This window comes from Nitrosospira multiformis, assembly GCF_003050865.1.
GTDB lineage: Bacteria > Pseudomonadota > Gammaproteobacteria > Burkholderiales > Nitrosomonadaceae > Nitrosospira > Nitrosospira multiformis_E.
The window spans coordinates 57672-114830 of record NZ_QAOK01000008.1 but is presented as its reverse complement, the minus strand read 5'-3'; the positions used below and the strand labels follow the sequence as shown (position 1 = coordinate 114830).

The 57159-nt window shown below is 55.2% G+C and carries 53 protein-coding genes and 1 tRNA gene (2 of these 54 running past the window's edge); 23 read left to right on the top strand and 31 right to left on the bottom strand.

Translation table 11 applies throughout. The features are described 5' to 3' along the window. Window positions 1-490: the 5' portion of a hypothetical protein gene (locus tag C8R21_RS06310; RefSeq protein WP_107761941.1), read on the bottom strand. It extends 50 nt beyond the left edge of the window; only the first 490 of its 540 coding nucleotides appear in the window; it begins with the start codon at window positions 488-490; the stop codon falls past the left edge of the window. Between the two features lie 240 nt (window positions 491-730). Between C8R21_RS06310 and C8R21_RS06300 the strand changes: the two genes are divergently transcribed. After that, window positions 731-2182 carry a bifunctional 2-methylcitrate dehydratase/aconitate hydratase gene (locus tag C8R21_RS06300; protein ID WP_107761939.1) on the top strand — a complete coding sequence of 484 codons (1452 nt, stop codon included), beginning with the start codon at window positions 731-733 and terminating at the stop codon, window positions 2180-2182. Here C8R21_RS06300 and C8R21_RS06295 read toward each other — a convergent pair. Together C8R21_RS06295 and C8R21_RS06290 are read right to left on the bottom strand one after the other, a co-directional pair. Continuing rightward, complete coding sequence (locus C8R21_RS06295) at window positions 2160-3668, bottom strand: hypothetical protein (RefSeq protein WP_107761938.1); 1509 nt, start codon at window positions 3666-3668, stop codon at window positions 2160-2162. The genes C8R21_RS06300 and C8R21_RS06295 overlap by 23 nt on opposite strands. Before the next feature lie 10 nt (window positions 3669-3678). After that, window positions 3679-4407 carry an esterase/lipase family protein gene (locus C8R21_RS06290; RefSeq protein ID WP_107761951.1) on the bottom strand — a complete coding sequence of 243 codons (729 nt, stop codon included), beginning with the start codon at window positions 4405-4407 and terminating at the stop codon, window positions 3679-3681. 446 nt (window positions 4408-4853) lie between these two features. Between C8R21_RS06290 and C8R21_RS06285 the strand changes: the two genes are divergently transcribed. Both C8R21_RS06285 and C8R21_RS06280 read left to right on the top strand, forming a co-directional pair. Beyond that, the gene (locus C8R21_RS06285; protein WP_107761937.1) at window positions 4854-5618 is read left to right on the top strand and encodes an SDR family oxidoreductase; all 765 of its coding nucleotides are present in this window, start codon (window positions 4854-4856) and stop codon (window positions 5616-5618) included. Window positions 5619-5714: 96 nt separating this feature from the next. Then, entirely contained in the window at window positions 5715-8555 is a 2841-nt protein-coding gene (locus C8R21_RS06280) for an aconitate hydratase (RefSeq protein ID WP_107761936.1), read from the top strand. A 91-nt stretch (window positions 8556-8646) separates the two neighbouring features. Here the strand turns inward: C8R21_RS06280 and C8R21_RS06275 are convergent, their stop codons facing one another. Further along, window positions 8647-9423: a Crp/Fnr family transcriptional regulator gene (locus C8R21_RS06275; protein ID WP_107761935.1), complete on the bottom strand. Its 777-nt coding sequence runs from the start codon at window positions 9421-9423 to the stop codon at window positions 8647-8649. Window positions 9424-9911: 488 nt separating this feature from the next. Between C8R21_RS06275 and C8R21_RS06270 the strand changes: the two genes are divergently transcribed. Then, window positions 9912-10535, top strand: coding sequence for a hypothetical protein (locus C8R21_RS06270; protein WP_112893092.1), 624 nt, complete (start codon window positions 9912-9914; stop codon window positions 10533-10535). A gap of 114 nt (window positions 10536-10649) precedes the next feature. Here C8R21_RS06270 and panC read toward each other — a convergent pair whose 3' ends face one another. The 8 genes from panC to C8R21_RS06230 form a co-directional block, all read right to left on the bottom strand. Next, window positions 10650-11489, bottom strand: a complete 840-nt coding sequence (gene panC, locus C8R21_RS06265) for a pantoate--beta-alanine ligase (RefSeq protein WP_107761933.1) — start codon at window positions 11487-11489, stop codon at window positions 10650-10652. 15 nt (window positions 11490-11504) lie between these two features. Then, window positions 11505-12296 (bottom strand): 3-methyl-2-oxobutanoate hydroxymethyltransferase, encoded by a 792-nt coding sequence (gene panB / locus C8R21_RS06260; protein ID WP_074973586.1) that lies wholly within the window; start codon window positions 12294-12296, stop codon window positions 11505-11507. Between the two features lie 71 nt (window positions 12297-12367). Then, window positions 12368-13009, bottom strand: coding sequence for a deoxynucleoside kinase (locus C8R21_RS06255; protein ID WP_107761932.1), 642 nt, complete (start codon window positions 13007-13009; stop codon window positions 12368-12370). After that, window positions 13006-13518, bottom strand: coding sequence for a 2-amino-4-hydroxy-6-hydroxymethyldihydropteridine diphosphokinase (gene folK / locus C8R21_RS06250; RefSeq protein ID WP_107761931.1), 513 nt, complete (start codon window positions 13516-13518; stop codon window positions 13006-13008). Before folK ends, C8R21_RS06255 begins: the two co-directional genes overlap by 4 nt. Then, window positions 13515-14930 carry a polynucleotide adenylyltransferase PcnB gene (pcnB, locus tag C8R21_RS06245; protein ID WP_107761930.1) on the bottom strand — a complete coding sequence of 472 codons (1416 nt, stop codon included), beginning with the start codon at window positions 14928-14930 and terminating at the stop codon, window positions 13515-13517. The genes folK and pcnB overlap by 4 nt, the downstream gene beginning before the upstream one ends. A gap of 164 nt (window positions 14931-15094) precedes the next feature. Continuing rightward, a complete protein-coding gene (locus tag C8R21_RS06240) occupies window positions 15095-15880 on the bottom strand; it encodes an ABC transporter ATP-binding protein (RefSeq protein ID WP_107761929.1) in 786 nt (261 codons plus the stop codon). Between the two features lie 49 nt (window positions 15881-15929). Further along, a complete protein-coding gene (gene recG, locus C8R21_RS06235; RefSeq protein ID WP_107761928.1) occupies window positions 15930-18008 on the bottom strand; it encodes an ATP-dependent DNA helicase RecG in 2079 nt (692 codons plus the stop codon). Between the two features lie 60 nt (window positions 18009-18068). Further along, a complete protein-coding gene (locus tag C8R21_RS06230) occupies window positions 18069-18458 on the bottom strand; it encodes a RidA family protein (protein ID WP_107761927.1) in 390 nt (129 codons plus the stop codon). 104 nt (window positions 18459-18562) lie between these two features. Here C8R21_RS06230 and murA point away from each other — a divergent pair, with 104 nt between their 5' ends. Then, complete coding sequence (gene murA / locus C8R21_RS06225; RefSeq protein WP_107761926.1) at window positions 18563-19813, top strand: UDP-N-acetylglucosamine 1-carboxyvinyltransferase; 1251 nt, start codon at window positions 18563-18565, stop codon at window positions 19811-19813. A 146-nt stretch (window positions 19814-19959) separates the two neighbouring features. Here murA and C8R21_RS06220 read toward each other — a convergent pair whose 3' ends face one another. After that, complete coding sequence (locus tag C8R21_RS06220; RefSeq protein ID WP_181258867.1) at window positions 19960-20673, bottom strand: formylglycine-generating enzyme family protein; 714 nt, start codon at window positions 20671-20673, stop codon at window positions 19960-19962. A gap of 200 nt (window positions 20674-20873) precedes the next feature. Between C8R21_RS06220 and C8R21_RS06215 the strand changes: the two genes are divergently transcribed. Beyond that, window positions 20874-21224 (top strand): hypothetical protein, encoded by a 351-nt coding sequence (locus tag C8R21_RS06215; RefSeq protein ID WP_107761924.1) that lies wholly within the window; start codon window positions 20874-20876, stop codon window positions 21222-21224. A 214-nt stretch (window positions 21225-21438) separates the two neighbouring features. Here C8R21_RS06215 and ettA read toward each other — a convergent pair whose 3' ends face one another. Continuing rightward, on the bottom strand, window positions 21439-23103 hold the full coding sequence (gene ettA / locus C8R21_RS06210; RefSeq protein ID WP_107761923.1) for an energy-dependent translational throttle protein EttA: 1665 nt from the start codon (window positions 23101-23103) through the stop codon (window positions 21439-21441). 854 nt (window positions 23104-23957) lie between these two features. Here ettA and C8R21_RS06205 point away from each other — a divergent pair. From C8R21_RS06205 to C8R21_RS06195, 3 genes are read left to right on the top strand one after another with little or no spacing between them, the layout of a single operon-like run. Beyond that, the gene (locus C8R21_RS06205) at window positions 23958-24368 is read left to right on the top strand and encodes a hypothetical protein (RefSeq protein WP_219906618.1); all 411 of its coding nucleotides are present in this window, start codon (window positions 23958-23960) and stop codon (window positions 24366-24368) included. Then, the gene (locus C8R21_RS06200; protein ID WP_107761922.1) at window positions 24369-24902 is read left to right on the top strand and encodes a hypothetical protein; all 534 of its coding nucleotides are present in this window, start codon (window positions 24369-24371) and stop codon (window positions 24900-24902) included. Further along, window positions 24899-25318: a hypothetical protein gene (locus tag C8R21_RS06195; protein WP_107761921.1), complete on the top strand. Its 420-nt coding sequence runs from the start codon at window positions 24899-24901 to the stop codon at window positions 25316-25318. Before C8R21_RS06200 ends, C8R21_RS06195 begins: the two co-directional genes overlap by 4 nt. Window positions 25319-25650: 332 nt before the next feature. Here the strand turns inward: C8R21_RS06195 and C8R21_RS06185 are convergent, their stop codons facing one another. Continuing rightward, window positions 25651-26376 (bottom strand): glutathione binding-like protein, encoded by a 726-nt coding sequence (locus C8R21_RS06185; RefSeq protein ID WP_107761920.1) that lies wholly within the window; start codon window positions 26374-26376, stop codon window positions 25651-25653. Between the two features lie 280 nt (window positions 26377-26656). Here C8R21_RS06185 and djlA point away from each other — a divergent pair, with 280 nt between their 5' ends. Then, the gene (gene djlA / locus C8R21_RS06180) at window positions 26657-27430 is read left to right on the top strand and encodes a co-chaperone DjlA (protein ID WP_107761919.1); all 774 of its coding nucleotides are present in this window, start codon (window positions 26657-26659) and stop codon (window positions 27428-27430) included. A 21-nt stretch (window positions 27431-27451) separates the two neighbouring features. Here djlA and C8R21_RS06175 read toward each other — a convergent pair whose 3' ends face one another. The 6 genes from C8R21_RS06175 to polX all read right to left on the bottom strand — a co-directional run bounded on the left by C8R21_RS06175 (window position 27452) and on the right by polX (window position 35089). After that, complete coding sequence (locus tag C8R21_RS06175) at window positions 27452-28612, bottom strand: lipocalin-like domain-containing protein (protein WP_181258866.1); 1161 nt, start codon at window positions 28610-28612, stop codon at window positions 27452-27454. Next, window positions 28612-31179, bottom strand: a complete 2568-nt coding sequence (locus C8R21_RS06170; RefSeq protein ID WP_107761918.1) for an FtsX-like permease family protein — start codon at window positions 31177-31179, stop codon at window positions 28612-28614. Before C8R21_RS06170 ends, C8R21_RS06175 begins: the two co-directional genes overlap by 1 nt. After that, window positions 31176-31922 carry an ABC transporter ATP-binding protein gene (locus C8R21_RS06165; RefSeq protein ID WP_375135996.1) on the bottom strand — a complete coding sequence of 249 codons (747 nt, stop codon included), beginning with the start codon at window positions 31920-31922 and terminating at the stop codon, window positions 31176-31178. The genes C8R21_RS06170 and C8R21_RS06165 overlap by 4 nt, the downstream gene beginning before the upstream one ends. Window positions 31923-32095: 173 nt before the next feature. Beyond that, entirely contained in the window at window positions 32096-32596 is a 501-nt protein-coding gene (locus C8R21_RS06160) for a hypothetical protein (RefSeq protein WP_107761917.1), read from the bottom strand. Between the two features lie 28 nt (window positions 32597-32624). Continuing rightward, window positions 32625-33251, bottom strand: a complete 627-nt coding sequence (locus C8R21_RS06155; protein WP_107761916.1) for a phosphoribosyltransferase — start codon at window positions 33249-33251, stop codon at window positions 32625-32627. A gap of 89 nt (window positions 33252-33340) precedes the next feature. Then, window positions 33341-35089, bottom strand: coding sequence for a DNA polymerase/3'-5' exonuclease PolX (gene polX / locus C8R21_RS06150; RefSeq protein WP_107761915.1), 1749 nt, complete (start codon window positions 35087-35089; stop codon window positions 33341-33343). A gap of 253 nt (window positions 35090-35342) precedes the next feature. On the opposite strand from polX, the gene C8R21_RS06145 reads away from it, so the two are divergent. The 6 genes from C8R21_RS06145 to C8R21_RS06120 all read left to right on the top strand — a co-directional run bounded on the left by C8R21_RS06145 (window position 35343) and on the right by C8R21_RS06120 (window position 40531). Then, window positions 35343-35834 (top strand): archease, encoded by a 492-nt coding sequence (locus C8R21_RS06145; protein WP_219906617.1) that lies wholly within the window; start codon window positions 35343-35345, stop codon window positions 35832-35834. A 54-nt stretch (window positions 35835-35888) separates the two neighbouring features. Then, complete coding sequence (locus C8R21_RS06140; protein WP_107761913.1) at window positions 35889-37316, top strand: RtcB family protein; 1428 nt, start codon at window positions 35889-35891, stop codon at window positions 37314-37316. 46 nt (window positions 37317-37362) lie between these two features. Further along, a complete protein-coding gene (locus C8R21_RS06135; RefSeq protein WP_107761912.1) occupies window positions 37363-37836 on the top strand; it encodes a universal stress protein in 474 nt (157 codons plus the stop codon). Between the two features lie 82 nt (window positions 37837-37918). Beyond that, a complete protein-coding gene (locus tag C8R21_RS06130; RefSeq protein ID WP_107761911.1) occupies window positions 37919-38506 on the top strand; it encodes an HPF/RaiA family ribosome-associated protein in 588 nt (195 codons plus the stop codon). A gap of 73 nt (window positions 38507-38579) precedes the next feature. After that, window positions 38580-39161, top strand: coding sequence for a nicotinamidase (locus tag C8R21_RS06125; RefSeq protein WP_107761910.1), 582 nt, complete (start codon window positions 38580-38582; stop codon window positions 39159-39161). Beyond that, window positions 39158-40531 carry a nicotinate phosphoribosyltransferase gene (locus C8R21_RS06120; protein ID WP_107761909.1) on the top strand — a complete coding sequence of 458 codons (1374 nt, stop codon included), beginning with the start codon at window positions 39158-39160 and terminating at the stop codon, window positions 40529-40531. Before C8R21_RS06125 ends, C8R21_RS06120 begins: the two co-directional genes overlap by 4 nt. A gap of 67 nt (window positions 40532-40598) precedes the next feature. Here C8R21_RS06120 and C8R21_RS06115 read toward each other — a convergent pair whose 3' ends face one another. From C8R21_RS06115 to C8R21_RS06095, 5 genes are all read right to left on the bottom strand, one after another. Beyond that, window positions 40599-41306 carry an N-formylglutamate amidohydrolase gene (locus C8R21_RS06115; RefSeq protein WP_107761908.1) on the bottom strand — a complete coding sequence of 236 codons (708 nt, stop codon included), beginning with the start codon at window positions 41304-41306 and terminating at the stop codon, window positions 40599-40601. A gap of 33 nt (window positions 41307-41339) precedes the next feature. Continuing rightward, the gene (locus C8R21_RS06110) at window positions 41340-42578 is read right to left on the bottom strand and encodes a carboxylate-amine ligase (protein ID WP_107761907.1); all 1239 of its coding nucleotides are present in this window, start codon (window positions 42576-42578) and stop codon (window positions 41340-41342) included. Next, on the bottom strand, window positions 42575-43291 hold the full coding sequence (locus C8R21_RS06105; protein ID WP_107761906.1) for a C39 family peptidase: 717 nt from the start codon (window positions 43289-43291) through the stop codon (window positions 42575-42577). Before C8R21_RS06105 ends, C8R21_RS06110 begins: the two co-directional genes overlap by 4 nt. A 352-nt stretch (window positions 43292-43643) precedes the next feature. Further along, complete coding sequence (locus C8R21_RS06100) at window positions 43644-45272, bottom strand: bifunctional aminoglycoside phosphotransferase/ATP-binding protein (protein ID WP_258192284.1); 1629 nt, start codon at window positions 45270-45272, stop codon at window positions 43644-43646. Between the two features lie 68 nt (window positions 45273-45340). Continuing rightward, the gene (locus C8R21_RS06095; RefSeq protein WP_107761904.1) at window positions 45341-46294 is read right to left on the bottom strand and encodes an acetyltransferase; all 954 of its coding nucleotides are present in this window, start codon (window positions 46292-46294) and stop codon (window positions 45341-45343) included. A gap of 152 nt (window positions 46295-46446) precedes the next feature. Between C8R21_RS06095 and C8R21_RS06090 the strand changes: the two genes are divergently transcribed. Continuing rightward, window positions 46447-47238, top strand: coding sequence for a dienelactone hydrolase family protein (locus C8R21_RS06090; RefSeq protein ID WP_107761903.1), 792 nt, complete (start codon window positions 46447-46449; stop codon window positions 47236-47238). 287 nt (window positions 47239-47525) lie between these two features. On the opposite strand, the gene C8R21_RS06085 is transcribed toward C8R21_RS06090, so the two are convergent. Next, window positions 47526-47828, bottom strand: a complete 303-nt coding sequence (locus C8R21_RS06085; protein ID WP_074973698.1) for a putative quinol monooxygenase — start codon at window positions 47826-47828, stop codon at window positions 47526-47528. A gap of 101 nt (window positions 47829-47929) precedes the next feature. On the opposite strand from C8R21_RS06085, the gene C8R21_RS06080 reads away from it, so the two are divergent. From C8R21_RS06080 to C8R21_RS06070, 3 genes are all read left to right on the top strand, one after another. Next, complete coding sequence (locus tag C8R21_RS06080) at window positions 47930-48937, top strand: GlxA family transcriptional regulator (protein ID WP_107761902.1); 1008 nt, start codon at window positions 47930-47932, stop codon at window positions 48935-48937. Window positions 48938-49133: 196 nt separating this feature from the next. Then, a complete protein-coding gene (gene parS / locus C8R21_RS06075; protein WP_107761947.1) occupies window positions 49134-49592 on the top strand; it encodes a type II RES/Xre toxin-antitoxin system antitoxin in 459 nt (152 codons plus the stop codon). Continuing rightward, window positions 49589-50068 carry an RES family NAD+ phosphorylase gene (locus C8R21_RS06070; RefSeq protein WP_258192283.1) on the top strand — a complete coding sequence of 160 codons (480 nt, stop codon included), beginning with the start codon at window positions 49589-49591 and terminating at the stop codon, window positions 50066-50068. Before parS ends, C8R21_RS06070 begins: the two co-directional genes overlap by 4 nt. A 45-nt stretch (window positions 50069-50113) precedes the next feature. On the opposite strand, the gene C8R21_RS06065 is transcribed toward C8R21_RS06070, so the two are convergent. Both C8R21_RS06065 and C8R21_RS06060 read right to left on the bottom strand, forming a co-directional pair. Continuing rightward, window positions 50114-50557: a hypothetical protein gene (locus C8R21_RS06065; protein ID WP_107761900.1), complete on the bottom strand. Its 444-nt coding sequence runs from the start codon at window positions 50555-50557 to the stop codon at window positions 50114-50116. After that, window positions 50554-52254 carry a tyrosinase family protein gene (locus C8R21_RS06060; RefSeq protein ID WP_107761899.1) on the bottom strand — a complete coding sequence of 567 codons (1701 nt, stop codon included), beginning with the start codon at window positions 52252-52254 and terminating at the stop codon, window positions 50554-50556. Before C8R21_RS06060 ends, C8R21_RS06065 begins: the two co-directional genes overlap by 4 nt. A gap of 537 nt (window positions 52255-52791) precedes the next feature. Between C8R21_RS06060 and C8R21_RS15855 the strand changes: the two genes are divergently transcribed. Then, window positions 52792-54150 (top strand): hypothetical protein, encoded by a 1359-nt coding sequence (locus tag C8R21_RS15855; protein WP_181258868.1) that lies wholly within the window; start codon window positions 52792-52794, stop codon window positions 54148-54150. Window positions 54151-54396: 246 nt separating this feature from the next. Here the strand turns inward: C8R21_RS15855 and C8R21_RS06050 are convergent. Continuing rightward, window positions 54397-54487: transfer RNA gene (locus tag C8R21_RS06050), tRNA-Ser, on the bottom strand. 156 nt (window positions 54488-54643) lie between these two features. Here C8R21_RS06050 and C8R21_RS06045 point away from each other — a divergent pair. Both C8R21_RS06045 and C8R21_RS06040 read left to right on the top strand, forming a co-directional pair. Next, entirely contained in the window at window positions 54644-55171 is a 528-nt protein-coding gene (locus C8R21_RS06045; RefSeq protein WP_107761898.1) for an adenine phosphoribosyltransferase, read from the top strand. A gap of 69 nt (window positions 55172-55240) precedes the next feature. Continuing rightward, window positions 55241-55849 (top strand): transglycosylase SLT domain-containing protein, encoded by a 609-nt coding sequence (locus tag C8R21_RS06040; RefSeq protein ID WP_107761897.1) that lies wholly within the window; start codon window positions 55241-55243, stop codon window positions 55847-55849. A gap of 66 nt (window positions 55850-55915) precedes the next feature. On the opposite strand, the gene C8R21_RS06035 is transcribed toward C8R21_RS06040, so the two are convergent. Further along, on the bottom strand, window positions 55916-57159 hold the 3' portion of the coding sequence (locus tag C8R21_RS06035) for an alginate export family protein (RefSeq protein WP_308811381.1). The gene runs 352 nt beyond the window's last position; only the last 1244 of its 1596 coding nucleotides appear in the window; its start codon lies off the right edge, out of view; it ends in the stop codon at window positions 55916-55918.

Sequence of the window (57159 nt, the reverse complement as noted above, 5' to 3'; positions counted from 1 at the left end):
TGACATAGGGATAATAGCCTTCGGGATTGCGGCAATAATGCCAGTAACTGATCGCCGGCGGTTGGTGTTGGGATTGGATCCCCGGTGGCTGCTGGATGTAAACAGGGGGCTGTGCCGGCGTTACGACCAGTGGCGCCATAGGTGGATACGCGTAGCCGGGGGTGTAGCCATACCAGGGGGAAAACCCGTAAGCCGGATAGCCGTAGGGCGCGTAACCGTAAGGTGGTCCGTAGCGGTAATAAGGCGGATAGTAGGGCGCTCTTCCGTAATAACCCAGACCATAGCCGCCCCATACTCCCAGTCCGAAAGCCAATCCGGGGTTGCCCCAATGGCCCCCATGGTGGTGACCCCCGTAGGGACCCCCGTAGTGACCCCCGTAGTGACCCCCATAGTGACCCCCGTAGTGACCCCCCTTGTCTGCCCATGCCGCGGGTGCCGAAAACAATCCGAGTAAAATGAGGAAAGCGTACATGAATCCCATTTTTTTCATGCCAGTCTCCACTTTGCGATTCCAGCCATTGAAATCACTCCTCTCTTTCTATGTATGACTTGGACCGTTCCATGAGCAAAAAAAATTCTGGCTGGATCGATGTTAATGCGGATATAACGCATCACCGGCGCTTTGGTTGTCATGCTGGAATAATTCAACGTCAAGAAGGAAGAGCAGCTTCTTCTTTCGCCGCACAGACTCTTCTTGTTGGAGGCGCAGGCTCCTCTATAATATGTGCCCATGTCATCCGCGTCCTTCAACATCCGTCCCCAACCTGACCAGGTTCTGGTCGACATTGCAGATTACGTCGTAGGGCGGGATATCCAAAGCGATCTGGCTTACGCTACCGCCCGCCACTGCCTGATGGATTCTCTGGGGTGCGCCATGGAAGCGCTTGCGTATCCGGCCTGCACCAAGCTGCTTGGGCCGCTTGTGCCCGGTGCCGCCGAATCTAAGGGTGGCGCGAGGATTCCGGGTACACGGTTTCAGCTCGATCCGGTGGAAGCGGCCTTCAATATCGGCACGATGATTCGTTGGCTCGATTTCAACGATACCTGGCTGGCTGCGGAATGGGGCCATCCATCGGATAATCTTGGCGCCATACTGGCTGTAGCCGACTGGCTTTCGCGCAGTGCCACGAGCGGGAGGCAGCGACCGCTCATGCGCGATGTATTGACCGCGATGATAAAAGCATACGAGATTCAGGGTTGCCTCGCTTTGGAAAACAGCTTCAACAAGGTGGGACTGGATCATGTGGTGCTGGTTAAAGCCGCATCCACTGCCGTCGTAACGCATCTGTTAGGCGGCAGCCGCGACCAGATCATCGACGCGCTTTCCCAGGCGTGGGTGGATGGGCAGGCGCTGCGCACGTATCGTCATGCGCCCAACACCGGCTCGCGCAAATCCTGGGCCGCGGGGGATGCCACCAGCCGCGCAGTATGGCTCGCGCTGATCACCCTCAAGGGGGAGACAGGCTATCCTTCAGCACTTACTGCGAAAACCTGGGGGTTCTACGACGTGCTGTTCAAGGGAGAGCCTTTCAAATTCCAGAGGCCCATCGAACGATGGCGTTCCTATGTGATGGAAAATGTGCTGCTCAAGATTTCGTTCCCCGCCGAATTCCACTCTCAGACGGCGGCGGAGTGTGCGATGCAACTATACCCGCGGGTGAAGGATCAGATTGCCGATATCCGGAAAATAACGATTCGTACCCACGAAGCCGCAACCCGTATCATCGACAAGAAGGGTCCGCTCAGCAGCCCAGCCGACCGCGACCATTGCATGCAGTATATCGTTGCGGTGCCGCTTATTTTCGGCAGGCTTACGTCTGCCGATTATGAGGATGCCGTGGCCGCTGACCCACGCATCGATGAATTGCGGGACAAAATAATCTGCGTCGAGGACCCGCAGTTCACAAAGGATTATTACGATCCTGAAAAACGTTCCATTGCAAACGGTCTTACACTGGAATTCAAGGACGGCAGTAAACTGGAGGAAGTGGTGGTGGAGTATCCCGTCGGCCACAGGCTGCGTCGAAGCGAAGGCATTCCGCTACTGGAAGAAAAGTTCAGAATCAATCTTGCGCGCCGTTTCCCGGCCCATCAGTGCGAGGCAATCATGAACGCCTGCCGTGATCAAAATAGACTGGAAGCGATGCCGGTTCACGAGTTTATCGATCTGTTTGTGATTTAGGTGAGCCAGTTCCTGCTTCGGGACGCGCAATATCAGGCGCTCTGTGTTCCCTTTCGGTGAGATCGTGCTTGTTCTCCTGCGGGGAAGAGTTTGTATTCAGCAGTATCCGGAGAGTATTGAGCCTCAATCTCCACGAAGCGATAGTTGCCGTGTCTGCTGACAGGGCGGCCAGCAATTGTTCCACCCCATCGGTATGTGAGGCTTCGCAGGTGGAGAAAAAACAGTGAAGCTCCTCACTGTTCGTGATGCCTGTCCGCTGCGCGAAACCGGGATAATCTTCACGCAGATGGGAGGCCAGCCAGGCCTGATCGATCCATTGCTTCAACTGGCTATAGCTGAAGCAGGTGCGTATCGCCAAGTCCACAGGGTCAGCATTGCTGAGGTTTTCGATATTATCGAATCCTTCCCGCTCCAGTCTCAATTCATGCGAGTAGCTCATTCCTGCCAGCATGGAAAGCGGCAGCGCGCGGTAGCTCATCGCGGGGATGATTTCTCTCGTCAGTTTAACGACGATCCGCTCAATTCCGAGCGCAGCCCGTTTCGGATAGAAACCGAGAAAAAAAGCAACAAGGGGCAGCAGGCTCAATCTGGCAGGAAAGGGGACTTCCTGTTTCGAAAGCAGTTTTTCGCCATTGCCTGATCCTTCAGGAGATGTGGCTTCTCTGGGCTCCTCACCGGCAGGAGGCGTTGGAGGCGCTGGCGTTCCGGCATTCACGTCGGAGGGTGCAGCAGTTGAGGGCGCAATCACGTCGAGTTCGTGTGGCAGCAGCAGATCGAACGCAAAGGAGAGTACCAGCGCCAGCAGGCTTGCGACGATCATGCGGATGGTGCCATCGACGAACGTATTGGAAGTCAGGTCCATCGTGAAGTAGGCACGGACTACGGAGCCGATGAAATAGACGTAAGCACCGAGAAATCCGAACTGGAAAGCCGTCAGGTTGCGGACGAGGTGGGAATAATAGGAATCGCGATTTGTTTCATACAGCTCCATGAAGGGGCCCATGGTCAGCATGTTTGCCCCGAGACTGAAATCCACACCGAGCTCGCAGGAGGAGGAAACGGGCTTGAACAGCAGCAGAATGGAACTGCCGAGCAGCACGACGACAGTAGTCAGCCAGACGCTTCCCCTGTAGGTGCCAAAGGAAGCCCTTCGTCCCATCCGCTGGCGGATTTCACCGCGCCGCTCAGGTGGAACGTCGCGGTACAAACGGCATTCTTTGCGGTTCGCCATCTTCATCGTGTAGCTCAAGGCGAGCGATGGCACAACCAGAACCGCCACCAGGGTCATGATAAGGTTGTACTGGAAGAAGACCGGGTCAAACCAGTGCGCGACTGCACGGAAATCGCGGTGGGCGGCTGTACCGGGACCCGGGGTTGTCCCAAACGCGGATTCCAGTCCCAGGCTCACGATGAAGATCGTTGGTACCGCAAATACCAGCCAATCGTACCAGTGCATGTCCCATTTTTTGCTCTCGTTCGGATCCATACACGTCTTTTCAACTTTCCTTACCTTCTGCTGCAGCGATTGCTTGATTCGCAGCCTCGATCCAGAATTGGCGATGATTGAAAGGCCGTGCAGATTGCCTGTCCGGCAGGGCCAGACTCCAGCCCAGAAGCTCGATATGGTCGGCGCGCAGTGTTCCCCGAAATTTTCCCCATCCGGCAGAGGCCACGGGAACCATGCCGTCGTTGTCTTCCCGCATTACCTTGCCATAGGGCCGAAGCCAGAAAGGGAGTTCCCCCAAAGGACGCCAGCTTGCATAGGAGGAATAGGCTACATCCGGCCTATCCGGGATCTGCATCGCTTCGCATGCGGCGGGAGTCAGTTCGGCGAGCGCCGGATTCCCAATGTGTCGAATCCAGGCGGGAACAGGTCCTTTGGCTTCGAGGAACCATTGTGCCAGGGGCGAACCGCGATGCGGGGTGGAAACAGTAAGCAGGCTTTTTACACGCCGGTCCGGGTCGAGGTGGCTGATGAGATACCGGGCATCGAGCCCGCCCATACTATGGGCGACCAGGGCAAAAACCGGCGCGCGTCCGCGGAAAAGTTTGTTTGCGAGTATTTCCGCGCGTTCCGCTATGGTTCCAGCCCCCGGTACTTCCGGTATAAGGGGCTTGATATCTTTGCGGGCTAAGGCCTTTTCCACGCCGCGAAATTGTTCTATGGGCCCCCGCCGCGAGAAGCCGAGAAAGCCGTGCAACAGCACCACCGTTGGAGTTGTCATGTAACCATGCTCGCAATAAATGAACGCATCCAATGAGGCTCACAGTCGCGTTGCTGCCCACGTCTGTCAATTTATCGCGCCACGATATGTGGCAACGATATCCTGCCACCTTATTTCCTATTATAGGATATTCCGCATTCTGCGTCGGGCTGTATTTATGCAACCAACATGACGTGATCTCGCCGGTCTCATCGGCCCTGAATATTTTGTGACATGCCTGCCAAATCTGACCCGGAGACACGGTTTTACCGATGTAAGTAAATCCACAATGACATGTTCAGTCACTTCCTAAGGGGAATATAATTTGATGAGGGAATTAAACTCCAATCGGAAGCCGGATCGGGACGAGGACCGGGCCTGGATTATACCTTGGAGTTCTGAACGTGATTTCGACCGCCGTGCTGTTTACCCGCTTTGAGCGGCCGTATTGAGCGAGGAGCCGCAAAATGAAAATAGCATACGATATCAGCGGAAAGACCGCTCTTGTGACAGGAGCAAATCGTGGAATAGGCAAGGCGATTGTCGAGGCGCTGCTGCATCATGGTGCGATGAAAGTCTATGCAGCGGTACGCAACCCCGATTCCGCCAATCTGCTGCTGGAACACTTTGGCGACATGGTGATTCCAGTTCATCTGGATTTGGCCATGCCGGAAAGCATCACAGCATTGGGTGACAGAGCCCCGGATGTTCAGGTGGTGGTCAACAGCGCGGCGGTTTTCAAGACCTCAACCCCGCTGGATGCCGATGCGATAGATGCGCTCGAGATGGCAATGAAGATCAATGTGTACGGACTCATTCGCATGGCTCAAACCTTCGCCCCCATACTCGCAAAAAAAAGAGGAGGCGCATTCATCCAGCTCAATTCAGTTGCATCCTTGAAGTGCGCTTCAAATTTTGCGACGCATTCGGCATCCAAGGCCGCTGCCTACTCCATTACCCAGGCATTGCGCGAGCTGCTGGCACCGCAGGGTACGGCGGTACTGAGTGTACATCCCGGCCTGATCGCAACCGACATGAGCAGTACTGCCGGATTGGCAGGTACCGCTGCGCCTCCCTCTGTCGTTGCAGAAGGTATAATCGCTGCGCTGCGATCAGGGGATTTTCACCTTTTTCCCGACCCTATGGCTCAACGTATCGGAAATGCGTACCGGAGTTTTTCTGAAAATGTCATTGAAGCGGACATTGAAGAATACAGGGCGGAAAAGCAATAAGTGCCGGCGGAAGCAGTCCGGGCAGGATCCGTCCGGCAAGATCGATGTCCATGAGCGGCATCATGAAGATGCAGAAATTTTTCAAGGAGTGTATTTATGGCCCATAACCTGTTCAATACCCTGAAAGAGCTTTCGCTGCCTGCGGGCAAAAAGGCAAAGTATTATTCCCTGCCAGCTCTGGAAGCAGCGGGACTCGGCCGAATCTCCCGGCTGCCTGTCTCCATTCGCATCGTGCTGGAGTCTGTCCTGCGCAATTGTGACAACAGGAAGGTGACCGAGGCGCACGTAAAAAGATTGGCCGATTGGCAACCGACTGCACCCCGACTGGATGAGATTCCATTTGTTGTATCCCGTATCGTGCTGCAGGACTTTACCGGGGTGCCCCTGTTGGTCGATCTGGCGGCAATGCGCAGCACCGCAAAAAAAATGGGCAAGGACCCCGAGATGGTCGAACCCCTGGTGCCGGTTGATCTGGTGGTCGATCATTCGGTGCAGGTCGATTACTACGGCACCGATGACGCGCTCAAGCTCAACATGGAAATGGAGTTTCACCGTAACCGGGAGCGTTACCAGTTCATAAAATGGGGCATGCAGGCTTTCGATACTTTCAAGGTTGTTCCGCCCGGCATCGGCATCGTGCATCAGGTCAATCTCGAGTATCTCGCGCGGGGAGTGCATGAAAAAGAAGGCATTCTTTATCCCGACACCCTGGTAGGTACGGATTCACATACCACAATGATCAACGGAATAGGTGTGGTGGGTTGGGGTGTTGGCGGGATCGAGGCGGAGGCCGGCATGCTGGGGCAACCAGTCTATTTTCTGACTCCCGATGTTGTCGGCGTGAACCTCACGGGCAAGCTTTCCACGGGTGTCACGGCAACAGATCTGGTGCTGACGGTTACTGAACTCCTGCGTAAATCCGGGGTGGTGGGCAAATTCGTGGAATTTTTTGGCGAGGGGACCGCATCGCTTACGGTTCCCGATCGCGCCACCATCGGAAATATGTCACCTGAATATGGTGCCACCATGGGTTTTTTCCCGGTCGATGACGCTACTGTGGAATATTTCCGCGGAACCGGGCGAAACGAAGAAGAGGTCGCGGCCTTCCAGTCTTATTTCAAGGCTCAGGAGTTGTACGGGGTTCCACGCAAGGGTGAGATCGACTACACGCGCGAGCTGGAGCTCGACCTCTCCACTGTCAAGCCTTCTCTTGCCGGGCCGAGGCGTCCCCAGGATCGGATCGAGCTTGGCGATGTCAAGACTCGTTTTACAGAACTCTTTTCACGGCCTGTCATGCAGGGAGGTTACGGCAGGGATGCTGCCGCACTGAAACTTCGCTACAAGGTGCATGGCAGCGAAGAGTCTGACGCCGGCGCAGAGGTGGCCGACAGCGCCAGCGCAGAGCGGAACACGGCAGCCGTGAGGCCGGGGACTGAAAGAAACATCACGGAAATGGTCAATAACAGGCCTATTCTGACTCCGGCTGAAGCTCCTGTGTATGGCGCAAACGGCCTCTTCGATCTGGCGCACGCGGATATCCTGATCGCGGCCATTACATCCTGCACCAACACCTCCAACCCCAGCGTACTGCTTGCCGCCGGCCTGCTGGCAAAGAAAGCGGTGGAAAAAGGGCTGTCGGTAAAGTGTCACATCAAGACATCGCTTGCACCCGGGTCACGTGTCGTGACGGAGTATCTCCGGGAAACGGGCCTTTTGCCCTATCTCGATAAGCTTGGCTTCAATCTTGCCGGTTATGGCTGTACCACATGTATTGGCAACTCGGGCCCGTTGTCGGTGCCGATTGAAGAAACGGTGGTATCCAATGATCTGGTTTGCGCCGCGGTCCTCTCCGGCAATCGCAATTTCGAGGCTAGAATTCACCCGAATATTCGTGCGAACTTCCTTGCTTCGCCCCCTCTGGTGGTTGCCTATGCTCTCGTGGGAACCATGCTCAAGGATCTGACAGCTGAGCCGCTCGGATATGGCGAGAATGGTCAGCCGGTATGGCTGGCTGATATCTGGCCGCGAGATGACGAAATCCAGAGCTTGATGAAATTTGCAGCAAACGGGGAAACATTCCGAAGGCTCTACAGTAATCTTACCCAGGATCATCCGTTATGGAATGATATAGCGTCTGTTTCAGGGGAAGTCTATGATTGGCCGGAATCGACCTACATAGCAGAACCACCGTTTTTCCAGGATTTCTCGCTGCAACCCCGCCCGCATAACGAGATCCGGAACGCGCGGGCACTTGCCATCTTCGGAGATTCGGTAACGACCGACCACATCAGTCCTGCCGGCAGTATCAAGGATACTTCTCCGGCGGGAAAATACCTGCTCGCAAGCGGTGTATCCAGGGCTGATTTCAATAGCTATGGAGCGCGGCGCGGCAATCATGAGGTCATGATGCGCGGAACATTCGCCAACGTGCGCATCAAAAACCTGATGATTCCCGGCAGCGAAGGAGGTATAACCCTGCATCAGCCGGATGGCGAGCAGATGAGCATCTACGATGCGGCCATGCGCTACGTTGCAGACGGCGTCCCCACGCTGGTATTCGGGGGAGAAGAATATGGCAGCGGATCGAGCCGCGACTGGGCGGCAAAGGGAACACAGCTACTGGGGGTCAGGGCAGTCGTTGCGAAAAGTTTCGAGCGCATCCATCGCAGCAACCTGATCGGCATGGGCGTACTGCCGCTACAGTTCAAAGGCGACGACAGCGTGGAATCGCTCGGTATTCAGGGAAATGAAGCATTCGACATCGAGGGGTTGAGCAGCATCCGCCCGCAGCAGGATGTAACGCTTGTTATACGCGACAATACCGGCTCACGCCGGGAAATCGACCTGCTGTGCAGGATAGATACCGGCATAGAGATCGACTACTACCAGCATGGGGGTATATTGCCTTATGTTCTTCGTGAACTCATGAAGGCGTGAATGCAAAGATGCGGCGGCAAGGCCGGGTGACTCGGCTCGAACTTGGGTCGGGGAGGAAAACCGGTTCTTGCCGAGCAACCCGGGGCTCTCCTCAGCTTACCGGCGACAACTCTTCGTTTGTATCCCTCTTTGTAAAAGTTTGAGCAGGCTCGACAATGGAGGGGTTCCATAGCAGCCGGTCATACTCGTCATTTACCACGGAATAGCATTCACATACGGAATCTTCCAGTTCTTCCCGGTCCATTACGGCTATATGTCCGCGGCTATACTGTATTGCACCGATCGTCTGCAGCTTGAGCGCGGCCTGCGTCACGCTCTCCCGCCGCACCCCCAGCATGACGGCAATCTGCTCGTGTGTCATTTGCAGTTCATGGCCGGGCAACCGGTCGAGGTTCATCAAAAGGAAGCGGCACAACTGCTGCTCTATGTTATGGTGCCGGTTGCAAACCGCATTCTGCGCCGTCTGGGTCATCAGGGCCTGGGTGAAGCGCAGTACCAGATATTGTAATTTCCCCTGCCGATCGAATTCTTTTTTCAGCACACCGGTTTTCATGCGGTAGCCACTGCCCGCACTTTGTACCACGACCCCGGCAGGCGTACTGGTGCCTCCCAGCAATGACGAGATACCTGTCAGGCCCTCGTTGCCAATGATTGAAAGACGTACCGATGCGCCGCTTTCCACGCTGTAAAGCGGTGCGACGATGCTTGTGGTGGGAAAATATGAATGAGTAATAATCGCTCCCGGTTCATAGATTGTTTGTCCCACTGGCATAGGCATGAATTCAAGATAAGGGAGCAGTCTCGCGTAGTCCTCCGGTGGCAGGGCGGCAAGAAGTCGGTTTTGCTTCGGGCTGTGCGGTGAAAGCATCACAATATTCCTCCTCATGTCAGGCTGTATCGCCAGAATATGCCTTACTCATGTCTCTGTTGACACACTGTCCGGCGCTGGGCGAATCGTTATCGGTATTCCTTGTGGATTTCTTTTCGAGCTGGATCGGTAACAGCTCCTAGCTTATTTTCAGCAGACGCAAGCTGATCTACGGTATCACCGTGAATATAAGCAGTTATCGTGCCAATATTATAATAGACATTAAAACAATGGCTTATGTGGAAAGCTGAAGAATAAAACCCTTATCGCATTGTTGCTTGCCGGCAACAGGCCTCTATTGCCTGTGATTAATCGCTTGATTTTTCAGGATTATTTGATGTCTCCAAACAGAGACGTGAAAAAGACGTTTTTAATCAATTACTTTTTCGCGCACTTATCTATGACGAATCAACGGTGCGCGAGAGCGTGAAGTAGTATAGTAAGAGTATGATATAGGGGCTTACCTCCGATATTGACGAAGATCAGCAATGAAGTTTATGGGTACGAATCCGGTCAAGCGCGCAATAGTCCTGATCAACCTAGTCGGGGGGTTGGCTGGCTGCACCGTTTTCTCTCCCCGCTATCAGATCACCCATCGGTACGAACCCCCAACCGATCCGGCAGGCATCGTTTGCCTTGAAAAATGCACGCAAAAGCTGGAGATGTGCCAGCAAAGCTGTCAATCGACATATCAGGCCTGCCTGAAGCGCATCGAACCCCTGGCTGAAGAGAGATATAGAAAAGCCGTCGAGCGTTATGACGATGAGCTTGATACATACCGCCGGCGAATGCAGTTCGGATACTCCGGCTGGGGACGCGCCACACTGGGCTGGGGGATGGGGGGGTACCCATGGGGCTGGGGTGGCTATCCCTGGGGGTGGGGTTCGCCGTGGGGCTGGGGGGGAGGACCTTATTATGGCCTGGGCTACTCGTCTCCTTTTTTCTACCAGCAGCCTCCCCTCAGGCCGAATCGTATGCGGGAATTTGATCGGCTGCGCTACCAGCAGTGTGAAGTGGAATGCGGGTGTCAGTCGGTGCAGGATGCCTGCTTTCTGGGCTGTGGGGGCAGGAAAATCATAGAAGAGAGATGTATAGCAAACTGTCCGAAGTGAAAAACTGCCTCGGGTGGAGCAGAGTTTTCAAGGTTTCAAGGGCTGGCAAAGCAGGGTGTAGCGGGAAGAACTGGGGCAGCAGCGTGCCAATCGCTGAGTCGGCTTTCAGTGCCTCTATTCCTTTTTCGGGATGATTTCCAGGTTATCGATCAGCCGGGTTTTACCCAAGCGGCCTGCTCCCAGCACTACCATATTCCCATCCCTGGGCTGGGCTGGGGCCAGGGTATCTCTCTCGCGTATCGAGACATAATCGGCGTTCCAGCCGTGGGAGATAAGAGTTTTCATCGCGTTTTCCTCCAGTCCGGCAAAATTGCGATTGCCGCCTTCGATCTCCCGCTTCACTTGCGATAGCACCTGATACAGCCGGGTTGCCTCGGCGCGCTCCTCATTGCTGAGATAGCGGTTACGCGAGCTCAATGCCAGGTTGTCCGGGGCGCGAACTGTTTCGCCTGCAACGATCTCTATGGGCAAATTAAATTGCCGCACCAGTTCGCGTACGATATGCAATTGCTGATAGTCTTTTTTTCCGAGCACCGCCGTCTGCGGCTGCACGATATTGAAGAGCTTCAGCACGACAGTTGCCACTCCCCGAAAAAAGCCGGGACGGTACTTCCCTTCCAGCATGTTTGCGATGGGGGAGGGTTCCACCGTAAACTCTTGCGGCGCGGGATAAAGCGTTCTTTCTTCCGGCGCAAACACGACGTGAACGCCCTGCTCTTCGAGAAGCGCGCAGTCCTGCTCCAGCGTGCGCGGATATCGGTCAAAATCCTCGGTGGGGGCAAACTGCAGGCGGTTTACAAAAATGCTTGCGACTACACATTCCCGATGCTGACGGGCGACGCGAATCAGGGACAAGTGCCCCTCGTGCAACCCGCCCATCGTCGGCACGAAGGCAATGGAGGACTCGTGCCTGAGGCGTGTTCGTAGCGGTGAAATATCCGTGATGACGTCCACCTCGGATCCGGGCAGTCAGAATGTATGCTCGGCGCCAGGGAACTCCCCGGCTTTGACCGCTCTGATATAGTTTTGCACGGCCTCCTCGATGCTGCCGGCGCCCGTGAGGAAATTCTTCATGAACCTCGCCTTCTTACCTGAATAAATGCCCAGCATGTCATACAGCACCAGTACCTGCGCCGAGCAATCCTTTCCAGCGCCGATACCGATGGTGGGAATGGAGAGCGTTCGGGTAACCTGCGCTGCAAGGGCGGCAGGCACCACTTCCATCAAAAGCATTCCTGCTCCGGCCTGTTCGAGCGCGACCGCATCCTCCAGCAACTGCCCGGCTTCATTGTCGGTCTTTCCCTGCACCTTATAGCCCCCCAACTGGTTTACCGATTGTGGCGTGAGGCCGATGTGCGCGCACACGGGGATGCCGCGCTGTGTCAGGAACTCCACGGTTTCGGCCATGAGGGAACCGCCTTCGATCTTGACCATGTTGGCGCCTGCCGCCATGAGTTCGGCCGCATTGCGGAGGGTTTCTTCCGGACTCACCTGTGAGGTGCCGAAAGGCATATCCGTCATGATGAAGGCCGTGCTTGAGCCGCGCTTCACGCAAAGTGTATGGTAGATCATGTCATCCAGGGTAACCGGAAGGGTAGTCTCTTCACCCTGGATCACATTCCCCAGTGAATCCCCCACCAGCAGGATATCGACGCCTGCTCTTTCCAGCAATGTAGCGAAACTTGCGTCATAGCAGGTAACGATGGCAATTTTCTCCCCATCGTCTCGCATTTTTTGAAAAACATCTTGTGTGATACGCATGGTTCAGCTCCTGGTTGCGTGTATCGGATAGGTTATCCAACTCATTTTTAGATTCCTGTTTTCCGGCTTGCTCATCTTCCGAAATTGAAATATTCCCTGGGGCCGCGCATTTGTTCGACCTGTCTCAGCAGTAATGCAAAATCTTCCTCGCTATCAACGAAATTGAGATGCTCGCTGTTGATGATCAGAAGTGGCGCATCCTCATAATGATGGAAGAAGCGCGCATAGCTGTCGGCCAACCGCCACAAATACGTTTCGGAAATGTTTTGTTCATAGGGACTGCCACGGCGCTTCACCCGCTCCACCAGCGTGGCGGGTGACGCTTGCAGATAGATCACGAGGTCGGGGGTGAAAGCTTCGGGTTGCAGATGGTGATAGATTTTCTGGTACAGATTGTATTCTGTATTGTTGAGCGTCAGCCCCGCAAACAGCGGATCCTTATCCAGCAGAAAGTCGCTTATGGTCGTTTTCGTAAACAGATCGATCTGCGGCAGATCCTGCAACTGGTTGGCGCGCTGAAACAGAAAAAACAGTTGGGTAGGGAGCGCATATCGGCGGATATCCTCGTAGAATTTGCCGAGAAACGGATTTTCCTCGGGTTTTTCCAGCAGGAGCTGTCCGCCCGCATACTCCGCCATTCGTCGTGCCAGGCTGGTTTTTCCCACGCCAATCGGGCCTTCCACCGCAATGTGGCGGTATTCCTCAAGCTTCACGTGTCCAGCCCGCGTTTCAGCCGCTGTCCTTCACAGGCAGCAAGCAATTCCCTTATGTTGTCGCGCCCCGGTATGCTGCTGATCAACGCAATTTCGAGCAGGGGCTGCAATACGAACGCCCGTTCGTGCATCCTCGGATGAGGCAGGATCAAGCCATCCTCATCCAGTTGCAGATCATCATACAGCAGCAAGTCGAGATCGAGTGTACGCGGAGCATTGAGATACTCGCGCATCCGCCCATGCTTTTGCTCGATCCCGAGCAGGGCTCGCAGCAGATCCTGAGGCGGCAGAGCGGTTTCGATATGCGCGACCGCGTTGATGAAATCAGGCTGATCCAGACGCCCGATGGGCGCGCTGCGGTAGAGCGAAGAATGCGCCAGCAAGCGCGTAAAAGGAAGCTCACCCAGCTCTTCAAACGCTTTTTGCACATGCGCTACAGGTTCGTCCAGATTGCTCCCCAGTCCGATATACGCATGCGAGGCGATTCGACCGTTATCAGCCCCGTTCATGGGGCAAAATCATCCTGCTTCCCTGATACTACGTGGCCGCCTTCTCCCGTAGGGGCAGCGCCCGATTTTTTACGACTACGGTTTCTCCTGCGTCTCTTCTGGCTCTCATCGCTGATCAGCATGGCTTCACGTTCGCGGGAACCTGCATGCTGGAATGCTTCCCACCATTTACCCAGTTCCTCATCCACTTCGCCGCTTTCGCAACGCAATAACATGAAGTCGTAGGCAGCTCGAAAGCGGGGATTTTCAAGGAGCCGGAACGGTCTGCTCCCTGAGCGGTGGCCAAAGCGCGGCTGCATCATCCAGATTTCTTTCATGATAACGTCATACCTGCGCGGAATTGCCAGGTTCTTGTCTTGTACCGCCAGCACGTCATTCATCGCCAGATGCAAGGCGGGAACAGGCCTTTCACCTGTCGCCTGGTAAGCATTCCAAGAGGCGAGCACTTCGTGCCACAACAGGGCGGCAAACAGGAATCCCGGCGATACAGGCTTTTCCTGCCGCACGCGCTCATCGGTATTTTTGAGCGCGAGCGTGATAAAGCGCCCGCCCAGCGGTTGTTCCCGTATCACATCGAGCATGGGAAGCAGGCCGTGATGCAATCCGCGGTTCTGCAAATCGGTCACGCAGGCCAGCGCGTGGCCGGATAGCAGCAATTTCAGCATTTCATCGAACAGCCGCGAGGGCGGCACATGCAGCAACAGGGGGGCCAGTTCGCTGATAGGCGCGGCCGTATCGGCATCGATTTCCATGCCGAGCTTGGCGCCCAGCCGTACCACCCGCAGCATTCGCACGGGATCTTCGCGATATCTCCGTACCGCATCTCCAATGATGCGCAGGCGTCGTGCCTTCAGGTCCTCATAGCCGTTCAGATAGTCCCAGATTTCCTCGTGGATGGGATCGAAGAACAGCGCATTCACAGTGAAATCGCGTCGCCTGGCATCCTCCTCCTGGCTGCCGAATACATTATCGCGCAAGAGGCGCCCATGCTCGTCCGCATGCTCGCCAGCACTCAGCCCCCCTGTCTCTCCGGATGGGCCGCCGCGGAAAGTCGAAACCTCTACCGTTTCTGCTCCCCACATGACATGCACCAGCCGGAAACGGCGGCCAATGATACGCGAGCGGCGGAAAACAGCGCGCACTTCTTCGGGTGTGGCATTCGTGGCAACATCGAAATCCTTTGGCTCCAGTCCCAGCACCAGGTCGCGTGCGGCTCCGCCCACGATGAAAGCGGAATACCCTGCTTCCTGCAAGCCTGAGGTCACTTTAAGCGCACCGGAACTGATGTGATCGCGCGTGATGCCGTGTTGGTCGCGTGTGATGATATGCGGCTTCGTGGAGGAAGTGCGGGCGGAAGAGATGGAAGCGGATGTATTGCGGTTGAAGACGCGATCGATAAGTTTACGAATCATTGTGAATACAGATGAACAAGCTCCGGGATTTCGTCCTCCCGCGCGGCGAACTCATCCAAAAGGGGAAGATCAAGTGAGGGCAAACAGCCACTGCCGTCCACGGCCCTTGCTGGAAAAAGTGCTGAAGAATTGCTGCTGAGAAAAAGTATGCCTGAAATTCCAGATTATACACTCGGCACCGTTTGCGGGAAGAAATGGTGCTGCCGGCCTGCGATGAACTCCCCTAGATTACAGTGATAAAGTGCTTCAAGATTATCGCGCTTGAGCACTTCGTCTATGCTGCCACTCATGGCATGGCCGTCGTCGAACAGCAGCAATGCGTGGTCGCAGAATCTGACTGCCCAGCCGATATCGTGCAGCACCATTACGATGGAACTGCCCCGCTTCGCCAGTTCGCTGAACAGGATCATGGTCCCGAGTTGATGGCGCAGATCGAGGTGTTGCAAGGGTTCATCCAGCAGATAGCATTGGGGCGACTGGGCAAGCAGCAAGGCGATACGCGCGCGCTGGCGCTCGCCGCCGGAAAGCGTAACCAGTAGACGATCGGCAAGGCCGGCCAGTCCCATCTGCTCGATAGCGCGAGATGTCATCTCGAGGTCGTCCGCCTGCCAGCCGAACATACTGGCTGCATGAGGATGTCGTCCGAGCAGCACGTATTCGTACACCGTACCCCAGAACTCGCCGGGCTCATCCTGCAACAGAATGCCGAGATTGCGGGCGAGTTCCCGCCGGGACCATTGCCCAGGCGCCATTCCCGCGATGGTTACGGATGAATCCTGTCCCTCCTTCGCCTGGTGCAGCCCAGCCAGTGCGTGTATCAAAGTCGTCTTGCCGCAGCCGTTCCGGCCCAGAATCGCCCAGCATTCCCCCGGATTGACGGTGAGGTTCAGATTGCGGCACAGCAGTTTGTCGGGATGCTGCAAGGTCAGGTTTCTGGTTTGTAGAATCATTCACGAGTACGAAAAATCCGCGATGAAGAAGGGCATCGGGTCGCTCTTTTTATGCTCTCAGGTATTCGCTTTTTCTTCCCAGCCAGCGATGGAGATGGCGTTTTGCCGCTTCCGGATGATCACGCAGCAATTCTTCGGCGACCCTCCGCGCCGTGTCGAGCAAATCTTCATCCCGTTCCAGATCAGCGAAGCGCAGCATAGGCAGGCCGCTCTGGCGCGCGCCCAGAAATTCGCCGGGACCGCGCAGCTGCAGATCGCGGCGCGCTACTTCAAAACCATCGGTGTGCTCAAAAATTATCTTGAGCCGCTCGCGTGCGGTTGTGGAGAGAGGTTGCTGATACATCAGTATGCATACACCGCCGGCTGTGCCTCGTCCGATTCGTCCGCGCAGCTGGTGCAATTGCGCAAGGCCCATGCGTTCTGCATGCTCGATCACCATCAGCGACGCATTGGGCACATCCACACCCACTTCGATCACTGTTGTCGCTACGAGGAGATGGATTTCACCTCGCGCAAATGCTTCCATTACATGGGATTTTTCCTGAAATGGAAGCCTGCCATGCACCAGGCCGATTTTTAATTCCGGAAAAGTCCCGGTCAGTCCCTGATGGGTTTCCAGAGCGGTCTTGAGCTGCAACGCTTCGGACTCTTCGATCAGTGGACATACCCAGTAAGCCTGCTTCCCATCGCGGCAGGCCTCCCGCACGCGCGCCGTTACCTCGTCACGCCGGGCGTCGGCTACAAGCTTGGTCACTACCGGTGCGCGTCCGGGAGGCATTTCGTCTATTACGGATACATCCAGATCAGCGTAATAGCTCATCGAAAGGGTACGCGGAATGGGCGTTGCACTCATCATCAACTGGTGCGGCATGGAGTACGCGCCGGCTCCTTTTTCTCGCAATGCCAGCCGCTGGTGAACGCCAAAGCGATGTTGTTCGTCAATAACCACAAGTCCCAGCCTGTCAAATTCCACCTGGTTCTGGAACAATGCGTGTGTCCCGATGGCAAGCAGGGCGCTGCCGGCAGCAATATCGGCAAGCGTGGTTTCCCGTTCCTTCTTTTTCTGATTGCCGCCGAGCCACGCGATCCGCAGCCCGCGTGGCCCCAGCAGGGGGGCAAGCCATGCCGAGAGTTTCTGATAATGCTGCTCCGCAAGAATCTCGGTCGGCGCCATCAGGGCCGCCTGAAAATTATTTTCAATCGATTGCAGCACAGCCAGCGCGGCAACGATCGTTTTGCCGCTTCCCACGTCACCCTGCAACAGACGTTGCATGGGGTGGGGCTCCGCCAGGTCGCGGCTGATTTCGGCGAAAACCTTCTTCTGGGCTTGAGTGAGATCGAAAGGCAGCAACTTCAGCAGCGCCCTGGTCAAATCGTTTTTTGCCATCAGAACAGGGGCGCTGCCGTTACGCCGCTGCTGATAATGCACCCGCATCGACAATTGCTGCGCCAGCAATTCGTCGAACTTGATCCGCTGCCAGGCGGGATGGGTGCGTTCCTGCAAAAGAACGGACGACGCATCCGGTGGGGGTTGGTGCAGGAATAGCACACTGTCCTTGAAACCCTGAAGTTGACAGCGCTCGCGTACCGCATCGGGCAGCGTTTCGGAGAGAGCAGTCCCATGGTTTCCGCCATCTCCTGTTTGCAGCACCCGGGAAATCAGTTTGCGCAGTGCTTCGGAAGGAAGTCCGGCTGTAGAGGGGTAAATCGGAGTGAGCGCCTCCGGGAGGGGCGCGTCCCCGCGCAAAATCCGGCATTTGGGATGAACCATTTCAACACCGAAAAAGCCGGGACGGACCTCTCCCAGCAGGCGCACCCGCGTACCCACTGAATACGCTTTTACCTGACTGCCGTAAAAATTCAGAAAGCGCATGAACAAAACACCTGTTCCATCCTCCACCTGGCACACCAATTGTCGCCGCGGCCGGTACATGACTTCGCTGCGGGTGATCATGCCCTCGACCTGCACTGTTCGATCGGCAGGCATGGCATTGATGGAGTAGAGGTGCGTCTCGTCCTCGTAGCGAAACGGCAAATGCAGTATCAGGCTTGAAGCATCGGTAATGCCGAGTTTGATGAGCTTGTCCCTGATTGTCCCGCTGATGGGAGAGGTGGCGAGTGACTGCATCCGTCGTGGAAGCGCATTCCCTGGGTTAGCGCGCGGTTTCCTGTATCACGCCGTCAGTCCTCACGCTGATACCACCAACACCGCATCGATCTCCACCAGCGCGTTTCGCGGTAGCGCGGATACCCCGATGGCAGCGCGCGCAGGGTAAGGAGCGCTGAAATATTCCACCATGATTTCATTCACCTTCTGGAAGTTGGAAAGGTCCGTGAGATAGACATTCAATTTGACGATATCGCCGAGGCTGCCGCCACTGGCTGCTGCAACCGCTGTCAGGTTCTGGAATACCCGATGGATTTGATTCTCGATGCCTTCCACCATTTGCATGGTAGAGGGTTCGAGACCGATCTGACCGGAAATGTAGATGGTATCGCCTCCGCTGACGCGTATCCCCTGGGAATAAGTGCCGATAGCCTGCGGCGCATCCGTTGTATGTATTGTCTTTTTTTTCATCTGATCTCCTTTGGTTGATAATACGTTGGCATAATAAGCCGAAATTTGAAACTACGGATACTGTGTTTGCGATATGATGACGGGAACCTCAGCACATTTCAACCATGCAGAAACTGATCATTCACGGAGGCGTGCGGCTTTCCGGCGATGTAACCATTTCCGGAGCCAAGAACGCAGCGCTGCCTATCCTGTGCGCCTCCCTGCTTACCGGGGAAACCCTCGTCGTCGAAAACGTTCCGCATCTGAATGATATAACCACCATGCTGGACCTGCTCCAGCAGATGGGGGTTCAGACCAATGTCGACAGCAACCGCAGGACCGAATTGACTGCGGCACATCTTTCCAATCTCGTTGCGCCGTACGAAATGGTGAAAACCATGCGGGCCGCAATTCTGGTGCTGGGCCCGATGCTTGCGCGGGCGGGAGCGGCAAAAGTGTCGCTGCCGGGTGGATGCGCCATTGGCCTGCGTCCCGTTGATCAGCATATAAAAGGATTGCAGGCAATGGGCGCGGAGATCGAGATCGAGCACGGTTATATTCATGCGAAGGCGAAACGCCTTAACGGCGCGCATATCGTGATGGATATCGTCACCGTTACCGGCACTGAAAATCTGATGATGGCGGCCACGCTGGCGGAAGGGACGACTGTGCTGGAAAATGCGGCGCGGGAACCGGAAGTGATGGATCTCGCGAACTGCCTTATCGCCATGGGGGCTAGAATTCAGGGAGTCGGAACGGACATCATCACCATTGAAGGCGTGGAAAGCCTGCATGGTGCCAATTATCGCGTCATGCCTGATCGTATCGAAAGCGGCACATTCCTGATAGCAGCCGCGGCCAGCGGGGGCGAAATCTATCTCAGGCAGACGCGCACCGATACGATGGACGCGGTGCTCGACAAGCTGATGGAAGCGGGGGCTGCCATCGAGTCAGGTGAAAACTGGATACACTTGAAAATGAATAACCCGCTGAAATCGGTAAACCTGCGGACGGCGCCTTATCCAGCCTTTCCTACCGACATGCAGGCGCAATTCATGGTATTGAATACCATCGCTACCGGAACCGCGATCATTACCGAAACCATATTCGAGAATCGCTTCATGCACGTGCAGGAGTTGGAGCGTATGAATGCCGACATCAAAGTCGAAGGCAATACCGCAGTGGTTTGTGGTGTGACCGGGCTTGATGGAGCGAATGTCATGGCGACCGATTTGCGCGCTTCGGCCTGCCTGGTTCTGGCCGGCCTGATCGCCCGGGGTGAAACAATCGTTGACCGTATTTATCATCTTGACCGTGGTTATGAACGGATCGAAGAGAAGCTGTCGGCGCTGGGTGCGCGAATCAGGCGCAGTTGAGGTATCGCAACTAAACGAATTATTTGAGCTATCCATCATGCTTAGCTCAATTTGGCCGATGTCATCACTCCTCTCTCCCACTTGTGGGAGAGAGGTCGGGGGAGAGGGAAAAAATTGGGGGAGAGGGAAAAAAGAGCGGGTGTGCTTCAGGGCAACGTCATTGCGGGTCGAAATCCCAGATAGCGCATGCGTTTGTTGGTATCGAACCAGTTGCACATACCTGCCCGCATATCCTGCGGCCGGTGGTTCCAGGAGCCTCCGCACAGGAGGCGTTTTGCACAATTCCCTTTCCGGCAGGTATCCGTCCACTGCCAGACATTACCCATCATATCGTGCAGGCCAAAGGCATTAGGTTTGAAACTGCCGACGGGAGCGGTTCTCCTGTTATCCCACTCGCTTCCGCATCCATCACAATTGGCGTTATTGCGTCCGACGTCGTTGCCCCAATAGTATTCGGTAGTCGCGCCCGCCAGGGCAGCGACTTCCCATTCCTCTTCCGTGGGCAACCGATAAGTCTTGCCCGACTTATCCGATAACCATCGCAGATAAGCCTGCGCATCATCCCAGCTTACATTCACAACCGGTCTTTTACCGCGCCCCCAGCCGTTATCGGGGGGAACATACCCACCGCAGCCGCCTCCTGCAACACACGCCTCCCAGTCGTCGAACGTTATGGCGTATTTACCCACAGCAAATTTCTTGCCTGCAATGGGTACCATTTCAGGACAGGCAGGACACGCTTTTGCGGAGTTCAAGGTATTGTTTTCGCTCGCCGTCACCGGATTGCAAAAGAGCGCGCCAATGCTTATGAATAGCGCGAAAACCGAGATGTACAGGGAGCGAAGATATACCAGTTTCATGAGTTGCATCTGAAAAAGTGAAAAGACTGATCAGCAAATTTGATAATTGTATAGAAAAGCCCTTGATATCCAAAATCTCACGAAGAATCAGATTAATGCAGGCAATATGTATGTTAGCGTACGGAATGACGTTGGAATCAGGCGTACTGTGCGGTTTCAGTCACTTTCGGTCAATCGTTGAGCTGATAAGGAGAGCAATCATGAAACGTTTTTCTTTGATATCCGGGCTCACACTGCTTCCAATTGCCGTGGCATTTGTTCTCGGTGTCAGTACATCAGGTGGAGTCTATGCTGGTGAGGATTCATATGTCTTGTCTGCACCGAGCGACAACGATATATCGGACGAGATCGGGCCAGCCGATTCTCCGGCTGTTCGGGATACGGATGATAAAGGCGGGGATGAGAGCATCAAGGAAAGATTGCACATAAAGGAAGGCACCTCGATGAAAAGAGGTCAGGATAATTCCAGATACCGTACCGACGGTACTGAAAGATATGAGCAGCAGGAGAATTACAATGGTACCGGGCCGAAGCGCGAAGGCCGCTATTAATAGAGCAGGCGCCGATATTCTCCCTGGACCGCTGTTCCATTGTGGTATAGCTGCGGGCAGGTTATACGCTCCGGTTTGGCTTGAAACCTTGAATTTTGCTCCTTCCCTTCTCTATTGCAGCTCCCTTTCCCCATTGGGGAGAGGGAGTTCCTGAGCTTGTCGAGGATCGAAGGGGGCTGAGACAGGCTTGCCGGAAAGCCAAGTGCTTAGCCGCTCACCGATTGATCGGCTTATACCTGATCCGCTTGGGCTTTGCGCCTTCCTCCCCGAGGCGTTTCCGCTTGTCGGCTTCATATTCCTGGTAATTGCCATCGAAGAATGCCACCTGCGAATTTCCCTCGAACGACAGGATATGAGTAGCGATACGATCGAGGAACCAGCGGTCATGCGAGATGACCATCACGCATCCTGCAAACTCGAGCAGCGCATCTTCCAGCGCCCGCAGCGTTTCCACATCGAGGTCGTTGGAAGGCTCATCCAGCAATAGCACGTTGCCCCCGGCGATAAGCGTTTTAGCCAGGTGAAGCCTTCCGCGTTCACCGCCGGACAAGTTGCCGACAATCTTCTGCTGGTCCGAGCCCTTGAAATTGAAGCGGCCAAGATAGGCGCGCGCCGGCGTTTCATATCTGCCTACCGTCAGGATGTCATGCCCATCCGAGATCGCATCAAATACGGTTTTTCCATCTTCCAGGGCGGCGCGTGATTGATCCACATGGGCAATTTTGACGGTTGCGCCGATTTCCATATTGCCGGAATCCGGCTGCTCCTTTCCTGCAATCATCCGGAAGAGAGTGGATTTTCCGGCTCCATTCGGACCGATGATGCCGACAATAGCTCCGGGAGGCACCTTGAAACTCAGGTTGTCGATCAGCAGGCGATCGCCATATGCCTTCGATACGTTCGTGAACTCGATGACTTCGTTGCCCAGCCTTTCAGCCACGGGAATGAATATCTCCTGCGTCTCGTTACGTTTCTGGTACTCCTGCGAATTGAGTTCATCAAAGCGCGCAATACGCGCCTTGGATTTCGCCTGGCGTCCCTTGGGGTTCTGGCTTACCCATTCCAGTTCTTTTTTCAGCGCCTTCTGGCGTGCGGATTCGGCTGATTCTTCCTGTTTCAGGCGGGTTTCTTTCTGCTCCAGCCAGGAACTGTAATTGCCCTTCCACGGTATGCCGTGCCCGCGGTCGAGTTCCAGGATCCATTCCGCGGCGTTGTCGAGAAAATAGCGATCGTGCGTTACTGCCACCACAGTGCCCGGAAACCGCGTGAGGAATTGCTCCAGCCATTCCACTGACTCCGCATCCAGGTGGTTGGTAGGTTCGTCCAGCAATAGCATGTCCGGTTTGGACAGCAGCAATTTGCATAAGGCGACGCGCCGTTTCTCGCCACCCGAGAGATTCTTCACGATGGCGTCCCATTCCGGCAAACGCAGCGCATCGGCGGCAACTTCCATCTGCTGATCGACGTTTCCGCCACTGGCGGCAATGATCGCTTCGAGCCGGCTTTGCTCGGATGCCAGGGCATCGAAGTCTGCATCCGGCTCGGCATAGGCAGCGTAAACCTCCTCCAGTTTCTGCTGCGCGCTGAATACCTCGCCGAGCCCCTCCTGTACAGCTTCGCGTACCGTGTGCTCGGCGTTGAGCTGCGGCTCCTGCGGAAGATAGCCGATATTGAGGTTGGGCATGGCGGTGACCTCGCCCTCGATATCCTTGTCCACGCCCGCCATGATTTTCAGAACGGTGGATTTGCCCGAACCGTTGAGTCCCAGCAAACCTATCTTTGCGCCAGGGAAAAAACTGATGGAAATATCCTTGAGTATCGTGCGCCGGGGTGGAACCACTTTGCCCACCCGGTTCATGGTAAGTACGTATTGGGCCATAACTAAATGAAAAATTGAAAAAATTCGAGTTTAACGCATGAGAGCGCCAGCATGAAGCACTATACGAGCAGAATGTTCTTCTGCTGTTTCGTTTATCGAAAATCACGCAATAAATGCTGAGTTAGAGTTATTTCTTTATAATCCCTCCTGCCCTTGGCAGTAGAAAGATTTCTTTACCTGAATCCATGGGCTGCTGGTTTTTTGCGCGTGGCCGGATCCCGCCCCGGCTTCGATTACGCACGTTTGGTGGTCGATTGGAGTGAAATAAATGCTGTTCTCTTTAAGAAGCGTGCCCCCTGATCCGCATCCTGCTCAACGTGATCGTGCGCATTACATAAGTTCCGGGTTCGGGAATAGCTGGGAGAGCTGGTCGCCTCCAGCTAAAAAAGCACACTATTAAGGGCTGTGTCTTGCATATTTACAACCCCAAACCCAACGGTATAGGTGCCATCGGCCGGCAAGGTATAACTGAACGACTGCCAGCCTGTATGACCGTAGTCCCCTACTTCAATACCGCCATTTTCAACGTATGCAGGGGTGATTACCTCTGCTCGAAAGAGTTGCCGCACTTCGCCCACTGCCGAAAATTCTTACACTCATTCCAAGGATTCTCGGTGTCTTTTAATACTTCCCTGTTTTATAAATCTTGGCACGGAATTTGCTTTATGATGGGGGGTTCTATGTATTGATATGTGTCAGCAAGGCTCCTCTTCAAGCCAATCCCTCAACGAACCCAATGGAGTTGCGGACTAAAGTTATTTGTTCGGGGGTCCGTTAAGTCCATCACGTGGTTAACACGTGAAAGAGTTACATGCATCACTTGATTTTGCCTCAATAAGACTAGGAAAAATGTAATGAATAAAAAATCAAGCGGGTCGGTTTTCATGCTGCTCATGATTGCCTTAATTGTCACTGGATGCGCGTCGGCAAGTTATCAACGCAAAGATGTCCAGGACGATACTGGCGATAAAGTTACTGTTGGAACGGTGCAAAAAGAACTTAGAAAGGGTATGTCTGGTGCAGAGGTTGCCGGAGCCTTAGGTTCCCCGAATATTGTTTCAACGGATGAGCAAGGGCGGGAGGTTTGGATTTATGACAAGGTCGCTACCGATCGGGTTTATTCGCATAGCGATGCGGGCATAAAGTTTATGACTTCAGGCTCTTCCGGTGCCTCATCAACATCACAAAGAACGCTAACAGTGATCGTTAAATACGACCACGAAAAGAGGGTACGCGAGTTTGCTTATCATACGACGAGATTTTAAATGAAAAAGCAAATCACATTTCTGGTACTGCTCCTCCTCTCAGGGTGCGTTAGCATTCCGCCTGATTCTTTTGTAAGTACGCCGCAGCTTTTGAAACAAAGGCAGATCGAAAGTCGGCGCTATGATGGGCTCACAGAGGCCGACTTAATTACTGCGAGCGCTAACGTGCTCCAAGATCTCGGATACAACCTTGAAAATTCGGAAACAAAACTCGGTGTTTTGACTGCGAGCAAAGAACGGGATGCTGTTAATGGCGGCGAGATAGCAGCTGCTGTCGCCGTTGCTATTCTAACTGGAGTCGCGATGCCGACAAGTAAGGATCAAACAATTCGCGTCGCTCTCGTTGTGAGGCCAGTATTAGATAGCGGCGGCAAGCAAATGATTGATAGCCATTTTGTACGAGTTACTTTTCAGCGTCTTGTGCGTAAAACCGATAACAGTGTGTATGGCGAAACTCTAAGTGACCCTCAGCTGTATCAAGATTTTTATGAGAAGGTATCGAAATCTGTCTTCCTTGAGGGGCAAAAATTATGAAATCCGTATCTCCTATACTGCTGCTATTGGCTTTATTGATCAGCGGTTGCACTACTACAAATCAGCGTGTTCTCGATATGGGTGATGAGACTCAACTCCAGAAGCGCAGTTATCAGTCTCGTACATTTGATACGGGTGATAAAGAGAAGGTGCTTAGGGCGACGATCTCCACTCTTCAAGATCTTGGTTTCGTAATTGATCGCGCGGATTTGATGCTAGGAAGCGTAAGTGCTACGAAACAAGACGCAAACAAAATTAGAATAACAGTTTCAGCTCGGGCAAAAGGCAATGATCGAATGCTGGTACGCGCAAATGCACAGTTCAACGTAACGCCAGTGGAAGATCCAATACAGTACCAAAACTTCTTTTCTTCCTTGGAAAAGTCGCTGTTTCTTACTGCTCATGCTGGTGAATAAATGCTATTGGAGGATTGCTATTTTTCCTGTAATCAGAGGAATTGACGGAATAATCGAATCCGAACACAAGCTGACATAGATTCAAAGAAAGGAGTTACTGGAACCAATGTTGCAGCGGCTCTTTTGTGGCTTCCGGGCCTGGCCTATACCTATTACGATGCCGGGGAGGCAACCCGGTTGATCAGTGACAGGAGGAGTGCGCTTACGACTATCTATAACAGCAAAAACTGCCAGTAAACCGTCGCCTGGCCTGTTTGAACCGCTTGCTCTGAAAGGGGCAAGCGTTAGGGCCGCAAATTGCGCAGTGCCAGATAACATTTCTCATGCCTTTCTCATGGCTTGCGCGACGTCGCCCGGACAAGCCGCTCGGCATTATCCCTGGTGTCATACATATTGATAACAGGCTTGTCCTTTGCCGCCTTTTCCATTCGGGCCCGAATTTCGGCTGCCATTTCATTATTGCGCTGGACCGCGGGACGTGCTTCCATGCTCTCGAACCAGCGCATGAAGCTCGGGAAGGTGGTTTTGTCGATACCGCGTTCGCCGTGGCCTTTGCACCAGGGGTAGGTGGCGATATCGGCAATTGAATATTCATCGCACCCGAGCCACGCGGATTCACCCAGCCGGTTTTCCAGCACTCGATAGAGGCGAAGCGACTCATTGTTGTACCTGTCCCGCGCGTACTGATTGTCCCTGGCCTGCCGATTGAAATGGTTCGCCTGCCCGAACATGGGGCCGATATGCGCAACCTGGAAGAACAACCATTGCAGGGTGTCATAACGCTTACGCACATCCTTGGGCAGGAATCTGCCTGTTTTCTCGGCGAGATAAACGAGAATCGCGCCCGATTCCATCATTGTGTATGAACCGCCCCCTGGACCCTCCGTATCCACGATTGCGGGGATCTTGTTATTGGGATTGAGTTTCAGATGCCCGGGCTGGAATTGCTCCCCTACATTGATATCGACATCGATGTGTTTCCATTCGATTCCGATTTCTTCCAGCATGATCATCACTTTCTGGCCGTTCGGGGTTGGACTGGAATGCAGTTCGATCATGATTCCTCCTGTGTCACTTTCATGGCAGGTTCTTTCCGTCATTTACTCGTGGATGGCAAAGCCTGGTCCATTCATTGTCTGGCTTGTCTTGCTGCCTCATTGTTGTGCTCATTGTCGTGCCAGGCTGTAACGGACCGGTACTGTTCGACAGGGGAAAAAGGTTCAGCATGGCGCAGAGGCATTTACTGATATTATTTCACTCATCATTATTCTTTCCCCAGGAATAACGGCGCACCGAATCACTTTTTTGCCGTTTTCATGTCCGTCAAAGGAAGCTCGCTTGTTCAAAATAATTTTAGCCCTGTTGGGTTTTTACTTCTTCGGTATTTTCGGCGCATTTCTTGGATACATCGCTGGCAGCTTCATCGATCGTTATCGTGCGTACGGCGCAGGTGCGATCAATCCGTTTACAAGCGCCCAGCGGCAAACGGTTTTTCTCGAAACGGTTTTCATACTCATGGGAAAACTTGCCAAGGCAGACGGGCATATTTCCCAGGAGGAGATTAGCCATGTTGAAGGCTTCATACAGAAGCTGGGAATGTCGGCGGAGCATCGGCAGAGAGCGATTGCGCTTTTCAAACAGGGCACAACGCCTGATTTTGATCACGCGCCCAAGCTGAATGAGTTCATGATTGTTTGCGGGCACACCCATAACCTTGTGCAGATGCTTCTGGTTTATCTTATCGTCATGGCAGTGGCGGACGGGCGCATGGACGCAGCCGAGGAGAGCCTGTTAAGAGACGTGGCGCGCTATCTTGGCTATGATTCGTCCGCATTCCGCCAACTGCTGGACATGGTGCTGAGTCAGTCGCATTTTGCGAGGGGGCAGCCACCCTCGGCTACCACTCTTGACGATGCCTATAAAGCACTGGGGGTGACCAGGGAAAGCAGCGACCAGGAAGTCAAGCGCGCCTATCGCAAGCTGATGAGTCAGTATCATCCTGATAAATTGATAGGGCAGGGCATGCCGGAAGATATGATTGCAATGGCCACTGCTAAAGCCCAGGAAGTGCAGGCTGCCTATGATGTAATCAGGAAGAGCAGGAATATGTAGGAGGACGAAGGTTTTGAATGCTCAGAGACTCAGCGGCTCCACGTAGCCGGTCAGCTCGAGATAGCCGCGCCCTGCGGGTTTGCCGTCGCGGGTTACGGTCACAGCGCCTTCCCAATAAACTGCACCGGTGGATTGCCGCGAATCCAGTTCCTGGTCATCCATCAGGGGTGTGAGCACCCAGACGGTAGTGCTGGTCTGAATTTGTATTTGCACCGGATAGGTGGTGTTGGTGCGTGTTGAATGCCAGGTGCGTTGCGGCTCAAAGCTTACCTGATCAGGTTCAAACCGCGTGAACTGCCCTGACGGCTCTCGAATACCGGCATACGCCCAGACCTTGCTGCCGTCCTTGCCGCGAATCTGAAACGCCATCAGGGCTGATCCGTCATCAAGATTGGCGCCAACCCAATCCCATCCCACCGCTTTCGGATCGAGGTAGGCAGTAGACCACTCATGGTCGAGCCACGCGATGCCCTTCACGGCGATCTCCTCGCCATCGCGAGTTACCTTCCCGCTTACCCGCAGGTGAGGCTCGCTGTAGTAATAGCTCGCCTGCTCAGGTTGCGGCCCTTTCCTGGAAAAACCGTTGAGGTCTTGCAACATGGGGGATTGCGCGGGCGTCAGCGAAAAATCGAGCTGGAAATTGTCTGCTTTTATGCGGGTCTGGTAGCGCCCGTTTTCCTCCCGCAACATAAACCAGTCGTCCAGTTTGACGTTCGTGTTGCCCTCCGTGGTATACGCCAGACCAAAACCATCCCGTGCGCTTTTCTGGTCATGCAGGAGTTTACCCGCTGCCGGATCAGACAACGCGGCGTGTGCAATGATGAGGTCTCGGGGGGCAAAGCGGCTGGGGTTGGCGCGATCATGTTCGGTCGCCACGCGGAAAAAAGTGATCTGGAAGCCAAGCGGTTCTTTTTCGGGCGTTTCCAGCCAGCCGGTTACATACCACCACTCATTTCTGAAGCCAGGATGCGCCCCGAAATCCCGCGGGAACACAAGGGGCACGTTTCGAACTACCGGTGATAGCTGTGGCCGTTCCGCCAGAACGTAGCCGGCGGTAAAGAAAGCAAGGAACAAAGCCGCAACAAGGAAAGCGGTTCCACTCAGCCATTTGAATCCGGCGTGGCGCCCCCCTTGTTTGCAGGAACAGGCGAAATATCCGGCATTACGCTTTACGGCTCGCATTACCAGTCCTCCCTTACTGCGCGTACCGCATTACCCGAAACTGCATGGCGTCCCGATGCCACCGCCGTGAACGCAGCCAGAAACATCAGCATCAGCGCCACGCTCAAGAGACTCCTCCAGGGAAGACTCAATTGCATGGTCCAGTGGAACGATTGGGGATTCACGATAAAGACCAGGATCAGGCTGATACATCCTCCAAGCACAAAGCCGAGCAGAACGCCGAGCGCTGTCAGCAGACCCCCTTCTATTGCCAGCATGCCGAGTATCTGGCGCCGTGTCATGCCGACATGACGCAGCATTCCAAATTCCTTGATGCGCGCCAGGGCCTGCGCCGAAAAGCTCGCCGCAACACCAAGCAGGCCAATGATGATTGCCACACCTTCCAGCAGATAGGTTACGGCAAAGCTGCGGTCAAAAATATTCAGGCTGAGCGCGCGTATTTGCCCCGGATCTGAAAACTCCAGCGCATTGCCAAACGGGAGCTGCCTCATCGACTCGATTACCTGCTCCGGCGCCACCCCTTGCTCCAGCCAAAGCGCGGCATCATTCACGAGCAGGTCGTCCGTCAGCGCCTGATAATCCGCCAGGCGCATCTGTATCGCGCCGAATTGCCGCCCGTAGTCGCGCCACACTCCTGCCACGATAAACGTGCGCGCGGGCATAGCGATGGGTAGCGTGACGTGCTTGCCGGGCGTATAACCGTATAAATCCACCATGGGTTCGGAAACCCAGATCGGAATCGCACCTTTCGGAAGCTGGGCGACCGGAATCGATTCGCCTGTCAACGGCAACGTATTTCCGGGCTCGGATATATCGATGGGACGTGCGATCAGCGTGATATTGGGCCGGCTTGGATCAAGCATCAGTTTGGAGGAGCGGAAAAAGTCCACTCGCACGAGACCCGGCGTTTCTGCCAGTGCTTTCATCTCATCCGGGATGAGGCCCCGCGTATCTCCACTCGCTGCGGTTTCGACATACAGATCGGCAGGCAGGATGTGCCTCAACCAGTCATCGACCGATACGCGAAAACTTGTAACCATGATCGCCATGGCGACCATCAGGGTAAAGCTTGCCAGTATGCCCCCGAGGGCGATCGCGGCCTGATTGGGAGCATTGGCGAGCCGCGCCAATGCCGTGGTCAGCACCGGCCTGGCGTGGCTCGCATGCTGCACCATACGGAATACGGCAGTGAAAATGAGTGCAGAAAGGGGCGGCATGAGAATAATGCCGCCCGTCAGCAGTTGCGCTACGGCAAGATAACCGAAAATCGGCAAATCGAAAATTGGCGGCAATCGGGTAAACAGGATGCCCGAAGCAAGGAAAAGTAACCCCGGCCACGGATTCTCCAGCCTGGCGAGCGCCGTATCTTCGCTTCCGGATTTCAGGGCGGGCGCTGGAAGAGCCCTGGCTGCTTCCCAGGCGGGAGCAGCGCTGCCAAGCAAGGTAATGCCCACTCCCAGAATGAAAAAGACTATTGCAGCCGCAGGGTCGAAATGCATGACGGGTTTTATTCCCGGGAAAAAACCGCCTCCGAGGTCTCCGCCAAAATAATGCAACGCGCTGGTGGCCGTGGCATAGCCGAGAGCAAGGCCGAGCACCGACCCGACGAAGCCAAGAATGGCCCCCTCCCATAAAACCTGTCCCAGCATTTGTTTGCGCGTGAAGCCGAGCACCCGCAACAGGGCGAACTGATGTCTTCGCCGGACAATGGATAGCGCCTGGGTGGAGAATACCAGAAAGGTGCCGGTAAATAGCGCTACCATCGCAAGCACGTTCAGGTTTACCCGATAGGCACGCGACATGTTTGCCACCCGGGTTTCCCGGGTGGTGGGTTCGGCAACAAGGTATTGGCTTTGGGGCTCCAGTTCCTGCTCGAGTTCCGCCTTGAATGCAGCTTTATCAGTGCCGGGAAGCAGTTTCAACTCGACGCGCGATAACTGGCCGAGACGATGAAACCGCCATTGCGCCGTGGCAATATCCATTACGCCAATGCGCTGTCCCGCCCGCGCCCTGCGCAAGCCCCCGGCAACCCGCAGTGCAACTGTCTGGGTGCCTACACTCAGGTTCAGGATGTCGCCTTGCTTTACCCCTAGCCACTCCATGGCGGCAGGAGAGAGGAAAATGGCGTCATCCGCAAGGACATCGAACAGCTTGTCTTCCGCCGGAATGCCGATCAGGTCGGGCGCCATGACCGAAGCGCGAAAAATATCCAGCCCGAGAATTTTCAGGGTGGCGTCTTTGCGTTCCTTCGAATGGGTGGGGAGGGCGACGTCGAGTTCCAGTACGGGATTTGCCAGCTCGACATCCTCGTGCTCTGCCAGCAGTGGATAAATCGATTCGTCGATTGTGGCTTGCGGCCCGCGCACTTCAAGATCCGACTCGCCGGAAAGGCTGTGCGCGGCAGCGGAAAATTCGTTGAAGGCGGCTGTATTGATGAGGTGAATGGCAAACCCGAGTGCCACCCCGATCGCGATTGCGAGCACGGCGACGCCTGACTGAACCTTGTGAGCCTGCCATTCGCCTGATAGCAGCCAACGAGCGAGCATGGCCTTATTGCGCCACCTCATTTTATTTGCTTCGGCAAGTCCGCAGCCTTTTCCGCTACAAAGGGATGCAGCCCATCCTTTGTCAGCACGAGAACGCAGTCTGCTGTTGCCGCGGCGGCATGCGAATGGGTGACAATAATGCCGGAAGCGCTATTCGCCTTGATCTCCCGACGCATGAGCATGAGGATATCGTGCGCCGTATCGGGGTCCAGGTTGCCTGTGGGTTCATCAGCGAGAATCAATTTCGGTCGATGTACCAGCGCACGGGCGATTGCGATGCGCTGTAATTCTCCGCCCGACAGGTGACGGGGAAAATGGTGGCCCCGGCCAGCCAGGCCTACTGAATCCAGCATGTGTTCCGCACCTTCGACAGGAAGATCATTCAGAAGCAGGGGCAGGGCTATGTTCTGGCTCAGGGTCAGGTGCGGCAGGACGTGAAATGCCTGGAAAATGAAGCCGAATTCCCTGCGCCGCAAGCGGGTGGCGGCATCATCGTCCAGTGATGACAGAGTAATATTGTCAATCAGTATCTCGCCTGTATCGGGCGTATCCAGGCCGGCAATCAGATTCAGCAGCGTGGATTTTCCGACACCGGACTCACCCATGATCGCCACGTATTCACCCGCCCTCAAGGTATAGGACAGATCCGTCAGCACCTGTCGTCCATCCCCGGCGCTGGAGTATGCTTTGCCGATATGACGTAACTCCAGTATCGCCGGTTTCAGGTCAAGCGCGTCCTGTCGTTGTGTCGAAGATTTTCCCAAGGGTTGGCTCCTCCACGCCGCGGGCGGACGGCGCGTCCATGCTGTTCAAGAACTGTTATTGTAACCTTTTGTTTGACCGAAAGAACCTCGGACCGGGAATATGGAGAATCTGGATCAGACTCGGATTCTTAATGGTGTCCGACCTGTTTGTCGGGGGCAGGAGGAGGAAATGACTATTCGTAACGGATAAATTCTTCCGCCAGGGCGTCGGGACCATTACGTCTGATCAGCGCATCGATCTCCGCAAGCAAGGTGTCATCCTCATCATCCTCCAGAACACCGTCGCCAACCAGTTTTGCAGTAAGGCCACCGGTGATGGCGTCTCGCACTGCGCCGAGCGTGGGAGGATTTTCACGATTTTCGTCATCGACTACGGCTTCTATTGCCCGTGTAAGCGCTTCGCTCGCATCGCTTCTCACAAAATCAATGGCAAGCGCATCTCCTCCATATTCCTCGATCAGCACATCGAGTTCGTCAAGGAGTGAGGCATCCATGTCGAAATGGTGCAATCGCTCAGCCTCATCCAATGCAGAAGGCAGCAGACCGGCGATGAAAGCTCGCACTGTGGCAAGCGTAACAGGCTGCTCCGCATCGGGATCGTTGACCCGGCTGTCGATAAGCAGCGAGAGATTGGGGCTGACCCGGGTATCAACATCTACTGGATAACGTATCATGGTCTTATCCTGGATTCATGTTGGGAAGTCAAACGGCTGCAAGCACGGCGATAACCTCTTCATCCGTTATCTGTGGAAAATCCATGTAAAACTGCGCCACAGCGTAGAAGTTGATGGGACTGGAAAGACATACTACGCGGTCAGCACTGTTGCGCACTTTCTCCACCGTATCGGGTGGGGCCACGGGTACCGCGCAGATCAATTCCTCCGGTTTCTTCGCCCGGAGCGCATGCAACGCGGCTATCATGGTCGAACCGGTAGCCAGCCCATCATCGACTACGATCACTATTCGTCCGGCGGGATCGATCGGCGGCCGTACCGGGGTATATTGAGCCCGGCGCTGCCGTATCGTTTCCAGTTGCGTGGAAACTTCATCCTTGATGTATTTCTCGTCCGCGCCCACATCGCTGGCATAACTCGTAAGATAAACCCAGCCGGTTTCGTCGACGGAACCGATCGCGAATTCGGGATTGCCTGGCGCCCGTACTTTACGCACCAGCACCACGTCCAGTTCACCTTTCAGCTCATCGGCAATAATTCTGGCCATTGGCACTGCGCCTCTGGGAATAGCCAGAACCAGCGGATTTTTACCGCGGTATTCGGAAAGCGCCTCCGCAAGCTTCCTGGCTGCTGCCGCGCGATTTTCAAAATACATGGCTGCTCCCGCTCACGAGTTTATTTTCAGTATAGGTGAATTTTTTACCGGGCATTTTTACATGATCGGATTTGACGCTTGATTGACGTTTATACGGCCGTACGTGTTGGGTGCTGCATCGCGCGGGCAATGAGTATCCGCAATTCCTCAAGAGAGCGGGTGTTGAGCACATTCTGTTTTTCCAGCCACCCGCGCCTTGCCTGACCGATGCCAAAGTGCAGGTTCACGAAATCAAAAGTGCTGTGGGCATCGGAATTGACGCTGACCAGCACCCCTTCCTCCTTGGCCATCTGGCAGTAGATATCGAACAAATCCAGCCGCTCGGGTTGGGCATTGAGTTCGAGGAAGCATCCGCGGCGTCCCGCCTCCCGGATAATGCGGGGCATATCGATATCACAAGGCGGGCGTTGCGGGATGAGGCGACCGTTGGGATGCGCAAGAATGGTGAAATGGGGATGTTCCATTGCGCGCAGTATCCGCTCGGTTTGCCTCGCCCGCGGAAGCTCGAACTTGCTGTGGATCGCCCCTACAACCAGATCGAGTTGCGCCAGAACGTGATTCGGCAGATCCAGCGTGCCATCCTCCAGGATGTCCACCTCGATTCCCTTGAGCAGGGTAATCCCTTCCAGCTCTTCATTAAGCGCGTCGATTTCATCGCACTGGCGCTTCAACCGCAGAGGGTCGAGGCCGCGTGCGACTCTCAGTTCGCGTGAATGATCCGTGACAGCAATGTATTCCAGGCCATGCGATTTGCCGGCCAGCGCCATTTCGCGCAATGTGTTGTGGCCGTCCGTGGCTTTTGTGTGGACGTGCAGATCACCCCGCAAGTCGCCCAGCTCCACCAGACGTGGCAATTTCCGAACTCGCGCCATGTCTATTTCACCCCTGTTTTCGCGCAACTCTGGTGGAATAAAGGATAGCCCGACGGCACGATAGACCGATTCCTCGGTCTCGCCCGCGATACGGTTTTTACCCCGAAACACGCCGTATTCGTTGACTTTCAACCCTTTTTTCTGCGCGATATAACGTACCGCAACGTTATGGGCTTTTGATCCGGTAAAGTAGTGCAGGGCAGCACCATAGCTTTTGTCTGCGACTACGCGCAGGTCCACCTGCAAGCCGCATTTCAGGACCGCGCTGGCGCGAGTGCCTCCGGCAGCAAGTATTTCGGCGACCTCTTCGTACCCGGTGAAGCACTCCATGACAGCGTTGCCCGGTGCGGCTGTGACAACGATATCGAGGTCGCCCACTGTTTCGCGCATGCGCCTGTAGCTGCCGGCCACGGTTGCTTCCTTGACTCCGGGAACGCCCGCCAGAAACGCGCGTAGCGGCTCCGCGTATTGTGCCGCCACCGCCAGCTTGAAACGCCCTTTCTGATCGGCATGCGCCTCGATCGCCTGAAGGATGTTGAGCTCGGTTTTCTCGCCAAAACCGGGCAGTGCACGAATGCGTCCGTCGCGCGCCGCGCCGTAGAGCTGCTCGACAGTCTGGACATCGAGGTCGTGATACAGATGGCGGACCCGCTTGGGGCCAAGGCCTGGAACCTTCAGAAGTTCGGTGACCGCAGGAGGAAGCTCAGTTTGCAGCCGGTCCAGCAAGGTACAATGGCGGGTGGCAACAATTTCTTCGATCTTGCCTGCAAGATCGCGCCCTATGCCGGGAAGCTCTGTCAGGTCTTCCTTGTTTTCGAGCAGCACGTACGCTTCGGTGGAAAGGGCGCCTATTGCCTGGGCTGCGTTACGGTAGGCGCGTATCCGAAAAGGGTTTGCGCCTTCGATCTCGAGCAGATTGGCAATCTCTTCAAAGACAGCGGCGATATCGGCGTTATGGCTGGGCATGCGCTTTCCCGTTTGCTCCCGTCGACAAGCACTTTGCTGATTTTGCCGGAAAGTTGCTGGCCGAGGATTCACATGATCAGTTTAGTATATTCATGGGAACGTGCAGGCTCAGCCGGCCAGCAAGGGTTGAGGGCGCATCCGATTACCCTTGACACGGCAAAGGGGTTCTCCTATAGCTTGTAATGTGTACTCCAGTTTTAGTGCCGTTTTTAGCGCGATAAAAGCAAACGGGAGAGCGCAGATAGGAGAGCCAATGGAAAAGCAAAGGGGAAATTTTGGAGAGGCCGCTTGGGTTAGACTAAGTAATGGATCAAAGGATAATTCGTGCGTGCCAGGCCAGACTTCATCCTACTTCGAGCATGATGCGGACATCGGCATTATCGGACGCGGCGATACGCTGGAGCAGGCGTTCGAGACAGCCGCTCAAGCAGTGTTCGGTATAGTCACGCCCCTGGATAAGGTGCAGCCGCAGACTTCGGTCAAGATAGAATTCGAAGAATCAGATCACGAACTGGCGCTGGTGACATGGCTGAATCTGTTGCTGGGGAAGGCGCGTGAACTCGGCATGGTTTTCAGCTGCTTCCATGTGCAGCGCCGGGAAAATCTGTGGTCCACCGAAGCTTTTGGTGAAAAATGGCGTGAGGACCTGGAGCGGGGGGTCGAAGTCAAAGGTGCGACGCTGACCATGCTTTCAGTCAAAAAAACTGGAGCAATGTGGGAAGCGCGCTGCATAGTGGATGTGTGAATCGGCTTCGAGATGAAACGATGCAAATGAACGACAGTAACGGCAGGAGGTGACATGAATCTGGAGCGCTTGCGCCAACTGCAACCCTACCTGTGGACGCTGCCGCGCACACCGGGCGAAGAACGCGCGGAGGTCCTCCTGTATGGCGGGGCGCCCTTGCTCGTCAGCATGGACGACAAGGTACTCGAGCAGATCGCCAACGTTGCTTCCCTGCCGGGGCTGGTCGGGGCGGCAATGACCATGCCGGATGCACATTGGGGATATGGTTTTCCCATAGGGGGCGTTGCCGCTTTCGATGCTGAGCAGGGGGGCGTGATTTCCGCGGGCGGAGTCGGCTTCGATATTTCGTGCGGCATACGCTGTCTGCGCAGCAATCTCGATCTCGAGGATGCTGTAGAGCATTTTCCCGAACTCGGGAACGCCTTGTTTCGCGCCATCCCTGCCGGCGTGGGCGAGGAGGGCGAGATCAAGTTGAACCCGGAGCAACTCGACCAGGTGATGCACGGCGGTGCACACTGGGCGGTACAGCAAGGCTACGGCACCGCGGCAGATCTGGATTATATTGAAGAACATGGACGGGTTGCAGGGGCGATCCCGGATAACGTATCCGAACTTGCTAAAAAGCGCCAGCGCGGCGAGATGGGCACGCTCGGCTCAGGCAATCATTACCTGGAAGTACAGGTGGTGGACCGCATCTTCGATCCTGCTGCCGCACTGGCGTTTGGCCTGCATGAAGGACAAATCCTGGTTTCGATACATTGCGGTTCGCGGGGGCTGGGGCACCAGATCGGTACCGATTATCTGGTGCTATTGGCAAAAGCAGCCAGCCGTTTGGGCATTCATTTACCCGATCGTGAACTCGCCTGTGCGCCTGTCAAGTCCCCCGAAGGCCAGCGATATATCGGCGCCATGAATGCCGCGATCAATTGCGCGCTTGCCAACCGGCAAATTCTGACGCACCTTACCCGTTCTGTATTTACGGAAATTTATCCCCAAGCCGCGCTTGAAACCTTGTTTGATGTTTCGCACAATACCTGCAAGGCCGAAACCCATCAGATCGACGGTGAATCAAGGTTGCTCTATGTGCACCGCAAGGGCGCCACACGCGCATTCGGGCCGGGACACCCCATGTTGCCGGAACGCTACCGTCAGGTAGGACAACCCGTCGTTATCGGCGGAAGCATGGGGACAGGTTCCTACATTCTCGTTGGTGCCAGCGAAAATCCGGCCTTCGCTTCTTCGAGCCACGGCGCAGGTCGCGCCATGAGCCGGCATCAGGCGCTCGCGCGGTGGAAAGGACGCGCGCTGGTGGACGAGCTGGCGCAACAAGGCATCCTGATCCATACCCGCTCCATGCGCGGCGTGGCGGAAGAGGCGCCGGGCGCTTATAAGGATGTCGATCTGGTGGCGGAGGCCACGGAAGAAGCCGGGCTCGCCCGCCGAGTCGCATTTCTCCGGCCGAAAGTCTGCATCAAGGGTTAGGGGTTAAGGGTTAACAATATTAAAAACTTTTTTTCAAAGGAGTGACATGTATCAACGTATCCTGGTTCCAATAGATGGCAGCGCAACCTCCAATCTTGCGCTCCAGGAAGTTTCGAAACTTGCAAAGCAGCACAGCACCCAGGTGGAACTGGTATATGTCATGGCTGATATTCATTTGATGGATGCCAACAGCTACATCAATTACGATGAAATGAAGGAATCCCTGGAGAGAACCGGCAGAAGGATATTGACGGAGGCGCAAACATTGATGCAACAGGCAGGGGTTGCAGCCGAAGTGAAATTACTGGAAGCGGGTGGTGAGCGCATTGCCGGCGTAATACTCGAAGAAGCAAGGCGCTGGTCAGCCGAGCTGATCGTAATTGGCACACATGGCCGTTCCGGTTTCAGTCGCGTTCTGTTCGGGAGCGTTGCGGAAGGGATCGTCCGCATGGCACATGTTCCCGTGCTGCTCATCCGCGGCGACAAAAGCCAGTTGCGTGAAACGGAGCGCCGGACGTAGCCTGGCAGTCCTGGTCGGGCTCCTGTCTTTCAGTCTTATCTTAGGGATGCAATATGAGTTTATCATGGAGAGGATATAAGTCATGAAACTGCAACTTCAGATCACCACACGCGATATTCCCCATTCTGAGGCACTGGAAAGTCATATTCGGCAAAAAGCGGAAAAGCTCGAGACTTTTTATCCCCAGATCATGGGATGCAGGATAGTTGTCGAGGTTCCTCACAAACACAAACATCAGGGCAACCTGTTCAATGTGCGGCTTGACATTACAGTGCCGGGAAAGGAGCTTGTGGTGACTCGCGAACCGAACGAGGACGTGTATGTTGCGCTGCGCGATGCGTTCGACGCCGCAAAGCGGCAGCTCGAAGACTACGGGCGGCGCCAGCGCGGTGAAGTCAAGGCGCATGCTCCCGTTCTGCATGGAAAGGTGGTACGGCTGATGCCCGAGGAAGGCTATGGTTTCGTCGAAACTTCGGGTGGGCAGGAGTTGTACTTTCATCGCGAAAATCTTGCCAACAATAACTTTGAGCAATTGGAAGAAGGAAGCGAGGTGCAATTCCTCGAAGATATCGGCAGTGAAGGTTTTCAGGCAAAACGCGTCAGTACCGGCAAGCGTCACGTAGAAGAACCCGAAGAAGCGGAGCCGCGCTTAACGGGTTCGGGGGATTAAACTAAGTCCGGCGCACTCGACCGAAGAATGTAAAGTCCAGGGAGCAAAGCGGCAAAGGGGATAGGAGACTGCCATGAAAACAGACATAGGCACTGGTGATGCCCTTATCATAGTGGATGTGCAAAACGACTTTCTGCCCGGCGGAAGCCTTCCTGTACCGGCGGGAGATGAGGTCATCCCAAGCCTTAACCGGTATATCGCAGCTTTTCTTTTTCGCGAACTGCCTATTTTCGCTACCCGCGACTGGCATCCGCCTGATCACTGCTCCTTTCATCAACAAGGAGGGCCCTGGCCTGCGCATTGTATTGCCGGCACGCAGGGCGCGGCATTTCCGGCGAGTCTTGAAATCCCCTGCGACACGCATATTGCTTCCAAGGCCACCTCCAGGGAGAAAGATGCCTATTCCGGTTTTTCGGAGACAGAACTGGATGCGATGCTGAAATCTGCGGGAATTTCCCGCGTTTTCATCGGTGGCCTGGCGACGGACCATTGTGTCCTCAGTACCGTACGGGATGCCTTGAACCAAGGGTATGACATCTTTGTTCTCAAGGATGCAGTGCGGGGGATGGATGTCGACGCGAGCAACGCCGCGCTGGAGGAAATGGCCCATCTGGGCGCAAAACTCATCGATTTCGAAACCATCGTCCCTGAGTGAACCCAATCTCCAGCCCGCTGCTGACCGACCATTACCAGTTGACGATGCTGGAGAGCTACCTTCAGCAGGGAATGCAGGAAACCGCGGTATTCGAGCTGTTTTTTCGCAAGCTTCCCCCCACCCGGAATTTCCTGGTGGCGGCTGGTCTGGAACAGGCGCTGGAATTCCTTGAAAACCTGCGTTTTTCAGCCGGGGAGTTGGCATGGCTCAAGCCGCGGTTTGGACCGGCTCTTATAAACTACCTTGAACAATTCCGCTTTACCGGCGATGTACATGCAATGCCGGAAGGTACTCTTTTTTTTCCGGATGAGCCCATCCTCCGCATTACGGCGCCACTGCCGCAAGCCCAGTTCGTCGAATCGCGTCTCATCAACCTGCTGCATTTCGAAACCCTGATCGCCTCAAAGGCAGCACGCTCAGTGCTGGCTGCGCCCGGCAAACTCCTGGTGGATTTCGGCATGCGCCGGGCACATGGAGCGGAAGCCGCGTTGCTTGCCGCCCGGGCAAGTTATCTTGCCGGTTTTTCCGGCACATCAACAGTACTTGCCGCGGCAATATATGGCATGCCTTCGTTCGGCACCGTTGCTCATTCCTACATTCAGGCCCATACAGACGAGACTGCCGCTTTCGAACATCTTGTGCGTTGCTATCCGAAAAACTCCACGCTGCTGATCGATACCTACGACACCGAGGCGGCTGCCATCAAGGTCGTTACCTTGGCCCGTAAACTTGCGCAGGATGGCATCGAGGTGAGTGGTGTCCGGCTGGATAGCGGCGACCTGGGAATGCATGCACGTCGCGTGCGCCGGATACTCGACGAAGGGGGGCTTGAAAAAACCCGCATCTTTGCCAGCGGTAATCTGAACGAAAATCGGGTGCATGAACTGATTTCCTCCGGCGCTCCCATCGACGGCTTTGGCCTGGGTACTGCATTAGACGTGTCGAGCGACGCGCCGGCGCTGGATTGCGCTTATAAGCTGCAGGAGTACGCCGGCAAGGCCCGCCGCAAACGCTCCGAGGGAAAAGCGACATGGCCGGGGCGCAAGCAGGTGTATCGCAAATATGACCCGGATGGTCGCGCGGTGCGCGATGTTGTTGCACTGGAAAAGGATGATCTGCATGAGGGCAAGCCTCTAATCGTCCCTATGATGCGGAATGGGCAACGCATTGACGGGATCAACGGGAATAGGAAGCTGGAGGCCATCCGCCGGCAAACAGTGGCGAACTATGCCCGTCTGCCGGAACCCCTCAGATTGCTTGAAACGGCCTCCGCTTACCCGGTAGAAATCTCCGCCTCGCTGCAAGCACTGGCAAAAAAGGTGGATGACGAGTGCGGCCCCATTACCTCTACCCGGAACCTTCGCATCTGAGCTGGTGTTGACCTGACCTCCGTATCCTGCAGTGCTCGAGGATACCTTCAGAGGAGTATGGGTCGGCTCATGCAACTGCCTCGTTGAGTGTGCCAGCCAGCAGGCTGCGTAATGCATGCCATCGCCAGCCACCCTTGAGAATATGTTTCTGGTTGACCTCCAGTTCGATTCCGACGTAAGCATTGGCAGGAAACCGGCGGCGCAGGTAGGTGGGGAAACCATTTACCGATCCGGTGTAGGGATAGTTGCGGCGTACCCTTAAATCGGGCACGTGCGCGGCAAGGTACGCCCGCCAGCGGTTGCACAGCTCTTGCTCAAGAGGGCGTGAGGGATCGTAAAGCAGTCCGATATCGGTATTGCGAACCTCTCCATTCAATTCGGGAGTGAAGCTGTGTGAGGAGATGTGGATTACCCTCAGGCCGGAGCGAATGGCATCCGCGATGTTCGCTTCTACCGAAGTGCGATAGGGCAAGTAGTGGTTCTTCAGGATCTCATGGCGGATAGCGGCAGGTGTGTGACGGGTCGCTTCCGAGTAAAGCCGGGGGTGACCGATCGAGCGGTTGAGGTCGATCAACAGGCGGCTTGTTGTGGCGGCGAACAATGGCGAGTGCAGTCTCATGGCAAGTTCTTTCGCCATGCTCAAAGCGCCGCTGTCATAGCCACGGTGGCTGTGCAACAAATGCTCATAGCCCTCAAACATCGGACGGTAGCGCAGTGGAATGCGGTTACCGCCATGTTCACAACTGATTAAAAAATGAATATTCGTCGCCTGCATTTCATTGAAATAATCATTGAAGTAATGCGCAACTTATTCCAGAAACATGCGGTCTTCGTCCAGGCAATCGCACAACTCGCGGTAGACGGTCTCCAGCCGCCTCCTGCTGAAGTCGGAACCGATCGCATTCAGGATGCGGCGCGCAAGCGGGCCCTCTCTTAAAATGGTTTGCAGCGCTTCCCGGCAGCTTTTTTCTTGCCTGGGTTCGACCGGCATCTCAGACTCGATGAGATGCCGCCACAGAACGCCAGCCGTGCAATCCGTACCCGGAAAACCCATCAGGCAAAGGTATTCCGCATCATCGATTACGGCTTGCTCTGCGTCACGGATACAGTCATGCATGATCCTGACTAATACTTCCGTGGCGATGGATTGCTGCTCGGCCAGCGGCGCGTAAGCTTCGCTGTAGAGCGCATGCACGATATTGATCGCAGCAGCGGCGATGGCAAAGTCAGCACTCGAGCATTCCTGGGTATCGATTACGCGAATCTCGATAGCGTTACGGTCAAAGCGGGGAACTTCCCCGCGCGCATTGAGCCACTCATGCTGTAGTATCCCTTCCGGATCGAGTGCTGCAATTTCGCGGTACATCGGCGCCAGAATTTTTGCTTCATAGGCGGCGGCACTGGAGATTGTTTCCGGGATTATCCGACCGATGGTCGAGGGTACCTTCAGTTGGTGCTCGCAGTAGTTTGCCATCCGGAAATCCAGGAAACCAGAGTAGTTGCCTTCGGCGATTGGCGAGCTTGCCGCTATCGACGGAAGAATGGGCAGCAACAGCCGCACCGCGGCGTGAAGCCGTGCAAATTCATTGTCGTTTGCGAAAGGCATGTTGAGGTGCATGCTTTGCAGGTTGGCCCAGCCGTGCCTTCTGCAGTCGAAGATACGGTCATAAGCCCGATAGATTTCCGACTGATCGTGCGGCCAGAGGCGGGTCTCCGTGCGGGGATTCATCCAGGGGTGCATGCCTGCCGGCATGAGCCGTGCGTTCATCGATTCGAGCACCTTGCTGATCCGCCGGATTTCGCCTTGAAACGCGAGAGACAGGGAGGAAATGTCTGGCTGCGGGTCGATGTTTTTCAGTTCGAGCAGATGCAGCACCAGCTCGTTCGACCATCCCAACTGGCCGTTCCTGGCCTCGGATGCAAACGCGCCCGTAAGTTTTCGCAGCAACTCGTCGGCGATGGGAACAACCGCAAGCGTCTTCCGGTCGACAATCATGTACTCCAGCTCGATGCCGTAACCCGCGAAAGCCGGCAATGCCGCCATCATGTTGTCTCACCCGATCCATCGCCTGTTCGGATGACGAGCAGATTGGCGTCATGTGTCACGATGCCCAGCAGCACCGAGCACAGCACCCGGTCTATGTTGCTCCAGTACTCCTGGGTCGGGCCGTATGGATCGGCGACCAGAACAGTCCGCTTCTCGCGGTCATAACCGGTGAGTACGACAAAATGTCCGGCCGGAAACCCCCGCACATCGTCCGGTGTGTCATTTGGCCCGTATTCCCGCGGCGCGCGGTAAAGGAAGGTGGAGCTCAGGCCGGTCAGGATGGGCAGGCCGCGACGTAAAAGACCGTGGATGAGGGATTGCGAGAGGTCTGTAAGACGCAATCGGCCGCCCAGACGTAGAAACTCCAGATAACCCTCGGTAGCCCGCCGCAATCTCGAGTCCGACTTGATCTCGCGCTGCCGTTGCAACCGTTCTGCAATATCCACACCTGATGTGAACCAGGTTGGATCGAAAACCTTCAGGTTATAAGTATAGATGGTGGCATGGAAACCGTTTCGCAACGCGTCACACCCTAAAAAGACAGCAAAGGTTCCTCCGCCGTCTTCAAGCTTGTGGGTCCGCTCAATGATGGTGTCCAGCAACTCCGTCTTGCCGAGATAGCTGTAGATGGCATGCAGGCACGTTGGGCCGCATGTCGTTTCGTCGGGTTGCGGCAGTGTTTTGACGGGTAAGCGCAGTGTTGTTCTGAGCACGGCAATAGTCGGCGAATGGGCGGCAAGCGCATGTCAAGACAGCATCGCTGTAGCGTAAAGAACATGGGAGAACATAGGAACATGGGGATCAGCCATGAGGCTGTCCCCCGGTCGGGCTTGTTCGAAGTTCCTCTATCAAGATTAGGTGATGTGTTGGAAGAAATCCAGTTCGTGGAGCACGCTCCTCAGGCTCCCTCTCCCCCGGGAAGAGGGATGGGAGGGGCGGTAGTCGAAGAATCGAGCAGTGCTCAACCCCGTAGCAGGCCGGGCTCTGCTCGGTCAATAGCCCTGCCGGGGCGAACAAGATCAACGAGAGCTGCCTGATTTGTTGAAACAACAGTAACAGTTGGAGTTATCTTCCATCCAGCAACCGCTCCAGTTTCTTCCAGGCGCTATCCTCGCTGCCAAAACCTTCTTTCTCATTGACGAACTCTACTGTGTAAGCCTGTTCCTGCGGCGCCAGCACTTCTTCTTTTTCCTGTAACAGTTTCAATACTCCCAGATCAGCCTCGGAGGCATCGTTTGATTCGCTTTGCCGTTTTACGATACGGCTTTGCATTATCTCGGATGACGCTTTCAGGGATGCAATCGCAAACGGGGCCGCTAGTTCATCCGCGAGCATTCGGAAATGCTCACGCTCTTCCCGTTTCAGAAAGGCGGCATCCACGATTACCGGAAAGCCCGCTGCCAGCAGTGCTCGGGCCAAATCATGGAGCCGCGCATAAGTTCGTGCTGTAGCCTCCGCATGGTAAATGCCGCCTGTATGGGAGCGGCTGTCTGCCAACGCGGCCAATCCGAATAAACGCTTGCGCTCCACATCCGAGCGTATGCGTATAGCTTGCAGTCGTTCCAGTGCTGCTTGCGAGAAAGTCGTTTTGCCCGACCCCGGCAAACCGTGGGTAATGATCAGGGCGGGACGCTGTTGTGCAAGGCATGCTGTGGCGAGATCAAGAAAACTACTGCAGGATGCCAGCGCGGCTGCCTTGTCCCGTTTGGAGAGATTGCTCTGACCGGCGCGAATGGCGCTAACCATCGCGCGCACTGCAGCGCGATAGGTGAGATAGAAAGGCAGCAAGGGCACGCCGCCATAATCACCCGTAGCTTCCAGATAGGCATTGAGGAAGCGATAGGCAAGTTCAGACCGCTGGCGATGCAGCAGGTCCATGACGGTAAAGGCGACTTCGTTCATTACATCGATCCAGCGTAGCGAGGGGCTGAATTCGATACAGTCGAAGGGAACGGATTGTCCGCGAATGAGCGCAATGTTGCCCAGATGCAGATCGCCGTGACATTCACGCACAAAACCCTCGGCAAGCCGCCGTTCCAGATGCTCCTTGCGTACGTCATACTCAGTCTCGATGGCCTGGCGCAATCCGGCCATCCGGGCTTCATTTTCAGTGCCAGCCAGCCCAGCCTGTAATTGCTTGAAAGCCTGCAATACTGTTGCCTGTGTCGCAGTGGCCGACCCAAGCCCGGCCGCAGGTTCAGCCGATGACAGACCATTATGAAAATGTGCGATCTTTGCCGCCAGGCTATCCATATGCTCCGGCAAAATCTTGCCGTGCTCGGCAAGCCTGTCCAGTTGTTGGGAGGCAGCGAAGCGGCGCATTTTCACTGCATATTCGATAGCCGGTTCAGCGCCGATTTCCGGCATTTCAGCCGTACCGCCGAGGGGAATGACACCCAGATAGAGTTGGGGTGCAAGACGCCGGTTGAGGCGTAATTCCTCTTCGCAATAATGGCGGCGTGATGACAAATCGGTAAAGTCGAGGAAGCCCAGATCGACTGACTTCTTTATTTTATAGGCATAGCGTCCCGCCAGCAGTACCCACGAAATGTGCGTCTCCATTACTTGCACACGTTTTGCCGGGTGAGGGTAGCGGCGAGGATCCAGCAAGGCAGTGATTAATCTGCCTTGAACGTCTCCATCAGCCTGCGGGATATCAGGCGGCCTCTTAGCTTGATTGATCGAATCTTTCATGACGATGATCGATAACCTGGCCGGCAGATTTGAGGGTAGAGGGTAGTGGCCAATATTAACCAGGCGTATTAGCCAAACTGCTCTGCGAACCGGGCAAGGAAGGTATCGAGCGCGTTTTCGGGCAAATTGTTGATTCCGCCGGCTGCCTTGCGTCCTCCCCCTGTTTCAAACTTCATGCAGAGCATGTCGGCACCCTCAGGGTTCGCCAATGGCGCTCGCACACTTACCTTGTAGCCACCCGCCCGATTGATCGTGATAACCGCATGAGCGCATGCCGGGTTGTCGTTCGCAAGTTTGTTTGCAAAAACACCGCTTACCCGCCTTGCCCATGCCGCATCCGGAAGGAGATAAGCAGAGTGACGCGGCTGCTGGAGCAGGGGGCGCAACGAGGAGGTCATGCGGATATCCTCCCCAAACCCTGCTGCAAGCTCCTTGAAGGCAACCGATTCAGCGATAAAATCGAATGGATCGGGGTAGGGCGCCATTGCCTCATACAGCGCAAGGGGATGAAAGTGTAAATCTTCCAGAGTCTCGCCGTAGCTGTTGTAATTAAGGCATTCACCCAGGTGCGCGAGTTTCTCTATCTGCGGTTGGACAAGTTCATTCTGTAGCGCGAGTCTATTGGCACTTTCGCTGATGTTATCCCCAAAGGCTGCGGCAATCGCCCAAAAACGGTATTTGCCTTCCAGATGCCGGTCGACCAGCAGGCTTGTGCATATCCCGGCAGATGTATCGATGTGCGTGGTCAAATCGGGATGGACAGGTATCTCCCCGGCATAATGATGGTCGAAATACTCGACAGCTACGCCGGCCTCCAGCAATTGCATGAGGGCAGCACGATTGCTGTTCAGAGAGATGTCGAGCACAGTGACCCGTTCGCCTGCGTGAGCCTTGACCCGCTCGAGCAGCCGGATATCGCGCTTTAACCCTGTCACCAATTCCGTTCGAACAGGATTGTCCAGCAGAAGCTGATGGACGGCACAAAGACCGTCTGCATCCCCATTAAAAACGTGATGATTCATATTGAATTTTCAATATCCCACAACTGGATAGCTCCATGATCCACTCACCCGGATTCCATTGTTCGTTATTTTTCGATTTGGGTGGTCCACAGGCCTCGACTATACTCACATCATCAATAAATTTAATCAACCCGCCGCACAATGAGTTCATCATGAAAAAAATCATCTCAGCCGCTGCATTGTTTTTCTTGAGTTCCCTGACCCAGGCTGCCATACAGGGGAAGGAAGTTACCTACACCGCCAATGGCACGGCACTCAAAGGTTACCTTGCATATGATGATGCAATAACACATAACCACCCCGCGGTGCTGGTGGTGCATGAATGGTGGGGTCTCGACGATTACGCGCGAAAACGCGCAAAGATGCTGGCGGAACTGGGCTACACCGCGCTGGCAGTCGACATGTACGGCGAGGGCAGACAGGCTCACCATCCGGATGAGGCCTCCAGATATTCGGGAGAACTGAAGAAAAATCTACCGTTGGCGAAAAAACGCTTTGAAGCTGCCCTGAATTTCCTGCAGAAGCAGGAGAATGTCGATCCGAAGAACATCGCGGCGCTGGGTTATTGTTTCGGCGGCAGCGTCGCCCTGGAAATGGCTCGCCAGGGCGAAGATTTGAAAGGTGTGGCCAGTTTTCATGGCGGTCTGGCGACCGAGCACCCTGCCCAAAGGGGCAAGGTGAAGGCGCAGATTATCTCTTTTACCGGCACGGCTGATCCCATGATACCCGCGGAGCAGGTAACGGCATTCAAGAGGGAAATGGAGAATGCCGGAGTAAACTACAAGGCGGTTACATTTCCAGGCGCCAAGCACAGTTTTACCAACCCCGAGGCCGATGACTACGGGCGCAAATTCAATTTGCCGCTCGCTTATGACGCGCAAGCTGACAAGGCCTCGTGGAGGGAGACGGAACGCTTCCTGGCCGAGGTATTCAAGGCAAGATGATGCGCCCCGGAGTATGCTGGTTTTTGTAGTCTCGAATGAGAGAGGGCTGGAAACAGCAAGTTGCAGGAATTATGTGGCAATCAGGATATTTCCGTACTTCAGATACAGGCAGGGCGACGCTGGCGCAGCCATTTATAAGTCCAGTCTTAACGCTGCTTGAAGGCCCAGGCGCTGATGAAGGAGTACAAAGGCTTTAACTGCAGAACCTGCCCTGCCTCCTTCCCAGCGTCCCAGCGGTGAACGCGCCCGCGTTCACCGCTTTCTTTTTATTTTTTCACTTTTCCAGTTCAGCTTGGGAGTTTGACGCCAAGGATATCCACATGCTCGATTTGCGGTGGCTCAGCCAGCAAATCGGCTGCATTTGCCATCAGTGCGGCAGCGATGGGACCGGACAAATGCGCTGATCTTCCAGCCTCGTCCGCAAATGCATCAAAAATACCAAAAGTCGATGGGCCGAGCCGCAGGGCAAACCAGATCGGTGTGGTGGTTTCCTGATTTGCCATTGAAAGTCCTTGCTTGAGAAAGCTTTCTACGTCCGCTTCCTTTCCCGGTTTGGCTTGTAACCGCACAAACAGCGCAACTGTTACCATCTTGATGTCCTTTCTCATGTTGAACAATAAGGCTCAGACTTTAAATATCAGGAGGATTTCTGCCAAGTGGCGATATTGACAATTTTGATATAATTTACGCCATGCATATTCATATTCTTGCGCTCGATCAGGTTTTTGACACTGGATTATCAACGCTCCTGGATACACTGAGTATCGCGAACGATCTCGCGGTTTCTGGCAACGTATTGACGCGATTTGACCTGACTATCGTGGGTATGCGCCGGAGTATTCGTACCAGTCAGGGATTTTCTGTACCGGTAGTGTCAGCGTCGCGATGCGGTCCTCCGGATGTGGTATTGATTCCCGCACTTGGGGCAAAAATGCCGGAAACGCTGCGGTTGGCGCTTGAGCGGCCGGATGTGTGCGAGGCGGGCGATCTTTTGCGACAGTGGTCCAGAGAGGAGGTTCTTATCGGCGCCGCCTGCACTGGAACCTTCGTTCTTGCCGATACTTTGCTTCTCAATGACCGAAGTGCTACCACATCATGGTGGCTTACCCCCTTGTTTCGTGAACGTTATCCCCGGGTGCGCCTGGAGGAATCGCGCATGGTGGTAAGCTCGCCTGGGTTGGTTACTGCGGGTGCTGCCCTGGCGCATATCGATCTGGCGCTTTGGCTTATACGCCAAAGCAGTCCCACACTCGCAGAAATGACAGCGCGTTATCTGTTGATAGAACCACGAGCGTCACAGGCAGTTTTTGCAATTCCTGATCACCTTGCACATACCGATCCACTGGTCCAGCGCTTCGAAAGCTGGGCTCGCCACAGGCTGGGTGAACGTTTCTCGCTGAGCGAAGCAGCCACTGCGACAGGTACAAGCGAGAGAACGCTTTCGCGTCGGCTAAAGGCTGTGCTGGGAAAATCTCCGCTTTCTTATTTTCAGGATCTTCGTATTGAGCGTGCTGTATATCTCCTGGGGACGAGCAACGACAATGTAGACGCGATTGCTGCCCAGGTCGGCTATGCAGATGGTGCAACCTTGCGCACCCTTCTTCGCCGCAGGGTCGGTCGAACGGTGAGCGAGCTTCGAACCAGAACCCGGGCGATTTCCAGTTCGTTCAAAGACTCTCAAGCGCAGAATATCGAGTGACCCCAAAGGTACCGCGAAAATAAGCCGTGCACGTTCGCAGACTGACCCTATGGCCGCCATTTGTAGTTCATCCGGGCGTATTGAAAACTCCTGCTTCGATCATCTTTGGGCTATAAAAGATTTAAATCGCCAATTTTGCATATATTGGACGCCATATGGCTTGCATTTTTCCCGATACCGCTTTATCATCATTTTTATGACATCTTTCTCCTCCTCAGTCGCCCGCAAGCCGTTTTCCGCCTCGAAGGTTCTGGGCGGCAAGCAGATACTCCACGCTGATCCACGTTCCGCGGTCGAGTGGATAGAGCTTGTGCGCAGGGGCATTCCCGCCCCGGCGATCGATGCAGTCTTGGGGCTTGTGGACCTGCGGCAGGGCGAACTCTCCCGCGCACTGGATATCCCGGAGCGCACGCTGGTGCGGCGAAAAAAAGAGGGAGTGCTCAACTGTGAGGAATCCGGCAAACTGCTGCGCCTGGCGCGGGTTGTTGAACGTGCCGGCGAGGTGTTTGAGGACGGATCCCTGGCGCTGGACTGGATCAAGTCCCCTAACGCCAGCCTGGGGGGGGCCACACCCCTGTCCATGCTGGATACTGATCTTGGCGCCGATTCAGTGATGACTATTCTTGGCCGGATCGAGCACGGTATTTTCACTTGAAGTTGACGGTGTGGCGTATCGTCACACACCGCTTCGCCGCTTCCGCATTTTCCGGTGAGGGTGCGCGGTTGTTCGGCGGCCGCTGGAATCGCAAGGGCGAGCCGGTAGTGTACACGGCGCAGAGCAGGTCACTCGCCTTTCTCGAAATGCTCGTCCAGGACGAGCCGCTGCGCGCCAATTATCTCCTGATTCCCGCGGAAATTCCTGGCGATATCCCCAGACTGGAAATCGATGCCGAACAGCTCTCTGAGAACTGGCGAACTCTCGAGAGCCGTAAAAACCTCGAGGAAATCGGCAGCCGATGGCTGCATGAGGCCAGATACTGCGTGCTGGATGTTCCCAGTGTTGTAATTCCCGCTGAGCGGAACCTGCTGCTCAACCCGGCACACCCCGATTTTCGCAGAATCCGGATAGGTCAACCGGAAAGCCTCAAGAGCGATCTGCGGCTGCTGCGGAATCTATCCGGAGCAAAGTGAATAAGGGATATTATCCGGTGCCTGGTCGATGCAGGAATAGCTGGGTCAGTCGTTGACCGGTACATAAACCAGATTGAGACTTTCCACCTCAACCGGCCATGGGGCGCGTGGTGGCTTGTCCGGTTCATCCACTTCCAGGTACAACTCTACGTGGTCATCCGAGACCGCGCTCGTGGGAAGAGGAATGGTGTAGGTTGCAGTTGCTGCTTCATGGCGTGGTGTCCCTGGTGCTCCGTACGGCGATATCGTGCCGAGCAGAGTTCCATCCGGCGCGGTGACGCGGATTTCCGCGCGTTTGGGAAGTGCGCGCGTACGTACTTCAACCCAGACCTTTTCATTGCCGGAAACCGGGCGCGGAAGCGTGAGTTCGATCACGCCCTGTTGCGTCTCCATCTGCGCAAAAGCGCCATTTCCCAGTATGGATGAGAATATCAGAACAGCAATTACCGTGGCGAAGCGTAGCTGCCTTCTGCATGTCGCCGCAGTCAATGCGCCTCCACAACAATGGAAAGTACCTCCGCCTTCGGTTCCGCGCCATGGCCATGTGTTGCCGTAAGTACTCCCGGTTTTACCATTCGCTCCGAAACAATCCGGATATTCAAGGCCCCGCTGGCTGTAAGCTGCGCGTTCTGCCGCATTGCCTCGATCGTGCCCGATAAAGGCACGGTAAAGGTAACCGGGGCCTGTATGGTGTGATGACCGAACATGGAGAGCGTGCCGACGTAGTGAGGACTTGATGGGTCCGTTCGACTGTTCCCATCATCCACCATCACGGCAAAATCATGATGGTGCGCCAGCGGCGGCAGCGCCAGGGTGATCTTTGCATACAATCGCGGCGCTTCCGCCTTTGCACGCAGGCCAAGCAGCGGAGACGGAAGTGTCACGATAGCGCTTGCCGCCTGCTCTCCACTCACCACGGAGCGGCTGATCTGGGCCCTGGTGCTCTCGGAGGGTACGGCTGTGCTCATCAGTGAGGCGAACATGGGAGGCGCAACCACCTCCTCGCCGGAGCCGGGCTCGTAATCGTAATTGAAATCCCCGATAGTCGCGTAGTCCCCGGCGGTTCTTTTCTTCACCGGCTTTCCCTTTGCATCGACAAAGAACAGAAACGGTTCTCTCGACCAGGCGTCGAAATCCACGCCTTCGGGCAGGGCAGGATATCCCCTCGCCAACTGCTTGCGGGTCCATACGTCCCAAAGCCGGTCGATATTCGCATGGTGCAGGAAAAAAAGCGGGTCGACAGGCGAAAGATTAGCCTGCATGAAGCCGCCGTTGTTGGTGGTGTTGCCTTTGGGATCGGTAAAGATGCCGCCGACGCAGTTGTGCACCCTGTTGTGCGGCTGTCCTTCCAGCACGCCAAATCCGGTGAGGGCGCTGTGACCAAGGGTCTTCGGGCTGGCAAACGTGAGGAAATCGCGGGGGGCCAGCGCGTCCAGCAATGTTTGCAGGGAGACGGCCTTCGTTGTTTTTCCATCGAGCTCCGGCTTTTCCCGGGTCGCGCCGCGCGCCTGTTTCAGATCGAAAAAAAAGCGGCCTCTCGGGTCATTGAGCATATCAAACCACAGATCCTCAGGGGAGCGGATTCCCCGGGCGAGGAGCTGACCATACTGCGTCTCATCGTCGAATTCACCATTCGGCCCACAAATGCGCTTCCAGTAATCCGCCTTGGCGATTACCCCGCGAAAGCGGTTCTGAAACTCGCGCGAATTTGCAATATAGGCCGGATGAGCGGGGGTGAGCACATCGTCGAACATGACAGCGGGCACGCGTGCCTGAAAGGGACTGTTGGGGTCCGTATTCTCTGTCCAATCCCAGTAAGGGAGGGCAAACTGTGGGTCGCCGCTGAGCTCACGGCAAATCTGCTCGAACCAGCCGATATAGCCGCGGTGCCAGACCAGAAACCACCAGTTCCCGTGCGGGCAATCCATCGTGTGAGTGAGCGCGATGCGATACCAGTTGCGCGGGTCCTCCGGCGGGAGCTTGAGCATCCTGGCGATAGCCCTCTTGTAGCTTTCGATGGCGCGCTTCGCCTCCGGATTCAGAACGTTCAAACGCCGATACTTCGCTTTCCCTTGCGCCTGGGCTCCGAAGGGCAGGGCAGAAGCGCCGATGGCGGCGGTGGTCGCCGCTGCGGCTTTCAGGAATGTACGCCGGGACATGGTGGATGAGAGTAATTTTGGCTGCATGGATTAAGCCTTGTTTATGGTTATTGATTCTGGATAAAGTTGAACGGATAAAGTCAGATGAATAAAGCTTGACGGGATGGCGAGCACAGGCACGCAATTTCCCGGAGACGCGAAGCGACGGGAGGTTAAAAGAAACTTTCCAAAAGAACCTTTCTTTCAGTTATATGCTTCAGCCCATGCCTCGTCCGGCTCAGGCATTTGACATGGCCGCAAAGAATCAGGATTAGATAACCAAATGGAAGTCAGGAGTAGCTGTAAAATCCTACAGCTAGCGGTTCGTGTTGACGGGGTGTAGTCGGTAGTCGGTTATCGCAGGGATGACCTGCTCACAGGTGAAACTCTCTGGGAGCGAAAGCGGTGGATAACGGCGCGGGAATCGGAAGTCACCCTATATCCAATAACAGCTCGTTCTCCTGCCACAATCTTGATCAGTGCAGAAAACTCAAGCACAGACACGAGCTTAGGGAGTTATCAACAGAGCTATCCACGCCAATCGGGGAAAACTTGATTTGGCCTTCAGTTTCAAAGAAAGTGCTTTTGCTCCCCACTACTTACTTCGGATTTGACCTGAACAATCGCGAGATTGCCGCCCTCATCTACTCTGGGTTCTTGCTGGCTGCCGTAATGTTTTGGAAGAAAGGACGGCCTCTCGCGCTTGATGTGGTACGTGCATTCTTTTCTCCGAAGCTCGCATTGATCTGGGTGCTCATGTCCCTTTACGTCGCGGGTTGTGTCTGGCTGCTCGCGTGGTTGAATCTATGGGATTGGTCCAATCTCAAATTGACACTGCTGTGGTGGTTGACGGTCGGTTTCACCTGCATCTTTGAGGCACAGCGGCTCAAGGACAAGCCGCATGTACTGGGCAAGCTGGTGCGCGATGCATTCACACTCTCTGCTGTCATCCTGTTCGTCGCCAAGTTGGTAAGCTTCCCGCTCTGGGTCGAACTGCTCATGCTTCCCGCACTTGTGTTTCTTACTCTCCTTATAGCCGTCGGTGAACATCAGACTGACAAGCCCAGCATTCCCCGAGTGTTGAACCTGCTGCGCGGGCTCCAGACGTTCGCGAGTCTCATTATCCTCGGCTTCAGCTATTGGCTGGTCGTTAGCAGCGTCACCAAATTTTGGTCACTGAACACACTGCGCGAGTTCGGGCTACCCTTGCTGCTCTGGCTAATGTTCGTTCCGTTCATTTTTCTACTTGCTGTCTATATGACCTACGAAGAAGCCTTTATCCATTTACAGGTAAGGCCAAAACAGGCGTCCATCGTCCGCTATGCGCGATGGCGCGCTCTGCTCGCGTTCGGCTGGAATATCGACGGGGTGAAGCGCCTCGTGCGGGACATGCGCGGGCGCGACATCGCCGACAAGCAGGGCGTCAAAGACGCCATCTGGGAAATCAAGCGGCTTCTCAAGATCGAAAAGAACCCGCCCATCGTTACGCGCGCCGAAGGCTGGTCGCCCCATGTGGCGCGGCTATTTCTTGAAGAATACGGCCTCGTCACTGACGACTATCACCGCACACAACGGGAGTGGTTCGCGCACATCCCATTGGTAAAGCTGAACGACAATGTGCTGGCCGATCGGATTTCCTATTACCTCACCGGTAATGAGCGAGCCGTGACGCAGCTCTGGCTTGCACTCGACGGATCGAGTCAGAACGATGCGAAGGAAGCGCAGCGCGCCTTCGATGAACGCGCGCTGACCCTGCTCGTCAAGGCATTTGACGCTGAGCGAGCGACGACAATCTATGTCCGCGCTCAAGCCTCCGAGCCCCAGGCCTTGGTGATCGACGGCATACGGGTGTTGCTGGACCGGTCAGATTGGGGAGACTCTCGTCTCGGCGGCTATGTACGGAATTTGACGATTCAGCATCCCAAGCATCAAGGAGATAACTAGAGAGAACATCTGACCGTCAATTCTTGTTATCCCCCAGTCTGACTGCTGATAGAAGCGAATGGGCTATAGCATGAAAACGGCGGGCGTCGGGCGGTGTGCGAAGGCCGCTCGATCCGATGGACAAGCTCGACGGCGTGGTGATCGACCAAAGTGTTCAAGGGATCGAAAGACGAGCTATTACGCACGTTTGTCGCCATCGGAGGCGGGAAATCGGCGGCTTTAGGAATGCCCACTTCTGTACCGAGATGGCGGAGAGAGAGGGATTCGAACCCTCGGTACGGTTGACCCGTACGCACGCTTTCCAGGCGTGTACCTTAAACCACTCGGCCATCTCTCCTGTTGAGGGTTCCAGGAAAGGAACCCGGCAAAGGGCGCAAAGGATACACCAGAACGCTATCCCCGGCAACTTTACGGTAGTATAGCCGAAAGCGGCTCATCCGTATCGACGGCCTCCGAATCCTTTAACCCAGAAAAATCAGAAACAGGAAGTAGCATGCAGATCAAATCCCGCATCCGCACCATCGCGCATTATCCCCATGAAGGCATCATGTTTCGGGATATCACCACGCTGCTGAAAGACCCGGTCGGGTTGCGCGCGACGGTTCAGGAAATCGCCAGCCGCTACAAGACCATGAAAATCGATAAAGTGGCCGGGATCGAGTCACGCGGCTTCATCATTGGCGCGCCGGTTGCCTATGAGCTTGGCGTGGGTTTTGTGCCGGTGCGCAAGAAGGGCAAGCTGCCTGCCGAAACACGCGGGCGCGATTATCAGCTGGAATATGGCAGCGACCGCATCGAGATTCATGTGGATGCGATTCAGAAGGGCGACCGGGTGCTGCTGGTGGATGATCTGATCGCTACCGGCGGGACGGCGGAGGCCGCTGCTGGCTTGATACAGGAGATGGGCGGCGAGGTGGTGGAGTGTGGCTTTATCATCGACCTGCCGGATATCGGGGGGAGGGCGCGGCTGGAAGATCAGGGCCTCAAGGTGTTTGCACTGTGCGAGTTTGAGGGGAACTAAACTCTGCCGGGATGGGGTCTATAATGATTTATATAAACGCATTATCTATGGTCAAGAAGGATACTCATAGTGTGTGTTGTCCTGTTATTGATCTTCATGCTGGCTCCGGTCGCATCCTTCGCCGCTCAGGCTCAGGATTATGCCGCGTGGTCAAAAAAGAACCTTGATGGCTCGTGGACGCGGATTACGGAAACTGCTGTTGACACCTCGTCTCTTCCCTCTGCGGTCCCCAAGGATATCGGCAAATTTTGCCCGACCTATAAGCATTTGCCACGCAAAAAAAGGATTCAGTTCTGGGTGGGCCTGCTTTCGTCTATGGCGGAATTCGAAAGCACCTTTGATCCTGAAGCGGCTGCCAGAGGGCCATCCAAAGACGTATTCAGAAGACGGGATACAAATCGAGGGCTGCTGCAGATATCAAAAGAAAGCGCAAACCAGCCGGGCTATAGCTGTGGCATCAAGAAAGCAAAACGCCTGCACGATCCCGCCATTCATCTTCCATGCGCGGTAAAAATATTGTCTACATGGGTCAGTGCGGACCATGTAATAGCCTCTTATAAGGGGAATAAAAAAACCAGGGGCGGAGGGCGCTATTGGGCTGTGCTCCAGGAAAAAAATGGCCGCCTGTCTGCAATATCAGGTTTCACCAGAAATTTGTCATTCTGCCGGAAGGGTTGAATTCCCCGGCGGCGTCGGTTTGATGCTTTGGCATAGCGGCATCACCGCTGCCAGCCGTTCACGTTTTTAGAACCTGAAGTTGTACTGAACGTAGAACAGGTCAGGCGAGACGCGCGGTGCCTGCGCTTTCAGGAAATCGCCGGCAAACAGTTTCGAATACCCTATCAGCACGTCTTCGTGCCGGTCGACGTGTATGTTGAAGCGGAAATCGATCTCATCCCCGACATAGCTGCCGGATTGTCCGGTTGCGTCTCTAAGGGTGGCGGTGCCTGCGGCGTTGTACAGGAAGTCACGCTTGTTCGCCAGATAGAAGCGGTGGTACTGGGCGGTGAAATTGGCCCAGGGCAGGGGGTGCAGATTGAGTTGGGCGTTGAAGTCGTGGATGTTCTGCCTGCCTACGCGATCGATCCACCCGAGGTAATAGTTGCCGAAGGGGAAAAGCTGGTTGAAGGTTGTGCGGCTGCCATCGGTCAGATTATTGTCACCGGAGGCAAAGTCGTAACGCAGCCAGAATTGCGGATTCAGCGGCTTTCCCTTGAAGTGGTAGCCAGCACCGGACGCAACGGCAAAGGCCGAGATATCCTGGTTGGAATATTGGCCGAACTGGTACATGCCCTCCAGTTCGTACAGGAACTGGTTGTAGTCTCCCGCCAGGCGGCTGCCGAGGGTATGCGTGATCGAATCGCCCCTGACACCGGCTCTGCCCACGGCAAGATTGCGATTGTCATCCAGGCTCAGAAAATAGAAATCGGCCAGGTGCCCTTTCATGGGCTTGTAGGTTCCCCATAAGCCGAAGAATTCGCGCTTCTGATCCCAGTTATCGAAGTTGTTTCTTTCCGTCACCATCGGTCGCACCCAGAATGCATCCAGGTCGAATGTGGGCGTGCGCCAGAACCCCTTCACCCCCTGGAAAGTGCGGCGGGTGTTGACCCAATCGAGCGTGGAAATCAGTCGCTGCGAGCCGTAAAGCAATTCCTGCCGCCCCACGCGCAGATAAGCCGGCCCGTCCTTGATGTTGGCGATTTTGATGTCTGCAAAAACATTCAGCATATCCGTGTGGTTGACATCCGTGGCCAACGGTGCCAATGCCTGCCCGAAAGTACGCGCGTCCAGAAACTCCGCAAACAGCCGGATCCGGTCCTGATACCAGAAGTCGGCATGAAATCGGCTGCGGATCATGTGGTAGTTGTCGCTGGTATTGGTCAGGCGCGCGTCGGATTCCCGCATATACCGGTACCAGAAGTTGCCCCCAAATGACAAAAGGAAGTCATCGCCAAGATGGATGCGCTTGATGGGATCGAAAATATCCT

Bases quoted from the DNA above. Each gene is read 5' to 3' on its own strand.
- C8R21_RS06300 (WP_107761939.1), top strand. From the start codon at position 731: ATGTCATCCGCGTCCTTCAACATCCGTCCCCAACCTGACCAGGTTCTG.
- C8R21_RS06295 (WP_107761938.1), bottom strand. From the start codon at position 3,668: ATGGATCCGAACGAGAGCAAAAAATGGGACATGCACTGGTACGATTGG.
- C8R21_RS06290 (WP_107761951.1), bottom strand. From the start codon at position 4,407: ATGACAACTCCAACGGTGGTGCTGTTGCACGGCTTTCTCGGCTTCTCG.
- C8R21_RS06285 (WP_107761937.1), top strand. From the start codon at position 4,854: ATGAAAATAGCATACGATATCAGCGGAAAGACCGCTCTTGTGACAGGA.
- C8R21_RS06280 (WP_107761936.1), top strand. From the start codon at position 5,715: ATGGCCCATAACCTGTTCAATACCCTGAAAGAGCTTTCGCTGCCTGCG.
- C8R21_RS06275 (WP_107761935.1), bottom strand. From the start codon at position 9,423: ATGCTTTCACCGCACAGCCCGAAGCAAAACCGACTTCTTGCCGCCCTG.
- C8R21_RS06270 (WP_112893092.1), top strand. From the start codon at position 9,912: ATGAAGTTTATGGGTACGAATCCGGTCAAGCGCGCAATAGTCCTGATC.
- panB (WP_074973586.1), bottom strand. From the start codon at position 12,296: ATGCGTATCACACAAGATGTTTTTCAAAAAATGCGAGACGATGGGGAG.
- folK (WP_107761931.1), bottom strand. From the start codon at position 13,518: ATGAACGGGGCTGATAACGGTCGAATCGCCTCGCATGCGTATATCGGA.
- pcnB (WP_107761930.1), bottom strand. From the start codon at position 14,930: ATGATTCGTAAACTTATCGATCGCGTCTTCAACCGCAATACATCCGCT.
- C8R21_RS06240 (WP_107761929.1), bottom strand. From the start codon at position 15,880: ATGATTCTACAAACCAGAAACCTGACCTTGCAGCATCCCGACAAACTG.
- recG (WP_107761928.1), bottom strand. From the start codon at position 18,008: ATGCAGTCACTCGCCACCTCTCCCATCAGCGGGACAATCAGGGACAAG.
- C8R21_RS06230 (WP_107761927.1), bottom strand. From the start codon at position 18,458: ATGAAAAAAAAGACAATACATACAACGGATGCGCCGCAGGCTATCGGC.
- murA (WP_107761926.1), top strand. From the start codon at position 18,563: ATGCAGAAACTGATCATTCACGGAGGCGTGCGGCTTTCCGGCGATGTA.
- C8R21_RS06220 (WP_181258867.1), bottom strand. From the start codon at position 20,673: ATGAAACTGGTATATCTTCGCTCCCTGTACATCTCGGTTTTCGCGCTA.
- C8R21_RS06215 (WP_107761924.1), top strand. From the start codon at position 20,874: ATGAAACGTTTTTCTTTGATATCCGGGCTCACACTGCTTCCAATTGCC.
- ettA (WP_107761923.1), bottom strand. From the start codon at position 23,103: ATGGCCCAATACGTACTTACCATGAACCGGGTGGGCAAAGTGGTTCCA.
- C8R21_RS06205 (WP_219906618.1), top strand. From the start codon at position 23,958: ATGAATAAAAAATCAAGCGGGTCGGTTTTCATGCTGCTCATGATTGCC.
- C8R21_RS06200 (WP_107761922.1), top strand. From the start codon at position 24,369: ATGAAAAAGCAAATCACATTTCTGGTACTGCTCCTCCTCTCAGGGTGC.
- C8R21_RS06195 (WP_107761921.1), top strand. From the start codon at position 24,899: ATGAAATCCGTATCTCCTATACTGCTGCTATTGGCTTTATTGATCAGC.
- C8R21_RS06185 (WP_107761920.1), bottom strand. From the start codon at position 26,376: ATGATCGAACTGCATTCCAGTCCAACCCCGAACGGCCAGAAAGTGATG.
- C8R21_RS06175 (WP_181258866.1), bottom strand. From the start codon at position 28,612: ATGCGAGCCGTAAAGCGTAATGCCGGATATTTCGCCTGTTCCTGCAAA.
- C8R21_RS06170 (WP_107761918.1), bottom strand. From the start codon at position 31,179: ATGAGGTGGCGCAATAAGGCCATGCTCGCTCGTTGGCTGCTATCAGGC.
- C8R21_RS06160 (WP_107761917.1), bottom strand. From the start codon at position 32,596: ATGATACGTTATCCAGTAGATGTTGATACCCGGGTCAGCCCCAATCTC.
- C8R21_RS06155 (WP_107761916.1), bottom strand. From the start codon at position 33,251: ATGTATTTTGAAAATCGCGCGGCAGCAGCCAGGAAGCTTGCGGAGGCG.
- polX (WP_107761915.1), bottom strand. From the start codon at position 35,089: ATGCCCAGCCATAACGCCGATATCGCCGCTGTCTTTGAAGAGATTGCC.
- C8R21_RS06145 (WP_219906617.1), top strand. From the start codon at position 35,343: ATGGAAAAGCAAAGGGGAAATTTTGGAGAGGCCGCTTGGGTTAGACTA.
- C8R21_RS06140 (WP_107761913.1), top strand. From the start codon at position 35,889: ATGAATCTGGAGCGCTTGCGCCAACTGCAACCCTACCTGTGGACGCTG.
- C8R21_RS06135 (WP_107761912.1), top strand. From the start codon at position 37,363: ATGTATCAACGTATCCTGGTTCCAATAGATGGCAGCGCAACCTCCAAT.
- C8R21_RS06130 (WP_107761911.1), top strand. From the start codon at position 37,919: ATGAAACTGCAACTTCAGATCACCACACGCGATATTCCCCATTCTGAG.
- C8R21_RS06125 (WP_107761910.1), top strand. From the start codon at position 38,580: ATGAAAACAGACATAGGCACTGGTGATGCCCTTATCATAGTGGATGTG.
- C8R21_RS06115 (WP_107761908.1), bottom strand. From the start codon at position 41,306: ATGCAGGCGACGAATATTCATTTTTTAATCAGTTGTGAACATGGCGGT.
- C8R21_RS06110 (WP_107761907.1), bottom strand. From the start codon at position 42,578: ATGATGGCGGCATTGCCGGCTTTCGCGGGTTACGGCATCGAGCTGGAG.
- C8R21_RS06100 (WP_258192284.1), bottom strand. From the start codon at position 45,272: ATGAAAGATTCGATCAATCAAGCTAAGAGGCCGCCTGATATCCCGCAG.
- C8R21_RS06095 (WP_107761904.1), bottom strand. From the start codon at position 46,294: ATGAATCATCACGTTTTTAATGGGGATGCAGACGGTCTTTGTGCCGTC.
- C8R21_RS06090 (WP_107761903.1), top strand. From the start codon at position 46,447: ATGAAAAAAATCATCTCAGCCGCTGCATTGTTTTTCTTGAGTTCCCTG.
- C8R21_RS06085 (WP_074973698.1), bottom strand. From the start codon at position 47,828: ATGGTAACAGTTGCGCTGTTTGTGCGGTTACAAGCCAAACCGGGAAAG.
- C8R21_RS06080 (WP_107761902.1), top strand. From the start codon at position 47,930: ATGCATATTCATATTCTTGCGCTCGATCAGGTTTTTGACACTGGATTA.
- parS (WP_107761947.1), top strand. From the start codon at position 49,134: ATGACATCTTTCTCCTCCTCAGTCGCCCGCAAGCCGTTTTCCGCCTCG.
- C8R21_RS06060 (WP_107761899.1), bottom strand. From the start codon at position 52,254: ATGCAGCCAAAATTACTCTCATCCACCATGTCCCGGCGTACATTCCTG.
- C8R21_RS06045 (WP_107761898.1), top strand. From the start codon at position 54,644: ATGCAGATCAAATCCCGCATCCGCACCATCGCGCATTATCCCCATGAA.